This is a genomic window from Bradyrhizobium oropedii, assembly GCF_020889685.1.
Classification (GTDB): domain Bacteria; phylum Pseudomonadota; class Alphaproteobacteria; order Rhizobiales; family Xanthobacteraceae; genus Bradyrhizobium; species Bradyrhizobium oropedii.
Map to the genome: position 1 here is coordinate 1 of NZ_JACMYO010000041.1, position 52,753 is coordinate 52,753.

Below are 52,753 nucleotides of genomic sequence, written 5' to 3' on the forward strand. Positions count from 1 at the left end.
CCTTGGCAGTTCAGTTGCGGCGCGTCCTTGGGGACCTTGAGCTTGGTGCCGAACCTCTTCATTTAACTTATAGGCGTATGACATATTTTCCTCGATGTTTACGGCTCGATCGGCGGCCTCGCTAGTCTTCAAGAATGGACTTTGTTGCCTCGAATATCTGCTCCGCTGTGCCCTTGATCGTGCCCTTCGCCCAGGCTTGAAACACCGTGACGTATGCGTTCTTGCAAGCCGCTTCGTCCGCGGAGAAGTAGACTTCGTCTGTGACAGTATCCAAGACAAGCGCTCCTGTATCGATACATATCTCCTCGATCAGGACCATGCGTTCTTCTTGCTCGGCCAGATGGCGTTTTACTATGCTCATTGGATCTCCTGCTTGGCACTGAGGAATCACGTTCCCGATGCGGCTGGTGAACATGCTGACGTAGTCCACCGGGCACTGGCGCAACAGTCGAGGAGGCTGCAGTAGGCGCCCGCTTTTCGATCTTTTTACCTGCTTGAATGAAAAACCCCGCCCCGATAACTCGGGAGCGGGGCAGGACCGCAAGCTCTACCAGTACATCCGTGGCTAGAGCGACAGGTCTGTCGTGCTCTTAACTAAGCAGCACGAAGGTTGTCGGCAGCGGACTTGCCTGTACGACGGTCTGCCACGACGTCATAAGATAGCGTCTGGCCTTCGCTCAGAGTTCCCATACCGGCGCGTTCGACCGCGCTGATGTGAACAAAGACGTCGTTGGTGCCGTTGGATGGCTGGATAAAGCCGAAGCCCTTTTGGCTATTAAACCACTTCACTGTACCGGTGTTCATCAGGTTTTCCTTCTTATGCGCGCAGGACCTGGCGCGCGAAGTTGCGGCCAGTTGTCCGGTTAGTCGATGATGGAGAATGTCTGAAACGTGCGCGCCGTCAGGATTTGAGGCGAAAGCGGAACAGTTGTTCGGCCAGTATCGATACTTAACAATACACTAGCAGTTGACAGACTTCAAGAAGAAAGCCAGCCACGCGTCAGCGTGGTCCAGTTCGTTCAGGGCATCTGCGAGCGCTCCCGCTGAATGCTTTGGCGCGACCCTGCTTGTCACCGGATGTCTCCTCCTGGCCCTTAGCGAGCATTTGCTTAATCACCTTTGAAGTCTGCTCTTGAAGGCAATTCGGCCCTCGCTATTTCCGCAGGCCGCCTGTGATGACTATGACCCGCACCGATGGGTTTTCTCCTACAACCGCGACTGCATCAAACATTTCGGCCGAGCCGGCGGCCGTCATGGGGCCGAACGTGGCGTTTGCGCAGATGATGACACGGAACGCGCCGCGATCTTCAGTCGAAACGTGGGGCATGGCCCGTCCTCTCTCCAGCCGCACACGGCAGCACATCATGCGCAGCAAAGTTTCGCGGCTCTCGAACGCGGCCCAGAATCGGCCTAATGCTTGGTATCGGCTGGTTCGATAAGATCGGACAGAAGGGCCGCTGTCGCTTCCAGGCTCTCTCGAACTTGAACGAGCTTTTTATCAGACAGAACCAGCCGACGTCCTGACGCTTTCACAACACATTCAAATACTCCATCTGAATGCCTCATGAGACTTAGCAAGTGTTCCCCGCTCGGGCCATTAACACCCGCCAGCCAGTTTTTTGCCGTTCGCTCGTTAGCACCCGTCCATCGGATGAGCAGCTTAAGTGCTTGACGGGTATCACCCAGCTCAGAGCGAAGAACTTCTGCGATAAACAGCGCGTAATCGGCGGCTAACGCCTCAAAATCTACCGGAAGAGATCTACCCGCTTTAGGAAGCATTTTTCCGCCAGAGATGCCTATAGTCTCGTCGTCTCTGACAGATCATCACCCCTTCTTGACGTTAGTGGGGCGGTCATGACCATCTTCGAATCATCGAACTTACCAACTTCCGCAGCGCGCAACGAACCGCGGCCGCTTGCAGCGGAATACGTGCGAATGTCGACCGACCATCAACAGTACTCAACCGCCAATCAATCACAGGCGATTCGGGAATATGCCGCTCGGCACGGCTTTCAGATACAGAAGACTTACGAAGACAGCGGCAAGAGCGGCTTGAACCTAGATGATCGAGACGCGTTAAAGCAGCTTATCGAAGATGTGCAAAACGGCACGGCAGTCTTCTCGACAATTCTGGTTTATGACGTCAGTCGTTGGGGCCGCTTTCAGGATGCTGATGAAAGCGCCTATTACGAATACATCTGCAAAAGAGCCGGCATCTCGGTGCGCTATTGCGCCGAACAGTTCGAGAATGATGGCAGCCCTGTTTCGACCATTGTGAAGGGTGTCAAGCGGGCGATGGCCGGCGAATACAGCCGCGAGCTATCCGTTAAGGTTTTTGCTGGGCAGCGCCGATTGATCGAACTTGGCTATCGTCAAGGCGGGCCGGCCGGCTTCGGGCTGAGGCGACAATTAATTGATCAGAATGGTGTACCCAAAGGAGAACTAGTTCGCGGTGAACACAAAAGCATCCAGACCGATCGCATCATCCTAATTCCTGGCCCGGATGAAGAAATCGAGACCATCCGCTTTATCTACGATAGTTTCGTGCATCACGCCAAAGCCGAGCGCGAGATCGCGACCGACCTCAACGACAGAAGCATCCTGACTGATCTCGGTCGCCCTTGGAGTAGGGCTACGGTGCACCAGATCCTGATCAACGAAAAATATGTCGGCAACAATGTCTGGAACCGCTGCTCCTGCAAGCTGAAGGGTCACCGGGTGCATAACCCACCCGAGCACTGGATTCGGCACGACAAAGCGTTCGACTCGATTGTCGACGACGAGACCTTCCAGGCAGCACAAACGATCATCAACGATCGCGCCAAGACCTATTCCGATGAAGAATTGCTGGACCTGCTGCGGGGCCTGCTCGAGAAGCACGGCTATTTGTCCGGCATCATCATTGATGAGTTAGAGTTTGGGCCGTCGAGCAGCGCCTACCGTTCCCGTTTTGGAAGCCTTATCCGGGCATATGAACTGATCGGTTTCAGCCCAGAGCGGGACTACCGTTATATTGAGATCAACCGGGCACTGCGGCGGATGTATCCCGACCTGATTGAGACAGCGATTCGCGGCATCGAGGAGATTGGCGGCACGATCGATCAGAACGCCGAGACTGACTTGCTTTCAGTCAATGACGAATTCACGGCCTCGCTATGTTTGGTTCGTGCGCAGGAGACGGTGGCCGGCTCACATCGGTGGAAAGTCCGGTTCGATGCGGGCCTCCGGCCCGATATCACTGTCGCAATTCGCATGAACCAGATGAACAGCGCCATCCTCGACTACTATCTCTTGCCGCGGTTCGAGATTGAGCACTCGCGTGCTTCGCTCGCCCAAGACAATGGTTTGGCGCTGGATGCATACCGCTTCGACACCCTGGATACGCTGTTTGAGCTTGCTGCTCGTTCGCAACTAATGGAGGTCAGTTATGGGCTCGGTTCAATCCATTGAGGTGATTTCGATCGGCGCAATCGATGTGGTGAACCCAAGGGCTCGTAACCGACGTGTGTTCAAGGAGATTGTCACCAGCGTTGCCGAACTGGGGCTAAAGCGACCGATCACGGTGAGGCGGAAGGCGTGTGATGGCGAGCAGCGCTACGACCTCGTCTGCGGTCAGGGGCGGCTGGAAGCCTACCAGGCCCTCGGGCAGCGCGACATACCTGCCATCGTCGTCGACGCGACCAATGAGGACAGCGCGATCATGAGCTTGGTCGAGAACTGCGCCAGACGCCAGCATCGATCAATTGACCTGCTCCACGATATCGACGGTCTGCGGCAGAGGGGATATGAGTTCGACGACATTGCCCGCAAGACGGGGCTTACCGTCGAATATGTCAGGGGCGTGAGCAATTTGCTGGAGAGTGGCGAACAGCGGTTGTTGCGCGCGGTCGAGGCCGGGCAGTTGCCGGTCAGCATCGCCGTCCTGATTTCCCAGGCCGAAGACAATGACGTCCAGAACGTCTTGCAACACGCCTATGAGGAGAAACTATTGCGCGGCCAGCGCTTGCTCGCGGCCAAGAAATTGATCGAGCAGCGGCGGCGGCGCGGCAAAGGATATAAGACCGGCCCACGCCGGACCGACGATGGCCCGATCAGCTCAAACGCCCTGCTGCGTGCCTACCGGCAAGACGTCGACCGTAAGCGCGTCTTGGTGCGCAAATCCAACAATACCAAGGCGCGGCTGGTCTTCATCCTTGAGGCCTTACGGAAGCTCCTCATCGAGCCAGACTTTCTAGCGATTTTGGAGGGTGAAAAGCTCGATACCTTGCCAAAGAACCTCGCGGTTCGCCTGAACGGCCAGGGATGAGCCATGGCGCGCCGGCCTCACATTGCTGTTCGGATGAGCTTCGAGGAGCGCACGCTCGCCGTCCGGCTTGCCGACATCCAGCCCCTCAAACTCGTGTCGGACGAGATCAAGCGCTCTGCAAAATACCGCCAGATCGCGGCCTCGATCGCCGAAATCGGACTGGTCGAGCCGCCGGTCGTGGCGAGGAGCCGGGACGCAAGTGGCAGATTTCTGCTACTCGATGGTCATCTCCGGCTAGAGGTCTTGAAGGATTCCGGCCTGGTGGAGATCGAATGTCTGGTGTCGACCGAAGACGAGGCCTTCACCTATAACAAGCGGGTCAACCGCATTGCGATCATTCAGGAACATCGCATGATCCTCAAAGCGATCGAGAAAGGCGTCTCGGAGGCGCGGATCGCAAAAGCACTCAATGTCGACGTCGCGAGCATCCGTCGACGCCGCAAACTCTTGGATGGTATCTGCGCCGAGGCGGTTGAGCTGCTCAAGGAGAAACATCTGACCCTCAATACGTTTTCAGAGCTGCGCAAACTGGCCCCGATCAGGCAGATCGAGGCCGCGGAGCTGATGATCGCGATGAACAATTTCTCCAATAGCTATGTGCGTTCGCTGGTGGTGGCGACCCCACGCGGTCAATTAGCGGCCGGCTACATACCGCGCCAGCCCAAGGGGCTGTCGGACGAGCAAGTTGCACTGATGGAACGGGAATCCGCGTCGCTCGCCCGTGAGTTCAAGGTCGCCGAACAGACCTATGGCACCGACCATCTCGATCTGGTGTTGGCGGTTGGCTACGTCTCAAAACTCCTGCGCAACGGCAAGGTCGTTGGCTATCTGGCAAAGCACTTCCAGGAGCTGCTGTTTGAATTCCAGCGGATCACGGAATCCGAGGCGACCGGGGCCTAACGGGCCGCCCTGTTCGGCAGCCTTTAATCAAATTGGCCGCCTTCGCGTATTGCGCGTTATGGAAGGACCCGGGAAAGTCGATACCCTGATCACACGAAGGATCGGAGTGTTGTCATGTGTTCGTCCGCTTTGCGCCGGCCGCCGTAAATCGGTCAGCCTAGCTAAGTCCGTTGCGAGTAGTCAAAAGACCTGAGCGCCGCAATCCAGCCAACGTGCGGCGTCGCGCTAAATCCTAGAATGTAAGGCAACTTATGAGATCAGTAGTTGCGAACTTGAACCCGCCGCCGCGGCACAGCTTTTATCGCGGCCATCAACCTACGCGGCAAAAAGTGAGAAGGACCGTAAGTAATAATTAGGTGGCCCCTCAGCAGACTTCAACGCACAACTTGTCGGCTTTCTTCGATTCCGGCCAGGCATCAGAAGCGCGTCTCATAGCGACGCATCGATGCTCAAAAGCCCTTGCGTGCGGCGCGCGGGTTTCGGGTGAAGCGCGGATTGGCCGCTCCAAGAGGAGATAGAGAGGCGGCCGAACGGCCGCCTCCATACCCGCTGGCCGCCGGACCAACCTCAGCTCACTTCTTCCGTCTTGCCGGCTTTCCCTTGCTTTTGCCCGGCTTGCCGCGGCCCCGAGATGTAGACCCTGAATCATACGGAATCCACCAAGCGCGGCCTCCTTCATCGGGAATCGCGGGAAGGCGGCCTGCAATTTTGTTGGCCGGTATCCCAGCCAGAACCTGAACGACATCGTTCAGGACCCAGGGCGACAAGCGGTAGTACTGATGTCCGTAGTGGGACTCGCCGTTGTCACCCTGGGTTGATCCCACGTCAGAGCAATCCACCGAGTTGACGGTCTTGGGAAGCTTGCCGAGATCGCGCGGCCCCCACTGGCCCAAGCGAGGGTAATTGTTGATAAGAATACTGCTGGATAGCGACAGCGCCAGGTCGCCGCCATTCTTGTACGCAAGCACTTTCTTGGCGAGCGTGATCAATGGCTTCAGTTCGTTGGCCTTGGACAAGGCGTCGTAATTGACGTCGGCCGCCATCAGAAACGCGCTTTCAAATAACAGGGCGCTACGTTCTTTCGCGGGTATCAGCTGCACAGCGTTTTGAAGTGCATAGTTTCCCATCGAATGAGCGACGATGTGCAAGATCGGGAGATTGCCTTTGAGTGCTCTGAGAATGGCGAACAACCTGCGAAGCGAGTCGGCGACAGCATTGGCGGACTTGGCGGCCGCATCACGATCAGCTTTGTAACTCGCCAAGTCCAGCTTGCCCTGTGACGGCCATGAGAAACAGAAGATGTCTCCCGCCTTGTAGTTTGACATGACCTGCGCTGCACGACTCATCGAATCCATAAAGGTCGAGTCGAAGCCCGGCAGCAATATCAGGCCATACTGTGAAGTGGCGGTTGATGCGAGCTCCGCGGCAAGGCGATCGCGCGCGAACGTCGCGATGTCATTGCGATTTTGCGTGGTCGGTTGAAACACCGACGCGTCGATCGGTGAATCGAGTTGAACCGAATTAGGATCGGGCACCCAACCGGTATCCGGGAGGTTGGACAGTCGGCGAACCTCGATGGATCCCGTGACGTAGTGCTTCGGGTTGTTGTCCCTGTACTTTGGCCCGAACAGACTGGGCCCCGGGACAGGATTTCGATTCGTGGCGAATCGGACGCGAACTTGGTCGCTCATGCTGTTTCTCCTGGTGTTTGAGTGCCGCACTTGAGGCGGCAGGACTTTCGGGGATCCTGCAGGCTTGGCGGCCACCTTGCGCTGGCCGCCAAACTACTTTGTTCGGCTATTCGCTGTGACACTTGCAGGGTTTCGCGGCAGTTGCAGTGACGAGATGCACCGGCACGCAATATTCCCAGCACTTTGACAAACCCCACTTTCCGATGCAGAGCTTGGCGCAAATCTGGTTGGGCGCTCGGAAACAAACCTGCACGTTCGCCCAGCCGACGTCGTAGACCGTCTGGCATCCTTCGAGCGGAATGCAGACGGGAATGCGCTGATCGAAATCTACATGCGCTCCAAAAATCTCGATCTTTGCCCAGGCGTGAATGTCTACGCAGGCTTTGCCGTCTTGGATCCGCGGATTCTCCAGCGTCAAACCGCCGTCGATCCCCTTTGTTGCCACATCGTCCAGAACGTCATTGAAGGTTCCAGTCGACATGGACATGGCGACGGTCTTGTCTGCTGGCAGTACCGACCATTTCAGCTCCTTGGGCCGAGCGCAGGGATCGGAGGTGGGAATCCCGTCGCCCGGTACAAGCATCACGACCGGCTTTGGAAGTCGCACACAAAAATCGCCGACAGCGTAGGCCTTTATCTGCGCCAACCGCGTCAACCCCGGCGACACTAGACGGGAGAAGTCGCCGAGCGACGCATCCTTGATGGGAACGCCGTAAACGGCAAACATGCTCTGCTGTTGGAGAGCTTCAGCGAAATTGATTGGAAGATCGTCTTTCTCAGCCATGCCTTTTCTCCTTTGCAGTTCTGACGCTGCATAATTGCAAGCGTGGGAAAAAGCATGCATGGACGTCGTGAGTTGGACGCAAGTTCAGCGCAAGTCTGTCGTAAAAAAAGTCGACGATGTGGAAGTCATCGTTGTGTACAATTGACCATGAATGCTGACTGTCGATCGATTTTGGGGTCGTGCGTAGATGCGGCGTGGCTAGCGATGCGGCGCGCAATTCGAACGGCGGGGGCGAGTTACCTACGGCTCCTTCACCGCCGGATATCGCCGCTTCGGAATATGTCCGTCAGAAGCGGGCCGGAAGATGTATTTCCCGAGCCGGGGGTCGGGTGGATCGACGCGAACCGTGACGTCTGTGTCCGTCGAATCTGAGCTGGCGGTGTCCGACGCAGCGGATTTGGCCGACGCCGGGTAGGCCATCGCCGGCAATTGGCTTGCAACCTGCCGCACGATCTGCGGCGCGGCGACGCTGGTGCCGCTCAGCTTGACGACCGATCCGCTGAAGGTACCCGCGGCCAACATACCCCAGAGCGCGTCGCCCTCATCTGCAAAGGCGGCGCAATCCGGGCCTCGTCGACCTTTGGTGGGTCCGCTCGACGTATAGTCGGCGGGAGGAGCGTGGTCGGAAGGAGGAAAGTCTTCGGAGGCTTGGGCGGCGCCGACCACGATAACGTGATCGCTGTTAGTCATCGAGCAGGTTGCGATAGACGAGAGCGTCTCCGCATAGATGATCGGACAACCTTCCGCCTGCAGCCGATAGTCGCCGGTCTTTGGATCGCTCTCGTAAGCGCCGGCGTGATCGATATAGGATTGGCGGCCGCGCCGCGGGTAACCAAACGGCGTATCGTCGCGTTGGACGTAGACGTGTGCGGTGATCTTGTTCTTTGTCAGATTCTTGATCGACAGTTTCCAGCGGCCCGAAGGTGCGAGCTCACGGCTGTCGTCGTTTCGCACCGTCGGATTGACGGCGAGAAGAATGCGTTCTCGTACCGTCTTGCCGTGCTGAATGCGCTGGAAAAATACCCCGGCGATCGGCCCACTGCCGATCGTCGCCTGATGCAGGTGACCTACGCTTGGCCGAATGGGGTGGCTCGTCTTCTCATCTTGCGCGGTCAGACAGACCTCCACCGGCGCCCCTCCCCGCTTGCCTTCAGCACCGGTGTCGAGCCAGATTTCGACATAGTTCGTTGCGCCGTCGTCGGGGCGGATCACCCAATCGAGGTGCTGGACTTCCTTCCCAAGCTCCAGTTTTGCGGCGGCCCGGGTTCGATAGCTGTTGCCGGCCGGCATGACCAGGCGGGTCAGATTTGGGTTCTGATGGCGCTTGTTGCGGTGATGAACCAGGTCGGCTAACGCCTTTTCGAGATACTGACTGCCGTCCTTGGGACCGGCCAAGAGGCCGTAGCTGAAATTGATGACTAGAGGCACCGGGGGCTTGTCTTCCTTGAGGTGATCAGCCCAGATCATGATCATTCGGACCGCTTGCAGCACGTAACTTCCCATCGTCAGTCCCGACGTGTCGATCGTCGCGACCGATGGCAGTTGCACGGCGAGGATCGGCCGCTCAACAAGGCCTCCCGCAGCAAGATCAAGAAGATGGGTGCCGTGCGTAGTCCGCTCCGCCAGCGGATTGTACGCATATTTCCCCTTGATGCCGAAATTGGTGACCCCGACCTTCCGGTAGATCTGGTCTTCGCTCTTACAAATTCGCAGATCGGCGTCGATCGCACTTTTCGTGATAAGCCGGCCGAACACAACACTATCGTCGGTCGGATCTCGCTTCTCCGTCTCCTGCAGCCAGATCGCCCCAACTCTCGAACTCATATCTGGACCACGGAATCGCTCGTGAGCGAAAGCGATTCCATCATCGATAATACCGATTGCGACAGCCTGGGCTGTTATTAGATTATGTGGAAACGTCGTTGGCTTTGGTACCTCGTTAAAGTCGTTGAATTGCAGACCGACGATCGGCGGCCCTGCAAAGAGAGATTGATAAAACGCGGGATCGTTGAACTCGCCGTGGAGATAAAGGAACGACTCCTGACGATAGATGAAGAATTGCATATCGATCTTGTCTATCTCGGGCGGCGTGGCACCTCCCAGCGCACCAATCCAGCCCTGCAGCAACTTCCGCTCGTCATCGCTCATGCGGATGGTCCGGATCCCGGATGGCGCATCATCACCCGGCACACGGCCCTCTTGAACCGCACTTTGGAGCTTGAGAAGGCTCGCCAGCGCGTCGTCCAGCGGACCGATCTGGATTTGCACGGAGCACCACGGATCCGGGTTGGGCTCGCGCCGCGTCCGAAACTCCCAATCCAGATAGGGATCGGGCCGTTCGCAGGGCGCCTTTCTCCACGTCAACCTCATCGCGTCGTTTCCACGCTACCAATCATCAATTCGCATTCAGTGATTGCCTGGCTCCAGAGGTAATTCAGCTCCGGCGATTGCTGCGCTCGAGAGCCAGCATCTTCAACAACATTTCTTCCACCTTCGTTCCTCCGCCCAGTGTCCCTGCGCTTTTCGACGAATATCGGAATGATATCATCGTAGCGGAAGTCTCCCTCGAATCCGCGACCGTCGAATGTGCGAGTCCTCAGGCGGCCACCGCCGCAAAAGCGAGCGATGAAGAACTCGGCGATGGTCAGGCCGAGTGTCATGCCCGCGACACTATCGACCGGAAAATGAACGCCTGCTACCGTCCGATTGATGGCGATCCGTTCGGCAATTCGCATCAGCTGGATGAAAGTTTGATCGGCCGGGTTAACCTCGAAACGTCCGGTCTTGACCTTTGTAATCAACGCGTAGAACACGAATGCCGCTGCGAACGACTCTGTCGCATGCCCGCTCGGCAACGAGCCGTGCCCCGGCGTCGGAATCATCGGTTGAATCTGTGGCGAGTACTCGACCGGTCGCCGGCAGGCTAGTGCATGCTTGACGCGCATCTCGATAGGTCCGATAGCGCGCAGCACCAACGTCAGAAGCTCGAAAGTTCGCCGGGTCCGATCTGGATGCAAAAAACCGATCGAGCCGAGAAACGACAGGATATCTGTTGCTTCCGTCATGATCTCGCCGCTGCGCTCCATCCGCAGCGCCGCATAATTGTTCACGTACACCAGTTGGTTGACGAAATCGGCTTCGGTGGGCCGGATCATGTGGATCAGCGTATGCGGATGCACGGCAGTGCGATCGCGATACTCAACCGAGACCGACTCCTTCGCGCCGTCGTAATAGATTCCGGAGAGCAGTTCGGCTGTCAGCGTTCGCAGACGCACGGGCGTCGACCAACGATCCAGTGCGGCCGGTTCAGCTTTGTAGTTGACGGGAGTGGCCGTGAGGGCCTGCCACATGCCGACCACGCCCTCTCGACTGGAGACCAGAGCTCTTGCAGCCGTAAACGAACCGGAACGCCCAGCCTCGCCGCTTTCGCCGCTCTCACCACTTTCGCCGCTTTCACCGCTCTCGCCGCTCTCGCCGCTCATCCGTGCCATTTTCGCCTCCTCGGAAACCCCAATGGACAACCTCAGGTACGTGGCGATGTTCATTTCGGAGCCACAATCGGTCAAGCCAACCGCGTTCGAAATGACGCAATTTCACGCATATTTCACGTTGACAGGTGTACGGAACAGGCTTTCACTCGATAGTTGAGGGATGTCTTGCGCTACCTTTGCGAGAAGATGACGAAGACACGGTAGAACCATCACGAGCGATCCATGGGCAGTTCAACAGCCAAGGTACGCCTGCAGCTACTTGGTCCGCTCAAAATCATCAAATCGACCGGTGAAGATTGCACCCCGCGGGGACGGAAGGCATGCGCCCTGCTAGCAATGCTGGCGCTGTCGCCTGAAAACAAGCGGTCACGCGTCTGGATTCAGGACAAGCTCTGGGGCAGCCGCGGCAAGGAGCAGGGCGCGGCGAGTCTTCGCCAAAGCCTGTCTGAAATACGGAAGGCGTTTGGAAGCTCCCGTGGCCTGCTTTTTGCGGACAGCTATGTGCTGGCGCTCGATCCGACTTCGTTTGAAACGGATATTGATCTTACCTCAAACGCCAACGACTGCGGCGAGTTGCTGGAGGGGCTCGATATTGGCGAAGATGGCTTCGAGGACTGGCTTCGATCACAACGTCAGAGTGTTAGCGATCGGCTAGCGACGCGCGCAGCAGGGTTCGATCGCTCTGCTGGCGTTGTCCTCAATGAAACAGAGCGCAGATGTTCGATCTCACGGAACCGGGTCGTACTGGTTCGAGGATCCACCTCCGGACCGCTCGACGCATCAGTGCTGGCAGACAGCCTGATCGACTCGATCGCAAAAACCATGACTGAACTCGGCGCTGCCGAAGTCATCGATTGTCGGGGCACGAAAGACCCGCTTTGCGGCGCTGAGGACGCGGCTTCGGGTAAGACACTTTCGCTACATTCGGACGTGTTCGGATCCAACACGATGCAAATCGTACGCCTCGCATTGCGGCAGCGCCCGGAAAACATCCTGACGTGGTCGTCCACGCTGCAGCTATCCGGATCGCAGGCGCTGGACTTGAACAACGCGGATGTCATGCGATGCGTTAATCTGGTCGTCAACGTCGCCATCGATCAGTTCATCAGGCTCCGCTCGCAAAGCCCCGACGCCGAAGTGGCGTCTAAGCTCTGCTATTCGGGCATTCTGCATCTCTTCCGGCTCGGCAAGATCAACTTTGTGACGGCCGACAAGCTCTTTGCCACCGCATTCGACATCGAATCACGCGGGATCTATCTGGCGTGGCGGGCCTATCTGAGGACTTTTCTGCTTGCCGAGCGACAATTTAGTTGCCGTCAGACCCTGCAAGCCGAGGCCCTCGATTTCATGCATCGCGCTCTCGAACTGGAGCCTCACAATTCTTATGTCGCTGGCCTGAGCGCGCATGTTCAGACCCTGATGCGGCGGTCCTACGTCGCGGCGTACGAACTGGCCGAACGGAGCATCCAGTTGAACCACGCCAATCCGATCGGCTGGGCATGTCTTGGAATCGCCAAGAGCTATCTCGGAAAACCCGAGGAGGGCTTCCATCATACGCTGCTTGCCCGCACCATCGCCGGAACGGCGCCATTCAGATACCAGATGGATGCGTTGAGCTGTATCGCGGGGACGATGGCGGGCGAACTCGAGAAGGCCGTCCATCTGGCGGAAGCCAGCCACGCGCTGGCGCCGACCTTCGCGCCGCCCTTGCGTTACCTTTCGGCACTCTATGCGCACGAAGGCAAGCACGATCTCTCTTTCGAGATGGTCAGGAAATTGCGGGCCAACGAGCCTGACTTCTCCTACGACAAGCTGCGCGACAAGGCTTATCCCGCTGCTGGTCTGCATCGAACTTCGATCATCGACTCGCTACCAGCCAGACAGATTTAAGCACCGGACGAGACGACCGCATCAGGCCATTCGACGAACCGTCACGGTTTACCTGACACGCGCGCCTACCGCCCCTCCCCGCCCGCTCCGCTGGCCTCTGTCAGGTCAGATCCATCGGCCAAAGACTCCAGAAGCTCCGTTGCTGGCGCTACAGCACGCCAGAAGCGACGTTGGGCCTATTCATAATGACGGTCATTCGCATATCCATTGTTATGGAAGAACTCGGCCTTTGGCCGAATGAGCAAGTCCTGACAACGGCTTCTCACCCCACGATCGCGAGCCCACGTAAGCTGTCTAGCCTTCCACCCCCCAGTGAGAAGCAGTCTGGCAGCCGAGGGCTCGGGCTGGGATCATGTGCGGTACTTCGCGCGATAAATGAAGGCGAATCTGTCCTCCGCTTCCAATCCTTCGTCGATGACAATCTCGACGTTCGCCGGCGCCTCGAGACGAGTCAATATTTGAGCTGGCTCGACGAATCCCATTTCCTTTCTCGGAATGCGGATGACCGTCCTTACACTTCGATACTGTTGATGCAGCAATTGGTTTTCTCTCAACGACTTCGTCGTGAAGAATTGCCGAAACTCCGGGTCAATTTGAGAAAGATGCTGTTCACCCACAACTCTCTCCAGAGCCGGCTTCGGACTCTCCGTCAGCCACACAGTGTCCGTAGTTTCTTTTGTCTCCATCCGCAAAATACCTTGCGAGGGAGTGATCCTATGTGGAGCAGGCTCCGTCAAACATGGAATCCCACCCTTAAATTCAACGACGTAATCAGCAGCACTCCAGTCTGCAGAAATACCGCGATACCGAGGATGGCGTTCGGTGAAATTCAAAGCGGTAAGAGTGCCAGAATAGGCTGCAACGGCAGATGGACGGCGAGTTCCAGGTTGAAGCGTCCCACGATCATACAGATAAAGCCATACCGCAGCCGGCGGTCGCATCGCTTTGTCGTAGTCTGTGTTGTCCGGCAGTAGATGCACGAACCACGGATGAGGTTTCAAGACCGTGTGGCATTCCGCGTGGATCACCAACGTCTGCTGGGGTGTCAAGGGTGGTGGCGGATTAAGCGGATCGAAAAGCATTGCCTCCGCGCGGCACTGGTTTAGATGCGTTAGCGCGTCGGTGAACACGGCCTCACCTCTATTGCCCTCGATCAGAACCGCCGCTTCACAGTTAACGCCCTGCATGGCGGAGGCGGTCAAGTTATGGCTGCCCGTCCAGAGCCGGCACTGCTCTCCGGCTCTGGCGAAAAATACTTTGGAATGCATGAGTCCCGGTCCTACGCCACGCTCGACCGGCGTCAGCGATCCCAAATGAACATATAGCTTGCCGGGGATGAATGTGTGCAGCTCGTTTAAGGCGTCGAGACTGGTGGGAGTGTCCCATGCTACAACCACGAAGGAATTGGGTTGTTTCAGCCGCGCGGCATGTCGCTTCAGCGTCTCAACTCCGCCCGGTGTCAGAAAAGCACACGCGATAGCCAATTGATCCGTTCCATGGGACAGCAGATTATCTAAATCTGGTTGCGCTCGGTTTCGCGGGTCAAGAGCAATAAATCGCACATTCATGGTTCGATCTCATCGCTTCGGTTTTTTCGAGCTTCTTGTAAGTGGGGCGTAGGTGAAATCGGGGAAATGACAGGCAGGCGGGGAGAGGGGGCGCACGACCAGCCTGGCGGTCAGCACATCCGCCATCAACCGCGAATTGTCGTGGATCAGAGCACCGACGCCAACTCCAGATATCTGCAAAAAGCGTTAGCCAACTGCATTTGGCGCGGTGTTCGGCATTCGACTTCAAACAGGCGCGGAGAGGCGACTATTACGCAGATACACTTCGCACGCGAAGTCGCCACGTTCAGGCGGTTCGCACTATATAGAAATTCCATTCCCCGCGGCGCGTCCGAATGAGTCGAGGTGGTCATCGAGTAAATTACGATCGGCGCCTCCTGTCCTTGAAATTTGTCAACCGTGCCAATGCGCGCGCCGGGCAATCGCTCCTGAAGTTCGAAGACTTGCGCGTTGTAGGGAGCGATGATCAGGATGTCCTCTAGCCTGAGGGCGGCTTCCTTCCCTGCACCATCGACCCAGCTCGCGTTGCTGCTGAGAATTTCATCGACGAGCCTCTTGATCTCATCGGCCTCCTCGGGAGACGAATTCTGGTTACCTACATGTTGGACGGCAAGGTAACGAAGGCCGACCCCATTTACAGGACTCGATGATCTGATCTCCTGCCGCTCCAATCCCGCGTGCGAGCGAAGCCGGCCTTCGTAGAAGAGCTCCGACGTGAAAGCGCAGATGTCGGGGTGCAAGCGCCAGGTTTCCCCAAGGAAAAGTCCGTGGCTGGCCTCGATCGTTGCGTGCCCGCCCAGGACATGGTCAAGCGCCGATGTCGCGACGCCGTCCGGATGGCTCCCCTGGATCGGCTGCTCAAGCTGCCTTGGGTCGCCCAGGAGGATGATGCTCTCGGCCGCCTGCGAGACGGCCAGCACATTTGCCAGTGACATTTGCGCCGCTTCGTCGACGAACAGAACATCCACAATGCCCGACGCGTCCGGACGCGCCCAAAACCAGCTGGTGGCACCGCCGACCTGGCAACCGTTGCTGAGCCCGTCGATAAAATCTGGATTCTCGGTCGTCTGCCGGAGTCCCGGCAGCGAGGTCGGATCATCCTTGACCTTTTGAATGCACTGAATTGGAAGTCGCTGCTCGGCGGCAGCCTCCCGCGATTTGTCAAGCAAATGTCGAATGACTTTATGGCTGTTGGCTGTGACGCCAACCGTCCGATTGTCGCGCACAAGCGCGCAGATCATGCGTGCACCGGCATGAGTCTTACCGGCCCCCGGTGGCCCCTGCACCGGGAAAACGCTCTGATCCAGCGAAAGCGCAGCGCGCAGCGCGGCTACGAGCGGCGGCTCCCCAGCTTGCTCTAATACCTGCCCACGAAGACGTGGAGCGACTTTGAGCAGCAAATCGCGAGCAGCACGATAGGTGCCCGGCCCGAGGATCCCTTTATCCGCCACATGCTCGCCGATTCGGAAGACCGATTCTGCAAGAACCTGATTGCCGACGAACTTGTGCGCGAACACGGCTTCGGGATGAAAGCTTGCCGTGTCCTGTCGTTTCTTAATGTCAATTGTTCTGTCGTCATCGGAAATCGCAACGACGCTGCCAAACTTGTCCCCACCAACGCTTTTCAAATCGTCATCGGGGCGGACATCGGTCTCCTGGACCGCAAACCTGTAGCGATGAATCGGCGTCTTCACCGTCCCGCCAACAGCGCCAAGAAAAGTCAGCTCTCCCACCCCGGCGCGCTCGTGCAAGAGATCCTCGGCCGAGAGGTCGCTCAGCCGGAAATACTCCCACCAGACTGCCTTGTTCTCGCGGCCGAAGAAGTCGATCAGGTGGGCCAGCAACCAGCGCGCCTGCTGCTCATCGCTGCGTTCGGCCACGTCGTCCGGGACGTCGGCGGTCAACCGCGCCACAAGTCCGGCGACCCGGCGCTTCCAGGCACTTAGATCCTCGCTGATCTCGGCGGCCTTCGGCTGCGGTCGACTGATCGTTTGCCCCTGCGCAATCAAGCCGCCCCGCACCTCCTCAAGCCAGTCCCGCAGGGCCCGCGTCGAGGCACAGTCGTCGCGGTTGTAGCCGATGATGGCGGCCTGATCGCCTGGGTCAATTCCATCGGCGTCGGCCAATTCAAGGCTGGCCTGCACCCGCGCCATGGCGCCGCCGACATCGATCAGCGGGACGGTGCGGTCAAACCGATAGAGCGGCTCCAGCTTCTTGATCGAGTAGCTTTCGACGCTCGCGCGGATGCTCTGCCGGACAATAGCGTACAAGTCCACGAACACGCCCGCCCGGAGCAAGTTGTCGACCTCGTCCTCTCGCGTGGCGTACCGCCCCATCAGCCGCTTTAGCGCGGCCGGCTCATAGGGCGCGAAGTGATAGATGTGCAAACCGGGGTGCTTGGTCAGCCGCTCTGTGACGAAGTCGATGAAGCGTTCAAACGCTGCCCGTTCATGCTGCCTTGTCGTCACCCAATCGCCAACATAGGCGTCCGTGCTGTCTTTATTGGCATAAAGATAGCCGAACAGGAACTCGAGCCCCCCGCCGTCCACGAACGGATCGCCCTCGAAATCGAAAAAGATATCGCCGGGCGAAGGCTCAGGCAGCCGGAACAAGCCAAATTCAGCGACCAACGGCAGCGTCTCGTGAAGCAGCTGGCCCGCCCTGCGTCCCTCGACCTGAAGTCTCGCCTGCTCGCGCATCTTCTCGTAGCTCGGCGCAGTGCCCCGATCAGGCCGCCATTGCAGCGGGATGGGTAGCGTGGCGAGCTCTGCCATGGTGCCCACACCTCGCCGGACCAGCTCCTCAATCTGGGTCTTAGCTATCCCTGCGACAAATGACAGGTGATCGTCGGCGCGCCGCCTCGAAGCACAGGGCTCGCGCCATCGGCAGACCTCGCAGTGCTCGACCGGGTCGGGATAGAGACCATCAGGCCGGGGCGCCGCCGCAAAGGTCTCCAGGCTTCGTCTGACGCGTCGGTAGAACGCCGCAAAATCGGCCACACGGTAGGCCTCCGGCAGGTACTCCGTCCCGGGAGTGACGACATGGGCCGTCTCCGGGACCTTCTGCTGCAAAGTCGCCAAGAGGTCCGAGTAGAGGCTGAGCTGGAGGACCGTGTTGCCCTTGGTCTCGCGGGCCAACTTGGTGTCGGTGACCTCGTATGTCCAGGCGCCCAAACCGCTTGGTGTCTCGACCCGTCGCAGCACGTCGGCTCGACCGCTCCAATGGCCATCCCGTAATGCCGCCTGAACGATCACCGCGTCACCGCGCGTCATCGCCTGCCGCGTTTGGGTAACCGAGGCCTCATCGATGCCAACGCCGGCAATGACGGTGACGGTCCCGCCCTGCTCGGCGAGATGGTCGACAAAGCCCTGCTCATGGGTCTTGCCGCGCTCCACCAGCGCATCAAGGGTCGGATCATCGCGGAGCTTTGGCTTGGCCAGTTCGCCCTGCGCGACCTTGAGGTCGAGGTACGTGAGGTAACGACAATTCAGGTGCCCAATCAGGTCGCCAGTGCTGAAGACGATCGCCCCACCGTACTTTTGCATCCTTCCCCCTAGACTGCTGCCGGAGCCCTAGGGACGCGGCTTTCGTAACTACGATACCGGCCTTTAGGCCGGCGCGAAAGGGAGGGCTGAGACACGCAAGGCGCGAATTGATCCGGCCAGGCTCAGCCTCCTCAAAGGCGCGGCATACCTGACGGCGTCCGGCGAGGAGGGCCGCGCCGATGCCAATGACATGAGATGCGCTCTGGCAATCATTCGGCAGCACCAGCGGTGCCGGGTTAAGGGTTATAAGCGGAAACCGCCTCGTCTTAAGGTTGAGCTTGCCTAACCGCTTGAGTTCTGGCCCTCTCTCCATTTTTAACCGGGGAAGCATATGACGCAAAGTTCAGGGGTCTTCTTATTGCAAGGCGAGCACTCGCTGGTCCCGATGGAGCCCGGTCAATTCGCCAGCGAAGATGACTTCCAGCGGCTGTTATCCCGTTTTCCAGAATTGTTGGTCGGAGATCAGGTTGATCCTCAGAACCCCAGACGCTGGATTCTGGTCAAGCGCGAGCAATCAATTTCAACGGGGGAAGTTGGAGCGTCGCTCTGGTCGATCGATCATGTGTTTCTGGACCAGGACGGCATTCCAACGCTAGTCGAGATAAAGCGACAGACCGACAGCCGGCTTCGACGTGAAGTTGTCGGCCAAATGCTAGACTACGCAGCAAACTGCATCACCTATTGGTCGCTCGAAACTCTACAGTCGGGCTTCGAGAAAACTTGCCGAGAGTTGGGGCGCGAGTCTGATGCGGCACTCCGCGAGCTCTTAGGAACGGATGATGGCGTCAGCGACTTCTGGGAGCGCGTGAGAACCAACCTTCAGGCCAAGAAGATCAGGTTGCTCTTTGTCGCAGACGTAATTCCGATCGAACTGCGGCGCATCGTCGAGTTTTTAAATGAGCAGATGGACCCTGCAGAGGTACTGGCCATCGAACTCCGTCAGTTTGCCAGCAAAGATCTCAAGACGATTGTACCAACCGTGTATGGCCAGACACAAGCGACCGCTCGAAAGCGGGCCGGTCCAGTGCAACGGTGGGACGAAACCACACTGTTCGAGAAACTCTCGCAGACCGTAGGTGAAAGGGTGATGACGAAATAGCCGATCCGGCCCCAGATAATGTGAAGAAGGCAGAGTACGCTGCTGATCACTTCAACAGGCTGAACAAATGGCTCGAGAAAGAAGGAAGCTCTTCCCGGTATCAATTCAATATGCTCTGTCCTAAGAGCTTCAACGTATTCTTTCAAAAGCTTCGAGATCACGAACTTGCGGAGTTTCGCTCGGAGTTGGACGTGACGATCGCTAAAGCTATAAAGGCCGCTCCTTAACGCACCCATTAGTAGTTGTGCACCGCGGGAGTGTCGTGTGGTGCAGCGGCCCGCGATTCTGCAGGGATCCACGCGCGGCTCCTCCCGGAAACTGCACACCTTTTGAGCGATAGGCTGATAGGCTTCGTAGTCGCGCCAGAAATCGTCCGTGTGCAAGAAGAGGAATACGGGCAAGAGCTCATTTTTTCATGAACGAACGCGTCCGCTTCGGGTCATCTGCAGACTCACGCCTAACATCGGCATCACATCTGCTTCTCTTAAGAAGAGCAGACGTGACAAACTCAAAAACGCTAGTGCCGAGATTCGTAAAATGCTCGTGTAATGTAGGCAATTGACCTACCGATCGACGGCAATCTTAGGTCGAGTGACTGCGGGCTGTGCAAGCAGGGATCGAACTCGCAGACGGCGGATTTTTAGTTGGTTGAGCGAGAGAGGTTCAAAACCGGCCCCTTATGAGGGCTTTGTCTTTCGCGAAATGCCGTACCGTACCAATTTCCGGCGTTCTAGGATTCGGAGAAAAACGCATTCTCCAGGCCTATTCACGGCTCATTTTTAGTACGGCCGACATTCTCCAGCGCGAGAAAATGCATGAAAACGGCCGAGTTTTCGGACCTGTCTCCGTCTTGAGGTACGAAATGATAGGGCGCGGTGGCGGAGAGAGTGGGATTCGAACCCACGGTACGGTTTCCCGCACACACGCTTTCCAAGCGTGCGCCTTAAGCCACTCGGCCATCTCTCCGGGAGGCCTCTCTTGAAGGGACGGGGCGGATTTTGCAAGGGGCGCGCGGCCGGAGCACGAAATTTCCCCAATTGATTGAAAATATTGGGTAAATTGGCGGCGGCATCAGCCGGACCGCGCCGCCTTGTTTGCGGCTACGCGCGATTTTGGTCGGTGGCCGGTCAAAGACCGGCGCAAATCAGACCACGCGGTCGATCCATCGATCCTCGTCACGCCCAGGTGCGCAATTGCGCACCTCGGGGCACGCGGCTTTACCCCCGAGATCTCTTCCTTTGCTCGGGGCCCGTGGGTGCGATCGGCACCGGGCTCCCCGCGCCCTCTGCGAACAGAGCGGCCAGACGAAATGCGAAGCTCGGGCGAAACCTGCCGCGAGAATGCGGTTGCATGATTCACAGATCGCGCCACACCCTCGCCGTCGTCCCTGCGAAAGCACTAGTGCATGCACATATCTTTTCGAGTCGAAAAACCGAATCTTGATCAAGCACTTACCTGGTCCGCGATGATGGAATTCGGCTAATGCGCGCCAACGAGAACGCGTTGTTTCTCTGTGGTCTTAGACCAAGTCTTTGAAAAGACTCCGAAAGATATGTGCATGCACTAGTGCGAAAGCAGGGACCCATAACCACAGACGGTTATCATTGATAGACGGTGGAACGACGAATCCGGTTCGCTACACGGGCCGCGAAGTATCTGTCCCTGCTTTCGCACGGACGACGCCCGGAAGAAGCCGCGACATTTCGGCTCAAGCTCCACCGTCGCTGGAATACTGGATCACCGGCGTATGCCCTCGCGGGTGATGACACCGAGTGCCCGGCTGCTTGATACTCGAATCCGAAACTGGCGAGGCTGCCGGCGTTACCGCCATTGCGATCGCGCCGCACCGAGGTGGGCACGGCGCCATGCGCCTTACCCATCCTCCACATTCAGTGTTCGCTCAGTGATAGCGCGCGGCAAAATCCGCGGTGCGGCGCGGCCACAGGGTTGGTGGTTCCGGCAGCGCCGCGTTCCCCGCACTGTGCGTATCCTGCAGCGCTTCGATGAAATCGGCGAACCATTGCTGGATGGTGCCGCTGTTGAGCTTCTCCATCATCGCTTCCCAGCGCATCCGCCGCTCGGTCAGCGGCATCGCGAGCGCGGTTGCCAGGGTGCGGGCCATGCCGTCGATGTCGTGCGGGTTGACCAGCAATGCGGCGTCGAGCTCGTTCGCCGCGCCGGCGAATTTCGACAGCACCAGCACGCCGGGATCCGCCGGGTTCTGTGCGGCGACATATTCCTTGGCGACGAGGTTCATGCCGTCCTGCAGCGGCGTCACCACGCCGACCTGCGCCGTGCGATAGAGCCCTGCGAGCACGCCCTGGCCAAACCCCTTGTTGAGGTAGCGGATCGGCGTCCAGTCCACCTCGCCATGCACGCCGTTGACGTCGGTGACGAGCTTCGCCACCTCGCTGGCGAGATTGCCGTAGGCCTCGATCGCGCCACGAGACGGCGTTGCGATCTGCAACAGCGACACCGAACGTCTCAGGTTCGGATGCAGCGACCACATCTTGTCGAACGCCTTGATGCGGTTGACGAGCCCCTTGGAATAATCGAGCCGGTCGACGCCGATCGCGAGCTTCTCGCCGTTGAGGCTACGCCGCAACCGCGTGACGTCGGGATGCGTCATCGCCTTGGTTGCCTGCTGCGCGAACTTGCCGGGATCGATGCCGATCGGAAACACCGCAGCGCGGGTGCGGCCGAACGACGAATTGATCACCCCGTCACGCACCTCGAATTCGAGATCGTTCCGCACGTAGCTGAGGAAATTCTCGCAGTCCTCATCGGTCTGGAAGCCGATCAGGTCATAGGACAGCATCGCCTCGATCAGCTCGCGATGATTGGGCACGCCCGCGATCACCGCGCGCGCCGGCCACGGCGTGTGCAGGAAGAAGCCGATCGGCTGCGTCACGCCGAGATCGCGCAATTCGGCGCCGAGTGCGAGGAAGTGATAATCCTGGATCCAGAACACGGAATCGGGCTTGCGGAAGCGCAGCAATGCGCGCGCCATGAACGCGTTCACTTCGCGATAGCTCGTGTAGTCCTCGTGCGAGGCGCGAATCAGATCGGCGCGCGAATGCATCGCCGGCCACAGCGCCGAATTGGCGAAGCCTTCGTAGTAGCCGCCATAATGCGCGGCCGGCAGATCGAGCATCGCCAGCGCGCCCGCACCGAGAGCTTCGACTTCAGCGAAAGGTTCCTTGTGGTTCCCGTCGCGGACCCGTCCGCTGGAACCAACCCATATTGCCCCTGTCTTTTCCACCACCGGCAACAATGCCGCTGCAAGGCCCCCCGTCATGGGTTCGTTAGGTTTTCCGCGTGAGACGCGGTTCGATACGACGACGAGGTTCACCAGGTCCCCTCCTGTTGGTCAACTCGCGTATTAACAACCATTCATCAAGATGGTTCCTGATCAAGGAATCTCCCAAATGAAACCAAATTCTGGCAAAGGGATAGGGAACTCGCGGGAACTCGCGAAAAGAAAAATTCACGCGAGATGCACGCTACGACGCAAAACAACCGTATTCGGCCGTGCGTGGCGCAACGTGCGGTGCAGATGATTTGGTTAGGACAGGCTGACGTCCCTATCATCGTCGAGCAGGTGTGCGAGAAACGCGCGCACATCGCTCGGCCCGCCGAAATGTCCGTCGACGCCGAGTGCACGACGGCCGACCGAGAATGACAGACCGTTGAAGTCCGGCATGATCGCAAACACCGTCTCGTCGGTGACGTCGTCGCCGATGAAGAACGGACGGCGTCCATTGAACGGCTCATGCGTCATCAGTTCGAGCACGCCGGTCGCCTTGGTGAAGCCGGAATGCTTGATCTCGCAGACGCTCTTGCCCGGCAGCACCTCGATCGGCGCATTCGGCAGTTCGGCGCGGATTAGCGACACCGCTTCATAGATCGCCTTCTCCGCCTGCGGCGCGAGCCGATAATGCAGCGCCAGCGAATAGCCCTTGTCTTCGAGCAGAATGCCGGGGCTGAGCTTTGCGATCGCGGCAAGGCGGCGCTTCAATTCCTTGTCGAGCGGCGGCGCATGTGCGGCGACCGCCTCGCTGTCCGGCTGCAACCGCATCTCGGCGCCATGGCCGCCGATCGCGGGAAACACGTCCGGCGCGAAGATCAGATCGATGTCGTTGAGCGAGCGGCCAGAGACCAGCGCCAGCGCGCCGTTGGTACGCTCGTGCAAATGCTTCAGCGTGTTCGACAGTTCCGGCGGCACCCAGACCTCGCGCGGCGTCGGCGCGAAATCGAGCAACGTGCCGTCGATGTCGAGCAGCACCGCGGTCTGGCGGAGCGGCGGAATCAGCGATGCCGGCGCCGGCACGCTGTCGGTCGTCGCGCGAGGTGCGATGTCATCATCCAGAGGCATTTCGGCCACGTCATGCTTCGTCATAGTCTACTCCACAAATGCCAGTGGTCGCGCGACAGATTCGAGCGATTTCCGCTCGGCCGCGACGGCATAACGCCATGCGACGGCTGCGGCGACCAACATGAGTGCCGACCCCAAGAGGTAGCCGGCGAAGACGCTGTTGCGCGATCCGGTATCGATCAGCACGCCGAACAGCGCCGGTCCGATCACGCCGCCGATACCGGTACCGACCGCATAGAAGATCGCGATCGCGAGCGCGCGAACCTCCAGCGGAAACGTCTCGCTGACGGTGAGATAGGCAGCGCTCGCCGCCGGCGAGGCGAAGAAGAAGATCACCATCCAGGCGATGGTCTGGGTCTGCGCACTGAACACGCCGATCGAGAACAAATAGCCGGACAGCGCCAGCAGCACGCCGGACACAGCGTAGGTCAGCACGATCATGGTGCGGCGGCCGAGCGTATCGAACAGGCGGCCGAGCAGCAGCGGCCCGAGGAAGTTGCCGGCGGCGAAGGGGAGGATGTACCAGCCGACATTGCTGGCGGCGATGCCGAAGAAATCGGTCAGGATCAGCGCGAAGGTGAAGAAGATCGCATTGTAGAAGAAGGCCTGCGCGGCCATCAACGTCAGCCCGACCAGCGAGCGCTGCCGATAGGTGGAGAACAGCGTCACCGCGACCTCGCGCAGCGGCGTGTGATCGCGCATCCGGAGCTTGATCTTCTCAAAGCCCTCGCTCGGCTGTTCGCGACCGAGCACGGAGGTTTCGATATCGGCGACGATCTTGTGCGCTTCTTCGGGGCGTCCGTGGATCATCAGCCAGCGCGGGCTTTCCGGAATCCACATCCGCATCAACAGCACGACGAGACCAAGCACCGCGCCGGTGAAATAGGCGATGCGCCAGCCGTGATCCGGCGCAAGCAACGCGGGATCGAGCAGGATGATGGCGCTCAGCGCACCGATCGCAGCGCCAATCCAGAAGCTGCCGTTGATGACGAGATCGGTCCAGCCGCGATAGCGCGCCGGCACCAGCTCCTGAATGGTCGAATTGATCGCAGTGTATTCGCCGCCGATGCCGGCGCCGGTGAGGAAGCGAAACAGCGCGTAGCTCGCGACGTTCCACGACAGCGCGGTCGCGGCGGTCGCCGAGAGGTAAACCGCGAGCGTGATGAAGAACAGCTTCTTGCGCCCGATCCGGTCGGTGAGCCAGCCGAAGCCGAGCGCGCCAAGCACGGCGCCGGCGAGATAGGCGCTGCTGGCAAGACCGACATCGGCGTTGGAGAAGCCCATCGTCGGGCTCTCCTTGAGCGCCCCCGACAACGCGCCTGCGAGCGTCACTTCGAGCCCGTCGAGAATCCAGGTGATCCCGAGCGCCAGCACGACGCGGGTGTGAAAGCCGCTCCAGCCGAGATTGTCGAGCCGCAGCGGAATCGAGGTCTCTATGATGCGGTCGTCACCGGGCATGGCTGGAGCCACCGCCTCGTGCGTCGTCGCAGAGCTCAATTGTGTCCGCTGTGTCATCAGAATGAACCAATGAGAAAAGCCCCGGAACGACGTGTTCCAAGGTTCGCTCTCTCGGAATTGCGGCAAACGGAGTGCCCGCCACGCGATGTCAACGCCGCAGGCCAGCAAGGGTTCCCGCAATGCGGCATAGGAACCGCGGTCACAGGGAACGCGCCGAAAGGTCGCGTTGAAGCACCAGTTCGAGTTGGATTGATGCTGTCGTCCTGGCGAAGGCCAGGACCCATTACCACCACTGTCGATTGGTGTATGGACAACTCGCCGCTTGCCCCTTGCGAGGGCCACGGCGTATGGGTCCTGGCTTTCGCCAGGACGACGGTGGTTAGTTCAGCGCCAGCTACGCCGCGCGGATATTGGCCATGAAGCGGTCGAGCTCCTCGCGCAACCGCGAGCTCTCGACCGACAGCGAGCGGGCCGAATTCAGCACCTCTTCGGAGGCGGCGCCCGTCTCGGTGGCGCCGCGATTGACCTGGGTGACGCTGGAAGCGGCTTCCTGGGTGCCTTGCGCAACGTTCTGCACGCTGCGCGCGATCTCCTGCGTAGCCGCGCTCTGCTGCTCGACTGAGCTTGCGATGTTGGTCGCGATCCCTGAGATCTGCCCGATCGTGCCGCCGATCTCCTTGATCGCGGCAACCGATTCCTGCGTCGCGGCCTGCATGCCGGAGATGTGGGTGGAGATCTCGTCGGTGGCTCGTGCGGTCTGGCTCGCCAGCGACTTCACTTCGGAGGCAACCACCGCGAAGCCACGGCCCGCATCGCCCGCACGCGCAGCCTCGATGGTGGCGTTCAGTGCCAAGAGATTGGTCTGCTCGGCGATCGCCGTGATCAGCTTGACCACGTCGCCGATCTCCTGCGCGGCGCGCGAGAGCTTGCCGATCCGCGCATCGGTCTGCTCGGCCTGACGCACGGCGGAATCGGCGATCTGGCTGGATTCCTTGGCGCGGCGGCCGATCTCGTCGACCGATGCCGACAGCTCCTCGGTCGCTGATGCCACCGACTGCATGTTGCTGGAGGCCTCCTCGGAGGCGTCGGCGACCTGGCTCGACAGGTTCTGCGTGGTCTCCGCGGTCCGCGTCAGCGTCCCCGCCGCCGATTCGAGCTGCACGGCGGAGGCCGACACGTTGGAGACGATCGAGCCGACGGCGGATTCGAATTCGTCGGCAAAGCGAATCAGCTCATTGCGCCGCGCGGTCGCGCTCGCCTTGTTCTGCGCTTCCTGGGTCGCGGCATCGCGCTCGGCCTTGGCGATCGCCTGGACCTTGAACTCTTCCACAGCGCCGGCCATCTCGCCGAGCTCGTCGCGGCGATCGAGGCCGGGCAGCACGACGTCGAAATTGCCCGCCGCAAGCTCGCGCATCGCCGCGCACATCGCCGCGATCGGCCGCGAAATGCCCTTGCCGAGCAGGAACGCCCAAACCAGCCCGAGCACGAAGCTGCCGGCGGCGAGCATCAGGATCAGCTGCTCGGTCTCGCCGATCATGGAATGCGATTCGTTCTCGAGCCGCTTCTGGTCGGCGAGCAGATCGGACTTCATCGCCGCCGCGCCCTGGCTGATGGCGGCCGCGGATTCGGTCATCTCGACGGTCAGCTCGTCGATCGACTTGGCATTCGCGATCAGCTTGGCGAGCGCCTCGCGATACTCTTCGAGCAGCGCGGTGATGTCCTTCACGCTCTGGGTGATCCGCTCATCCTTGGAGGTGATGCCTTTCACCAGATTGTCGGCGAATTTCAGCCGGGCGAGCGCACTGGAGGCGACGGTCTTGTCGCCGTTGACGACGAAGCCGTTGACCGCCCCGGTGATCGACAGCAACTGGTCGGCCACCTTCTTGGCGCCGAACTGGATCGACTGCAGCTCGGAATCATCGGCGTTGCTCGGGAGATCGTCGAGCTTGTAGCGCATCGCGGTCGCGCTGCGGGTGAGCTTGTTCTGCGCGATCTGCGCGCTGTCGTCCTTGATGCGGACGATCTCGGCAAAGATCTTGGTGAAGGCGCGGAATTCGCGCTCCAGCTTGGTGACCTGCTCGAGCCGGGCCGGATTGGTGGTGCCCTTCATCGACGCCACGATGGCGTCCTTCAGGCTGGCCTCGGCGGCGAGCGCGGCCTTGGCGTCGTCCTCCTTGCCGGTCGCGACGTAGTAGCGCGCCAGCGAACGGTAGGAGATCATTTCGCGGTCGATGTTGCGGGCGAGGTCGGCTTCCGCGACGCTCTGGCGGTAGGAGCCGACACCGGCGGAGACCCGCTCGAAGCCCATATAGGCAAAGCCCATGGTGGCCGCCGACAGCGCCAGCGTGACGGCAAAGCCGAGCATGATCTTGGCTTGAAATCTGAGGGTTGGGAACCTGATCGAGAGCGATCGCTTCAGTCCCGGCATTCCAACCCCCGTCTTCATTCTGAAAACCACGCGGGGTCCGGCAGCAACCCGCCCCAGCCCCGGAGGGCAAAACTAAGGCAGAATCAATAAGGCCCGGTAAATGGGCAGCGGCCGTTCGGTTCGGCGCGGTACTACCTTGGTCGGGCCAGAGGGGTGGGCAAGGTGATTGACGCGCGGGGCCGGCCCGATACTTTAGAACCGATCAAACCTGTCCCTGCCCGGGCCGGGAGAACACATCGGGAGGTGTCCCATGTCATCGCGTCGACCGGCGCCGTTGGCGCTCGCGGCGAGCGTAGCTGCCGGCGAAGTGGCCCGGCCAATGACATTCCCCCTCACGACCTAGATTATAAAGACGGACTTGGCCGCGAACCATCGCGGCATGGCCCGGACGCCCTTACGACCCGCGCGAGCCCAGCCGGCCGCGCCAAGAAAAGCAAAAAATTCTGGTCAGGGAGAACGCCTTTGGCGAACGAGAACGGCAGCGCCACTGACAGCATTGTCGTGGTGCAGGCAAAGACCGACGGACCGCGGGAGGCGGCGGACGAGATCGCGCGCCAATTGGCGGCGGCTGATCTCGCCATGCTCGTGGTGTTCGTGTCGCCGTTCTATGATCCGAAGCAATTCATTGCCGAGCTGTCGCGGCAGGTGCCCGACGTTCCGATCTTCGGCTGCACCACGGCCGGCGAATTGTCGCCTGGCGGCTGGGACGAGGACAGCGTCGTCGCGATGGGCTTCAACGCGGCCGATTTCGTCATCGCAGCCCGGCCGCTGTTCGATCTCGCGACATTTCGGGTCGATCATGGCCGCTCGATCTGCACCGAGTTGCAGAACGAGTTCGCGCTGCGCACCGAACATTGCGATCATACCGACGATTCCTTCGGGCTGCTCTTCATCGACGGCATGTGCCAGCGTGAGGAGACCATCATGTCGGCGATCTACGCTTCGCTCGGCGACATCCCGGTGGTCGGCGGCTCCGCCGGCGACGGCCTGCGCTTCGAGAAGTCCTGGGTCTTCCATGGCGGCGAGGCCTTCACCGACGCTGCCGTCCTGATCCTGATCCGGACCCGGCTGCCGTTCCGCCTGTTCAAGTGCGACCATTTCGAGCCGACCTCGACCAAGATGGTGGTGACCGAGGCCGACATCGAGCACCGCATCGTCAAGGAATTGAACGCCGAGCCGGCCGCGCTGGAATATTCCCGCGCCGTCGGCCTCAGCGACAGCAAGCTCGAATTGTTCTCCTTTGCCGCGCATCCGGTCCTGGTCCGCGTCGGCGGCGCCTATTACGCGCGGTCGATCCAGCGCACGAACCCCGACGGATCGCTGCAATTCTTCTGCGCCATCGACGAGGGCATGGTGCTGACGGTGGCACGCGAGCGCGACCCGATCGACGTGACGAGCCGCATGCTCAAGGAGCTGACCGAGGATCTCGGCGAGGTCTCGATGTTCATCGGCTTCGAATGCGTGCTGCGCCGGCTCGATGTCGAGCAGCGCCAACTGTCGCGGGAGATGTCGGAGCTCTATCGCAGCAACAAAGTGATTGGCTTTCAGACCTATGGCGAGCAGTATCGCTCAATGCACGTCAACCAGACGCTGACCGGCATCGCCATCGGCAAGCGGGCACTCGCGCCGCAATGACCGACACCAAAACCACGCGCATTGCGGCCCTCGAACGCGAAACCGAGAAGCTGCGCAAGATCAACGCGGCGCTGATGTCGCGCGTCGAACGTTCGACCGACCAACAGCTCAACGCCTTCTCGCTGTTCGAGACCGCCATTGCACTCGACCAGCAGGTCCGCGACCGCACCCAGCAGCTCAAGCAGGCGCTGCAATCGCTGGAGAAGACCAACGGACGCCTGCTGCAGGCCAAGCAGCAGGCCGAGGCGGCAAGCTCGCTGAAATCATCGGTGCTGGTTTCGGTGACGCACGACCTGCTGCAGCCGTTGAATGCGGCGCGGCTGACGCTGTCCGCACTGACCGAAATGGCAACCGAGCCAAAGAGCGTCGCGCTGACCGACCAGGTCGACCGTTCGCTGGCGACGCTCGAAGACATGTTGCGGACGCTGCTCGACATCTCGAAGCTCGATGCGGGCGTGCTGCGGCCCGAATTCGGCCCGGTCGCGATTGCCTCGCTGTTCGAGCCGCTGGAGCAGGAATTCACCGCGACCGCCGCCAAGCGCAACCTCGGCTTCCGGATCATGCCGTCGTCTGCCGTGGTCCGCTCCGATCCGCTGATGCTGCGCAGGATCCTGCAGAACCTCGTCGCCAATGCGCTGCGCTACACCCAGCGCGGCACCGTGCTGATGGGATGCCGCCGCAAGGGCGACGACATCTGCATCGAGGTGCACGACACCGGGCCGGGCATCCCGGAAGCCCAGCGCGAAGCCATCTTCGTCGAGTTTCAACGCGGCGAGACCAGTGCCGGCGACAAGGCGGGCATCGGACTCGGCCTGTCGATCGTGCGCCGGTTTGCCGACCTGCTCGGCCACAACATCAGGCTGAATTCGCGCGCCGGAAAAGGCTCGGTGTTCTCGGTCACGGTGCCTCGCACGCTCGATCCTGTTGCGATCCCCGTGCGCGAACAGGCCAGCGTCGACTATCGCTATGGCGGTATGGAGGGCGCGAAGATCCTGCTGATCGAGAACGACCTCTCGAGCGCCGAGGGTCTCGCCCATCTGCTGGAGAAATGGGGTTGCGACGTCGCGGTGACGATCTCCAAGACCGAGGCGCTCGAACGCATCCACGCGCTCGACGGCATTCCCGACGCCATCATCGCCGACCTGCACCTCGACAATGGCGAGACCGGAATCCAGGCCGTCGATGTGATCCGCGGCGAAATCAACGCCAAGGTTCCGGCGATCATCGTGACCGCCGACTACTCGGCCAAGGCCGCCTCCGACGTCTCGGCCTTCGGCCACGAACTCCTGAAGAAGCCGATCAAGCCGGCCGAGATGCGCTCGCTGCTGTCGTTCCTGCTGGCGGCGGAGCAGTCCGGCGCGCGGTTATGATTCAGCGTTGTGCGACGAGGCCGTCACCGGCGCATGGTCGTGCTTGCCGAAATCGAGCTTCGACAGCGCGATGATCGCCTCGGTCCGGCTGCGTACGCCGAGCTTCCGCAGGATCTCGGAGACGTGCACCTTCACGGTGGTGACGGAGATATCGAGCTGATAGGCGATGTGCTTGTTCTGCAAACCACGGCAGATCATGTCGAGCACGCGAAGCTGCTGCGCGGTGAACTGGCCGAGCTGCTGCACCAGCTCCTTGGTCTCGGCCTGGCCCTTCCGCGCCGCGGCCGTGTCGCGGAATCGCGTCGGCAGGCACACCGCGCCTTCGAGGATGCCGCGCAACAGACGCGCCAGCTCGACCTTCGGTGTCGATTTGGGGATGAAGCCGGAAATGCCGAGCGAGATCGCGCCGCCGATGATCCGGGAATCGTCATGCGCCGACACGATCACCAGCGCACTGCGCGGCGCAGCGGCCCGCACCCGGTAGGCACCGAGCAAGCCCGTGGTTCCCGGCATCGACAGATCGAGCAGAATCAAATCAAGCCCGTCGCGCGCGGCGATCACATCCAGCGCGCCGTCGATCGAGGTTGCCTGCAGCACCTCGGCGTCGGGAAACTCGGCGCTTATCACTCCGATCAGGGCGGCACGGAACAGCGGGTGATCCTCGACGATCAGCAGTCGAGGCGCACCCGCCTTTTCGAGCGGCGGCTCGTCCGCCAGGGGCGCGGTCGTGGTCAATGCTGCGCCGTCCTCCCTCGGATCGCTGATGACAGCCATTATGTGCACGACGTTATCTCAAAGCCGACCGAGAGCCTATAGGCGGATAGTCAATGCGTTCGCCTCGCAGCGCAGCAAGCGACTAAGGCGCCTTCTCCGCCTTCGTACCCGCGCTGGTCTCAAGGACCGGAAGCGGAATCTTGCCGAGCTCGATGATCGCCTTGTTGCGGCTGAACAGCTTCAGCTTGCGCAGTATCTCGGTGACATGCGCCTTGACCGTGGACTCCGCGAGCTTGAGCTCGGAGGCGATCTCGCGGTTCTGCAGGCCGCGGACGATCAGATGAAGCACGCGAATTTGCTGCGGCGTCAGCTTCTGAATCCGCTCGCGCAGCGTCCGCGCCGTCTCGGAATGATCCAGCGCGCCGACCGCGACGAAATCCCGCGGCGCCGAGACCGATCCGCTCAGCACGCGCGCGATCGCCTGCGACAGCTCGCCGAGCGAGGTCGATTTCGGCAGATAGCCGACCGCGCCCATTTCCAGCGCCTCGCGGATGGTGTGCTTGTCTTCTTCACTGGACACGATGGCGATCGGCAGCCGCGGATAGCGATCCCTGATCTTCTGGAAGCCGGAGAAGCCGACCACGTCGGGCAGCAGCAGATCGAGCAGCGCCAGATCGATATTCGGCTCGCTGGCAAGGATGCCAAGCGCCCCCTTGATCGAGGTGGCCTCATAGATCCGGGCATCGGGATGCGAGATGCGGATGGCGTTGCCAAGCGCCTCCCCGAACAGGGGGTGATCGTCGATGATCAGGAACCCCATCATGAGGACCCTCGCACTGCTCTTTGCTGGTAGCGGCAGCTAGTTCGACCCGCCGGTATCCTGCACGCTCTGCAGATAGGCATATACGTTTCTGAGCTCGTCGTCGCTGAAGACATCCTTCCAGGCCGGCATGCCCTTGGCCGGCCGCCCGTCATGGACCGTCTTCCAGAATGTCGATTCCATGTCGTCAGCATAGCGCTTCTTCAGCAGCCTGAGGTCGATCTTTCGCTCGGCCTGCACCGCGTCCGGACCGTGGCAATGGGCGCAGGTTCCGTTGAACACCTCCCGGCCCGCGTTGGCGTCCCCGGCAGCCGCGGCGGTTTGCACCGGCTTCTCGGCCGCCGTCGCCTGCCCGACCGTGACCGGCTCGCTTGTCCCGACGGACGATATCGTCGCCGGGGCCATTTGGCCAAACTTCACGGGAGCGCCGTTCGGCGCACCATATTTGGCAAACAGGGCCGAAATCTCCGGCTGCAGCGACGGCAGCACGCCGTCGACCTCATCGCGCAGCGCGCCGGAGGCCTTGGCGAAGCCGATCGCGGTCGCCCAGAGCAGGCTGTCGCCCTCGGTCGACACGATCTGGTACTTGTCACCATAGGTCGTCTTGTTGAGCCAGCCCGCCACCGGCGCCCAGATGAACGCGATGTCGACCTTGCCCTGTTCGAGGGCCGTCATGCCCTCCTCCGGGCTGAGCACGGTGACCTTCTGGATATCGTCACGCATCGCCAGCAGGTTCTGCGGCGTCGATTGATATTGCACCGCAACCCGCAATCCCCTGAGGTCGTCGACGCCGGCAAACTTGCGATCTTTGGCGCCGACCAGCGCGTAGCCTTCATGAGCGATCGGCTTCGAGAAGATCACCGCCGGCCCCATGAAATCCTCGATCAAGGGCAGGCCGACCATGGCGTCGCACTGCTTGCTGAGCAGCGTCTCCCGCACGGTGCGTTTGCCGAAATAGGACTTGTACCAATTATAGCTCACCGTGCGGCCGAGCTTTTGCGCCACCGCCTGGCCGATCTCGAGATAGAGGCCGGGCTTGCCCGGCTCGTCGCTCGAGAACGGCAGATTGGTCGGATCAGCGCAAAGCCGCAGCAGCGGCTTGGCCTCCTCCGCGCCGGCCGGGAAGGCCGGCGCGAGCAACGTGGCGGAGAGCAGCACGGTCCGGATCGCCTTTCCCAACCGTGCGCTGCGCGCAGAGCTGGGCACTTCATTGGACTTGATGCGGGACACGGACAATGCTGCCTCCTCGTGACGGTGGTTACTGCAGGGCGAACACGAACAGCGACCCGCCTTCCGGCGCCGCGGCGACCATCTTCTTGCCGATGTCACCGAGGAAGGCCGGCAGCGCCGCGGTGCGTCCGACCACGATCGCGACATACTGCTTGCCGTCGACCGAATAGGTCACCGGACCGGCGCCGATGCCGCTGCCGAGGTTCTTGCTCCACAACACCTTGCCGTTCTTGGCATCGATGGCGCGGAAGTCGCCGTGCAGATTGCCTGAAAACACCAGATTGCCGCCGGTCGTCAGCGTACCGCCGTTGAAGGGCAGGTCTTCCTTGATGCTCCACACCTTCTTGTTGGCCACGGGATCCCAGGCCACGAGTTCGCCGAGGAAGCCGCCGGGGCCAGGCTTGGTCGGGAATTCGGCGCCGAGATAGAACACGCCGCGCTTGTAGTTCACGTCACTGACCGACCAATCCATGCAGACATTGTTGCTCGGGATGTAGACGAGGCCGGTCTGCGGGTTGAACGACATCGGCTGCCAGTTCTTGCCGCCGATCAGGTTCGGGCAGATGTCCTTGGCGGGGTGGCCGGGGCCGGGGCGCTTGTCCGGATCCTCTTCCGCCCGCATCGTGTTGATGTCCCACTTCTTGGCCCAGTTGGCGAAGACGTACTTCTCGGCCGAGATCACCTTGCCGGTTTCGCGGTTGGCCACGAAGAAGAAGCCGTTGCGGTCCGCCTTCATCAGAACGGGTGTTTCGGCGCCCTTGATCTTCAGGTCGGCGAGCAGCAGCTCGTTGACGCCGTCATAGTCCCAGGCGTCGGCCGGCGTGCCCTGGATGTGCCACTTGATCTTGCCGGTGTTGGGATCGATCGCCAGCGTCGAGGCCGTATAGAGATTGGTCAGCTTGCCGAAATTGCCGTCGCCGGTGGAGCGCACGCCCGTATTCCACGGCCCCGGATTGCTGGTACCCCAGTAGACCGTGTCGGACTTGGCGTCGTAGGAGCCGACCAGCCAGGCGGCGCCGCCGCCATGCAGCCCGGTGTCGCCCTTCCAGGTATCGCTGCCGGGTTCACCCGGCGCCGGCACCGTGAAGGTCTGCCAAAGCAGCTTGCCGTCCTTGAGGTTGAAGGCCTGCAGCGAGCCGCGGACGCCGTATTCGCCGCCGCCGAAGCCGGTGATGACCTTGTCGCGGACGATGAGCGGCGGCGAGGTGATGACCGAGCCCTGCTTGTAGTCGACGACCGTCGAGGTCCAGAGCTCCTTGCCGGTCTCGGCATCGAGCGCGGTCAGCTTGCCGTCGAGCCGGCCGACGAAGATCTTGCCGTCCGCATAGGACACGCCGCGGTTATTGACGTCGCAGCAGGCATATTGAAGCACGTCATCCGGAATGTCGGGCTGCCAGGTCCATTTGCGCGCGCCGGTCGCGGCGTCGATCGCATAGACGTATTTCGGACCCCATGAGGTCGACACGTACAGGTTCTTGCCGATCACGACTGGCGACGATTCGTTGGAGCGCAACGACGCAAGCGACAGCGAGTAGACCAGTTGCAGCTTGCCCGCATTCTCGGAATTGATCTGCTTCAGGGGGCTGAAGCGCGTATTGCCGTAATCGTGGCCGGCGATCGCCCATCCGTTCGGATCGGACGCCGCCTTCACGACGGAATCATTCGCTCTCGACGCACCAATGCCTGCCATGACCATGGCGACCAGCGACACGCCGGCAAAGAAAATCCCGCTCCTCAGCTTCATTGGCTTCCTCCAATATGGTTTCGTTGCCGCGATGGATGCATCGCGGGCGCGGATCGCTACCGAATTTCATGAACCAGCGATCTTCTGTCGCTGCATCGGCGGTGAAAATGACAGCAACGCAGTTGCGTCGTTATAGGCGGAAGGTAGTAGCAATCGCGGCGGCGATTTCGGCGTGCCGCAAGCAGCATCGATCTGCCGAAAATCGCTTGCGCCGCAGCGCATTTTCGTCACGCCGGAGCACGCCGGCAGCCGCTTGCAAATTGCCCATTGCACGGCCGCCTGCTAGGATCGCAGGCACAGCCCGGAGCCTTCGTGACAGGGCCGTAACTACGACTTTGATCGCGGTTACGTCCCCTATGAAGCGTGGTCTACTGGGCCCATAACGAAGCTATTGGGAGAAACGCGTGTCTACAGTCAAACTGACGGTAAACGGCAAGGCGGTCTCGGTCGACGTTGAGGACCGAACCCTCCTCGTGCACCTGTTGCGCGAAAACCTGAACCTCACCGGCACCCATGTCGGCTGCGATACCAGCCAGTGCGGCGCCTGCGTCGTCCATGTCGATGGACGGGCGGTCAAATCCTGCACCATGCTGGCCGGCCAGGCGGCGGGCTCCAACGTCACCACGATCGAAGGCCTCGCCAAAGGCGACGAGCTGCACCCGATGCAGGCGGCGTTCCGCGACAATCACGGCCTGCAGTGCGGCTATTGCACCCCCGGCATGATCATGTCCGCGGTCGATATCGTGCATCGCCATGGCGGCAAGCTCGACGAGGAAACGGTTCGTCACGAGCTCGAAGGCAACATCTGCCGCTGCACCGGCTACCACAACATCGTCAAGGCGGTGCTCGACGCCGCCGGCCGCATGAAGGTCGCGCAGGCCGCCGAATAGCAGCCCGCGCGCCGTACACGATCAAGCTCATCACCGCCGGTCTCGATGGAAACGGCGGCAAATCGAATCTCCGGTCGGGAGGACTAGACCATGGGTGTTGAAGGAATTGGCGCACGCGTCGTGCGCAAGGAAGATCGCCGGTTCATCACCGGACAAGGACGTTACGTCGACGACGTTAAAATGGTCGGCATGAGCTACGCTCACTTCATCCGCAGCCCGCACGCACATGCCAAGGTCAAGGGCATCAACTCCACCGAGGCCATGAAGATGCCCGGCGTGATCGCGGTGCTGACCGGACAGCAGATCGTCGACGACAAGGTCGGCAATCTGATCTGCGGCTGGGCCATCACCTCGAAGGACGGTTCGCCGATGAAAATGGGCGCGTGGCCGGCGATGGCGCCGGAGACCGTGCGCTTCGTCGGACAGGCCGTCGCAGTCGTGATCGCCGAGACCAAGAACCAGGCCAAGGACGCGGCCGAAGCCGTCGTCGTCGACTACGAAGAGCTTCCCGCGGCGGCCGACGTCAGGGCCGCGATCAAGTCGGGCGCGCCGCAGCTGCATCCGGAAGCCCCCGGCAACATCGTCTATGACTGGCACATCGGCGACGAAGCCGCAGTCGGCGACGCCTTCAGCAAGGCGGCGAATGTGGTGACGCTCGAACTCACCAACAACCGCCTGGTGCCGAATGCGATGGAGCCGCGCGCGGCGGTCGCGCATTACGACCAGGCCGAAGAGCACTACACGCTCTACACCACGTCGCAGAATCCGCACGTCGCCCGCCTCGTGCTGTCGGCGTTCTACAACATCGCGCCCGAGCACAAGCTGCGCGTGATCGCGCCCGACGTCGGCGGCGGCTTCGGCTCCAAGATCTACATCTATCCGGAAGAGATGGTGGCGCTGTGGGCCTCCAAGAAGGTCAATCGTCCGGTGAAGTGGACCGGCGATCGCTCTGAGGCCTTCCTCACCGACGCGCATGGCCGCGACCATGTCTCGAAGGCTGAGATGGCGTTCGACAAGGACAACAAGATCCTTGGCCTGCGGGTGAAGACCCACGCCAATTTCGGCGCCTATATGTCGCTGTTCTCGTCGGCGGTCCCGACCTATCTCTACGCGACGCTGCTGTCGGGCCAGTACGTGATCCCGGCGATCTATGCCGAGGTGATCGGTGTCTACACCAACACCACGCCGGTCGACGCCTATCGCGGCGCAGGCCGACCCGAGGCGAGCTATCTGCTCGAGCGGATGATGGAGACGGCGGCGCGGCAGCTGAAGGTCGATCCGACCGAGCTGCGCAAGAAGAACTTCATCAACCAGTTCCCGTATCAGACGCCCGTGATCATGGCGTATGACATCGGCGACTTCCACGCCTCGATCGATGCCGCGATGAAGGCGATCGACTATGCCGGCTTCCCGGCCCGCAAGGCCAAGGCGAAAGCCAACGGCAAGCTGCGCGGCATCGGCGTCTCCTGCTATATCGAGGCCTGCGGCATCGCGCCCTCGAAGGCGGTCGGCAGTCTCGGCGCCGGCGTCGGCCTGTGGGAATCGGCCGAGATTCGCGTCAATCCGGTCGGCACCATCGAGGTGCTCACCGGCTCGCACAGCCACGGCCAGGGCCACGAAACGACGTTCTGCCAGATCATCGCAGAACGACTCGGCGTGCCGATCAGCCAGGTCTCGATCGTCCATGGCGACACCGACAAGGTGCAGTTCGGCATGGGCACCTACGGCTCGCGCTCGATCGCAGTCGGCGGTGCGGCGATCGTGAAGGCGATGGAGAAGGTCGAGGCCAAGGCCAAGAAGATCGCGGCGCACGCGCTCGAGGCATCCGAGAGCGACATCGTGATCGAGAACGGCGAGTTCAAAGTCACCGGCACCGACAAGGCGATCGCACTGCCGATGGTCGCGCTCGCCGCCTACACCGCGCACAATCTGCCCGACGGCATGGAGCCCGGCCTGAAGGAGACGGCGTTCTACGACCCGACCAACTTCACCTTCCCGGCCGGCGCCTACATCTGCGAGCTCGAGGTCGATCCGGGCACCGGCAAGACCTCCTTCGTCAACTTCGTCGCAGCCGACGATTTCGGCCGGCTGATCAACCCGATGATCGTCGAAGGCCAGGTTCATGGCGGCCTTGCCCAGGGCATCGGCCAGGCGCTGCTCGAGGGCGTGGTCTATGACGACACCGGTCAGCTCGTGACCGCGTCGTTCATGGATTACACCATGCCGCGCGCCGACGACCTGCCGTCGTTCCAGCTCTCCCACACCACAACGCTGTGTCCGGGCAACCCACTCGGCGTCAAGGGCTGCGGCGAGGCCGGCGCAATCGGCGCCTCTGCTGCCGTGATCAACGCGATCACGGACGCCATCGGCAACAACAAGCTGGAAATGCCGGCGACGCCCGATCGCGTCTGGCACGCCATTCACGGTTGAGGGAGGATACGATGTACGAGACCAACTATCACCGCGCATCCTCGATCGACGATGCCGTGGCGCAGTTCGCCAAGGGCACGGACTCCAAGTTCCTGTCCGGCGGCCAGACCCTGCTCCCCGTGATGAAGCAGCGCCTTGCCGCACCGTCCGACGTGATCGACGTCGCCAAGATCAAGGACATGATCGGCATCGACGTGTCCGGCGACACCGTCACCATCAAGGCCGCTACGCCGCATTACGATGTGGCGCAAAGCGATGCGGTCAAGAAGGCGATCCCCGCGCTCGCCAGTCTGGCGTCGGAGATCGGCGATCCCGCCGTGCGCTATCGCGGCACGATCGGCGGTTCACTCGCCAACAACGACCCGGCGGCGGACTATCCGGCGGCGGTGCTGGCGCTTGGCGCGACGGTCAAGACCAACAAGCGGTCGATCCCGGCGGAAGACTTCTTCAAGGGCCTGTTCTCGACGGCACTCGAGGATGGCGAGATCATCACCGCGGTGTCGTTCCCCGTCCCGGCCAAGGCGGGCTATGCGAAGTTTCCGAACCCGGCCTCGCGCTTCGCGCTGACCGGCGTGTTCGTCGCCAAGACCAAGGCGGGCGACGTCCGCGTCGCCGCGACCGGCGCATCACAGAGCGGCGTCATGCGGGTCGGCCCGATCGAGCAGGCGCTGAAGGCGAACTGGGCGGCCTCAGCGCTCGACAGCGTGACGATTGCGGCAAGCGGCCTGCTCGCCGACATCCACGGTTCGGCGGATTACCGCGCGAACCTCGTGAAGGTGATGGGTCAGCGCGCGGTCACCGCCGCCGGCTAGCCTCTATCCTTCTGGAACCTATGCAGACGGCGCGCAGCGATGCGCGCCGTTCGCGTTTTGCTGGCATTCCAGCCGAAAAGGCTTGCCACATCCCCCATTAGGCGAGAGAATTTAGCTAATCAGCTAATTAAAAATGCCGTCAGGTGGACGACCCCGGGGAGAGGACCCATGACGTTCGGCAGAACAGACGAACACCAATCGCCATGGCGACCAACTGCCGGCCCGCGCCCCTAAAGGCAGCGGCGTGACACCTTGCGCGCCAAACCGCCGCTGAAAAGGCCCTTCGATTACTTCCCTACAGCAACAACGGAACAACAACGTGCTCGATAAGCCCGCCTCCCAAACCGCCGCTCGCACCTCTGGCCCGCTCACAGGCTTCCGCATCGTCGAATTCGCCGGCATCGGTCCCGGCCCGTTCGCCTGCATGCTGCTCGCCGACATGGGCGCCGAGGTCATCACGCTGGATCGGGTCGGCGCGGGCAAGAATCTGAAGGCGGTCGCAACCCGCGGCCGCAAGGTCATCGAGCTCGACCTCAAGAACAAGGCGGCGATCGCTGAAGTGCTCGAGCTGCTCGGCCATGCCGACGCGCTGATCGAGGGCTTTCGCCCCGGCGTGATGGAGCGCCTCGGCCTCGGCCCTGACGTCGTGCTCGCGCGCAATCCCAAACTGGTGTTTGGCCGCATGACCGGCTGGGGCCAGGAAGGCCCGCTGGCGAATGCCGCCGGCCACGACATCAACTACATCTCGATCACCGGCGCACTGGCTGCGATCGGCACCAAGGAGAAGCCGGTGCCGCCGCTCAACCTGGTCGGCGATTTCGGCGGCGGCGCGCTCTATCTCGTGGTCGGCGTGCTCGCAGCACTGCTGGAAGCGCAGAAGTCCGGCAAGGGCCAGGTGGTCGATACCGCGATGTGCGACGGCGCGGCCTCGCTGATGTCGATGTTCTACGACATGGCCGCACAGGGCCGCTGGAGCGGCGGCCGCGACCAGAATTTCCTCGACGGCGGCGCGCATTTCTACGGAGTCTACGAATGCTCCTGCGGTAACTTCATCTCGATCGGCTCGATCGAGCCGCAGTTCTACGCGCTGCTGCGCAAGCACGCAGATCTCACCGACGCCGACTTCGACGCGCAGATGGACCGCAAGGCCTGGCCGGCGCTGAAGGCAAAGCTGGAAAAGGTGTTCAAGACCAAATCGCGCGCGGACTGGTGCACGATCATGGAAGGCACCGACATCTGCTTCGCGCCGATCCTGACCATGGAGGAAGCGCCGAAGCATCCGCACATGGCGGCCCGGCAGGTGTTCGTCGAACGCCACGGCGTCACCCAGCCCGCGCCCGCGCCGCGCTTCTCGCGCACGCCGTCCGCGATCCGCGAGCCGGAGCTGGCGAGCATTGGTGATGTGACAGCTGAGTGGAAAACGGGAAAGTAAATCTCGCTGTCGTCCCGGCCAAGCGAAGCGCGAGCCGGGACCCACAACCAAGAGACGCGGTTGTAGCCCGCGGCTTTTTCCGCGGAACTACAATCCGACACTCTCGATAGATTCCGCGGTATGGGTCCCTGCTTTCGCAGGGACGACACCTCTTGCTGTGCGCTAGCGTGGCACCTCGACGACGGCTTCAAGCCGCGTGATCGACCTTCAACACGCCGCGGCGGATCTGGTCTTCCTCGATCGATTCGAACAGCGCCTTGAAGTTTCCTTCGCCGAAGCCGTCGTCGCCCTTGCGCTGGATGAACTCGAAGAAGATCGGCCCGATCGCGTTCGCCGAGAAGATTTGCAGCAGCACCTTGGTCTGGCCGCCCTCGACCACGCCTTCGCCGTCGATCAGGATGCCGTTGCCCTGCAGCCGCGCGAGGTCCTCGCCATGCTTGGGCAGGCGGGCGTCGATCCGCTCGAAATAGGTGTCGGGCGGCGACGGCATGAACGGCAGGCCGTCCGCGCGCAGCGTCTCGACTGTCGCATAGATATCGCGCGCGCCGCAGGCGATGTGCTGGATGCCTTCGCCGTGATAGATGTTGAGATATTCCTCGATCTGCCCGGAATCGCCGGCGTCCTCGTTGATCGGAATCCGGATCTTGCCGTCCGGGCTGGTCAGTGCGCGCGAGAACAGGCCGGATGCACGGCCCTCGATGTCGAAGAAGCGGATCTGACGGAAGTTGAACAGTTTTGCATAAAAGCCGGTCCAGACATCCATGCGGCCGCGATGGACGTTGTGGGTGAGGTGATCGATGTAATAAAGGCCGGATCCCGCGGGACGTGGGTTGGCGGCACCTAACCATTCGAACTCGGCATCATAGGCCGAGCCCTTGGCACCGTAGCGGTCGACGAAATACAGCAGGCTGCCGCCGATGCCCTTGATCGCGGGCACGTCGAGCGTCTTCGCTGCGGACGAGACATCCGCCGGCTCCGCGCCGAGCGCGATCGCGCGCTCATAGGCCTGCTTCGCATCGACCACGCGGAACGCCATCGACGGCGCGCAGGGGCCGTGCGCGGCAACGAAGTCGAAGCCGTGGCTACCAGGCTCCTCATTGACGAGATAGTTGATGTCGCCCTGGCGATAGACCGTGATCGCCTTGGTGCGGTGGCGGGCGACCGCAACGAAGCCCATCAGCTTGAACAGGGCATGCAGTTCCGCCGGATTGGGGTGGGCATATTCGACGAACTCGAAGCCGTCGGTGCCCATCGGGTTCTCGGCGCTGATTTCGGCCGGCGGCGCATCGTGCGGAAACGGACCCATGGCGGCAACTCCCTGATTTGTCTGGGATCAGTTTCCGTCACCTGCCGCGCAACGTGCGTGCAAAATGGCCATCGATTTGCTAGAATCGCGCACGATCCGTGCATGAAATGGACATTTTACGCATGCCAGAAGTCGACACCTTCGACCTCAGAATGCTCGCCGCGCTGCAGGACGACGGCCGGTTGACCAACCAGCAGCTGGCCGAGCTCGTCGGGCTGTCGGCCTCGCAATGCTCGCGGCGGCGGATGCGGCTGGAGGAGGAGAAGGTGATCGCGGGCTACCACGCCGACCTTGCCGGCGAGGCGCTCGGCTTCGGCCTGATCGCCTTCATCCACATTACGCTGGCGACCCACTCGCCCGACAACGCCAAGCGGTTTCGCGAGCTGGTCAACCGCGTCGACGACATCCAGGAGGCCTATGCGCTGACCGGGGATGCCGACTACGTGCTCAAGGTGATGCTGCGCGACCTCAAGAGCCTGTCCGACATCGTCAACAATGTGCTGATGCCGCACCAGAGCGTGGCGCATGTGCGCTCATCGATCGTGCTCGATCGCCTGAAGGAGAGCACCAGGCTGCCGCTGAAATCGCTACAGGCGTGATGGCTCAAATCGAGGGAATTCCGTCATTCGCTTTTGCGGCTTGGCCTGCGATCATCTGTTTGAATTGGTTCAATGCTGCGACAACGGCGGCGGGCTCCCTCTCCCCTTGTGGGAGTCCGAGGCGAGCGAAGCTCGCTCTCGAGGTTGGGGTGAGGGGTTCTCTCCGCCGGGCACACTCTGTCGAGAGACCGCGACCCCTCACCCGGATCACATCTTGCGATGTGATCCGACCTCTCCCACAAGGGGAGAGGTGCAGCGGTGTCGCGGCAAGATGTTGAGGGACGATCATGGCGCTGCAGCTGCGACCGAACTGCGAATATTGCGACAAGGACCTGCCACCGAGCGCGCTGACGCGCGGATCTGCTCCTATGAATGCACGTTCTGTGCGGATTGCGCCGAGACCAAGCTCGGCAATGTCTGCCCGAACTGCGGCGGCGGCTTTGCGCCGCGGCCGATCCGCCCCGCCAAGGCATGGCGGACGGGTGTCTGCACCGTGAACCAGCCGCCGTCGGACCAGCGGGTGCATCTGAAATACAGCCTTGAGGACTGCGCGGCGCACACGGCGCGGCTGAGGGATATCAGGCCGGAGGATCGTTGAGCTTTCTTCGTCATTGCGAGGAGCGAAGCGACGAAGCAATCCATCCATTGACATACGCGGATCGATGGATTGCTTCGCTTCGCTCGCAATGACGGATGCGTCACTCCGCCGCGACGATGGTACCCTCGACCTCGCCGAACCCGACGCGATAGCCGTCGCCCTGGCACCAGCCGCGCATCACAAGCGAGTCGCCGTTTTCGAGGAACGAGCGCGTGACGCCGCTGGCGAGCTCCACCGGCTCGGTGCCGTTCCAGCTGATTTCCAGGAGACTGCCGCGCTGGTGCTTTTCGGGACCGGAGATCGTGCCGGACCCCAAGAGATCGCCGACATTCATCGCGCAGCCGGATGAGGCGTGGTGCACGAGCTGCTGCACCGACGACCAGTACATGTATTTGAAGTTGGTGCTGCAGATCGTCTTCGCCTCGTTCATCGAGCCGGCGCGCAAGGCGACGTCGAGCTGCATGTCGTAATTATTCGGCTGGGTCTGCTTGAGATAGGCGAGCGGCTCCGGCTCCTGCTTCGGGCCCTGCATGCGGAACGGCTCCAGCGCCTCGCGGGTCACCACCCACGGCGAGATCGAGGTCGCGAACGCCTTGGCCTGGAACGGCCCGAGCGGTACGTATTCCCATTGCTGGATGTCGCGTGCGCTCCAGTCGTTGAGGATGACGAAGCCGAAGATCATCTCCTCGGCCTGCTTCTCGGTGAGCATCTCGCCCATCGGCGATGCCTGCCCAACGACGACCCCCATCTCCAGCTCGAAGTCGAGCCGCTTGCAGGGACCGAAGCTCGGCACGTCAGCGGTCGGCGGCTTCAGCTGGCCGCGCGGCCGCCGCACCTTGGTGCCGCCGACCACGACCGTCGAGGCGCGGCCGTTGTAGCCGATCGGCATATGCAGCCAGTTCGGCTGCAGCGCATTGTCCTTGCCGCGGAACATGACGCCGACATTAGTGGCGTGCTCCTTCGACGAATAGAAGTCGGTGTAGCCCGAGACCGCGAACGGCATGTGCAGCCTGACGTCGGCCATCGGCACCAGCGCCCGCGCCCGCAATTCCCTGTTGTCGCGCAGCTCGGGATGATCGGAGCGCAACAGCTCGCTGATCCGCGCCCGCGTCGCCGACCACACCTTCGGCCCGAGCGCCATGAAGGCGTTCAGCGAGGGCTGCGAGAACACGCCGAGCGGCCCGACATCGAGCCGCGAGTCCTGCTCGAGCTCCCAGAGGTCGAGCACATAGTCACCAATCGCAACGCCGACGCGCGGCGCGAGCCCGTCCTTCGACGAGAACACGCCATAGGGCAGGTTCTGGATCGGGAAGTCGGAGGTCGGCGCGACGTCGATGAAGGAGCGGAGTTTTGGGTCGTTGGGATGGGTCATGGTCTCGTCCCTGAAATGGTCGGATTTTATTTCCGGCGTCATTCCGGGATGCGCCGTCAGGCGCAGGCCCGGAATCCATAACCACGATCGTGAGTATGGATTCCGGGCTCATCGCTTCGCGATGCCCCGGAATGACGAAGACTGAACTCTACGGCTTGTTCGGGTCGAACTTCTTCTCGAGTCCCTTCCAGCAGTCCGAGTAATCGTCCTGCAGCGTCGATGAGGTCGCGGCGTGTTGGGTCACGCGTTGCGAGTAGCGGGTCTCGAACATGAAGGCCATCGTGCCGGTCAGCTTCACCGGCTTCAGCTCGCCGTTGCTGGCATGCTCGAAGGCCTCGCGGTCGGGGCCGTGCGGCAGCATCATATTGTGCAACGAGATGCCGCCGGGCACGAAGCCCTGCGGCTTGGCGTCGTAGACGCCGTAGATCAGGCCCATGAACTCGGACATGATGTTCATGTGGTACCACGGCGGACGGAAGGTGTTGTCGGCCACCATCCAGCGCTCAGGAAAGATCACGAAGTCGATATTCGCGGTGCCCGCGGTCTCCGACGGCGAGGTCAGCACCGTGAAGATCGACGGATCGGGATGGTCGAAGGCGATCGCGCCGACCGGCGAGAAGGTGCGCAGATCGTATTTGTAGGGCGCGTAATTGCCGTGCCAGGCGACCACGTCGATCGGCGAATGCGGCAACATGGTCTTGAACAGCGAGCCGCCCCATTTGACGTAGAGCTCGGTCGGCGTGTCCTTATCCTCGTAAGCGGCCACCGGCGTCAGGAAGTCGCGCGAATTGGCCAGGCAATTGGCGCCGATCGGGCCGCGCTCCGGCAGCGTGAAGGCGCCGCCGTAATTCTCGCAGAGATAGCCGCGCGCCGGGCCATTCGGAATCTCGACTCGGAATTTGACGCCGCGCGGAATCACCACGATCTCGCCCGGCTCGGCATCGATGCGGCCGAACTCGGTGACGAGGCGCAGATTGCCTTGCTGCAGCACGAACATCATCTCGCCGTCGGCATTGTAGAAATGCTGATCGACCATCGATTTGGTGATGAGATAGACGTGGGCCGCCATGCCGGCCTGGGTGTTGGCATCACCCGCCGTGGTCATGGTCTGCACGCCCTGCAGGAAGGTCATGTCCTCCTTCGGGATCGGCGCCGGATCCCAGCGCAACTGCGCGATCGGCATGTCGTATTCGTGGCACGGCGCGGTGCGCCACAGCCCGGCATCGGCCTTGGCGAAGCGACCGGAATGCCGCACCGACGGGCGGATCCGATAGAGCCACGAGCGCTCATTGGTGCCGCGCGGCGCCGTGAACGGCGAGCCGGACAATTGCTCGGCATAGAGCCCATAGGCGCAACGCTGCGGCGAGTTGCGCCCCATCGGCAGCGCGCCGGGCAGTGCCTCGGTCTCAAAGCTGTTGCCGAAGCCGGACATGTAGCCCGGCGTGACTTGCCCCGAGCCACGAACGATCTGATCAGGCGAGGTATTGATGTTCATCACGATCCTCCTTGCAGGGCGGCCCACATTTCCTGGTCGCGCTTGTCGGTCCAGATCACGGGATCGTCGATCCCGGACGCCTCGTCATAGGCGCGCGAAACGTTGAACGGCAGGCAGTGCTCGTAGATCGCGAACTTCGAGAACTTCGGATCCATCACCTCGCGCGTCGCCGCCATCGATTCCTTCAGGCTGCGGCCCTTGGCGACGGAAGACTCCGCCGCACCGTAAAGCGTGGTGACGAAATCGCGGGTCATCGCGATCGCATCGCGTCCGGTCTCAAGGCCCTTCAGCGCATCGCCGCGGCCCGGCGCGATCGCCTTCGGATTGAAGGCGCGGATCTCGTTCAGGGTCATCGGCCATTCGCGCAGATGCGCATCGCCGCAATAGCAGGCCGAGTGGTACTCGATCAGGTCACCAGAGAACATCACCTCGGCGTCCGGCACCCAGGCGACGATATCACCCGAGGTGTGGCCGGCGCCGAGCTGCATCAGCCGCACCTCGCGCTTGCCGAGATAGATCGACATCTCGCCTTCGAAGGTCAGCGTCGGCCAGGTCAGGCCGGGAATGCTCGCGGCATCCTGGAACAGCCGCGGGAAGCGGCCGTATTCGGAATCCCAATCCTGCTGGCCGCGCTCCTCGATCAGCCGATAAGTCTCCTGCGAGGCAACGATGCCCTGCGCGTGATAGGCGGAGGCGCCGAGCACGCGCACCGCGTGATAGTGCGACAGCACGACATATTTGATCGGCTTGTCGGTGACGGTCTTGACCCGCTCGATCACCTTGTTGGCCATCGCGGGCGTTGCCTGGGCGTCGAACACCAGACAGCCGTCCTCGCCGACGATGACGGCGGTGTTCGGATCGCCCTCGGCGGTGAAGGCGTAGAGATCGGTGCCGATTTCGGAGAAGGTGACCTTCTTTTCCGCGAGATCCGTGGTCGATGCAAAACCTTTGGCCATCAGTTCAATCCTGTTCGTTTGATCAGTGCTATTGTTGTTGCTGTTGCTGTTGTTGCTGCTGGCTCGTATCCAGCGTCCGCCGCTTCGCCAGCGCGATCGCCTCGTGCAGCACGTCGAGATCGCCGATGTGGTTGGCGAGCACCAGAACCAGCGCGGCATCGAGATCGGCGCTCTGCGCCTCGGTGAGGCCGCGATGTGCCTCGACGATGGCGCGGAAGGCGTCATCGGGCTTTGCAAAGTTCGAACTGGTCGACAGCGCCATGACTGCTCCTCAGTTCACGCCTGATGCGCGCGCCAGCGCCGCATCGAGTGCCGGCCGCGTCGCGTTCCGAAAGCGGGCCGCGACGTAGCCGTCCGGCCGCAGCAGATAGGCGGTGCCGGGCGCGGCATCGTAGCGCTTGCCGGCAAGGCCGTGTGCGTCGACCAGCCCGCCCTCGCCGCCGACCTGGATGGAGCCGACGCCGTCAGGCACATCGGCCGCCGCACCATTGCCAAACTCCAGCAGCGTGAAGCGCGTTCCCTGCCTGATGAAAACCTCGGTCAGATAGCTGGAACCACCGCCCGGCTCCGTCACCGGGGCATCCAGCATCGAGGCGCCCGGCCGCGGGCCGCCGCGCCAGTCGTCGCGATCGCCGCTCGACAGCGGCGTATCGTAGACCGACGGCACCGACAGCCGGCCGCCATTGACCATGCGCTTGCCGAACTCGGTATCCTTCGCAAGCGACAGCACCGCCTGGCGCAGCCGCGCCTCCTGCTTCGTCACCGGCGCCATGAAATCGGTCGAGCGGGTTGACTCGCGGATGTTCTCGTCCGCCGCCGCGCTGCGCTCGATGTGATAGCTCTCCAGCAAGCCTTCCGGCGACAGCCGGCGCAGGACGCGGTCGAGCTTCCACGCCAGATTCTCGGCGTCCTCGAGCCCGGAATTGGCGCCGCGCGCGCCGAACGGCGAGACCTGATGTGCGGAATCGCCGGCGAAGATCACGCGGCCATGGATGAACTTGGCCATCCGGCGGCACTGGAACTTGTAAAGCGAGATCCATTCGAACTCGAACTTGTCGTGCCCGAGCATGCGCTCGATCCGCGGCCGGACGTTCTCGGGCTGCTTCTCAGCCACCGGATCGGCATCGGGATTGAGTTGCAGATCGATCCGCCAGATGTCGTCCGGCTGCTTGTGCAGCAGCGCCGAGCGCCCGGCATGGAATGGCGGATCGAACCAGAACCAGCGTTCGGTCGGGAACGCCGCGGTCATCTTGACGTCGGCGATCAGGAACTGGTCCTCGAACACCTGCCCTGCGAAATCGGCGCCGACCATCTGCCGCAGCGAGGAACGGGCACCGTCACAGGCGACGACAAAGGACGCATGCACCTGGTAGGCGCCCTCAGGCGTCGCGATCGTCAGCGCGACGCCATCGTTGCGGCTTTCCAGCGCGATCACCTTGTTGCGCCAGCGCAGATCGATCTCAGGCAGCTGCTCGACCCGATCGACCAGATAGGCCTCGGCATAGAACTGCTGGAGATTAATGAAGGCGGGCCGCTTGTGCCCCTCTTCGGGAAGAAGGTTGAACTGGTAGAGCTGCGAGGCGCCGTGGAAAATCTTGCCGACGCTCCACACCACGCCCTTCTCGACCATGCGGTCGCCGACGCCGAGGCGATCCCAGAACTCCAGCGAGCGTTTCGAGAAGCAGATCGCGCGCGAGCCTTCGCCGATCCGGTCGGCATCGTCGAGCAGCACCACACGCTGGCCGCGCTGCGCCAGATCGATCGCGAGCGACAATCCCACCGGCCCGGCACCGACCACGACGACCGGATGCTCCGCGATATTGGCGCCCGACCGCTCCTGGTCGGGGTGGCGGCGATAGCCGAACTGGGTTTTGGCCTGTGCCGAATTGGCTGATGCCATTGCGTGACCCTGGATGTTCCCTTGTGCCGGCTTTTGGCTGCGGCTTGTGTGACCGGTTTGCGACCAGGACCTTGCGAGCCGGCCGCGACCTTGCTAAATTAGTCTCACTTGCAACTATCTTAAACTCCCAGTCGGGCCCGACGTCAACTCAAATTGGAGGAATTTTTGGCCAGGACCTCTGCAAGCCAGCCTCCAGCCCGGCCGCGCAGCACCGTGGAAGCGGACGCGCGCGACGATGTCGCGACGGCGAAGAAGCGTCTCGATCTCTTTCATTTCATGTCGTTCCGCCTGAACCGGCTGGCGGCCGAGGTGTCCTCGGCGCTGTCTAGCGAATATCAGGCGCGCTACGGCCTCGACATTCCGGAGTGGCGCGTGCTCGCGACGCTCGGCTTCCGCAGCGATCCTTGCAGCGCGCAATACATCGCGCATTGCACCCGCACGCATAAATCCACCATCAGCCGCGCGGTATCGGCACTGATGGAACGCGAAATCGTCGAGCGCGTCGAGAACGCCAACGACCGCCGCGAATTCCGCCTGCGACTGACCAGGAAGGGCCAGGCGCTGTACGAGGAGTTGATCCCGGGCCTGTTGCGCAAGGAGCAGGAGATCTTGTCCTGCCTGTCCGCGCAGGAACGGCGCGACCTCGGACGCCTGCTCGGCAAGGTCGAGACCAGCCTCGAGTTGGTGCAGACCAGCGAAGAGGCCGACGCGAAGGACGTGTATTAGGGCGGCTCTCTTCCGAGCATAGCCGCCCAAACCCGTCATCCTGAGGTGCGAGCCTTGCGGCGCAATTGCGTCGCTGGGCGAGCCTCGAAGGATGCACGGCCACAGTCGGGCCGTCGTGCTTCGAGACGGCCGCTGCGCGGCCTCCTCAGCATGACGGTGATGGGACTACGCGCGCAATGCCGGCGTGAAATATTGCACTACGCCCTGTCGATATGCTTGGCGATCACAGGGAAGTAATAATCGTTCGATCCCTTGTCGATCGCTTCCCGCAACACCGTGCCGATCAGCTCCGCGCCGCGAATCCTGATGCCGGCGTCGGCGGCGAGCTCGAGTGCGTAGGACAGATCCTTCAGCGCATATTCGGTCGAGAATGCGCGCTCCGGAAATACGCCGGGCACGATCGCTTTCATGCCGTGGTTGCGCAGCGCGAAGCTGTCGGCCGAGCCCTTCGACAGGGTTTCCAGCAGCAGTTTCGGATCGACGCCATTGTGCTTCGCGACCGCGACGGCCTCGGACAGCGCGTTCACGGTCTCGAACAGCACCATGTTGTTGAGGATCTTGGTCACCTGCCCGGCGCCGACATCGCCGCAATTGGTGACGTCGGTGGCAAAGCAGCGGATCAGCGGCTCGATCGCGGCATAGAGCGCGGGCACCGCGCCGACCATCACGCTAAGCGTGCCGTCCTGCGCCGCCTGCCGGGTGCGCGCGATCGGCGCATCGGCCCAGGCCGCGCCCTTGGCCTGCAACTGACCGGCGAAATCGCGGGTCTGGCCGACCGAAGACGTGCCGAGATCGACCACGATTTGGCCGGCCCTCGCATTCTTCAGAATGCCGTCGCCTTCGAACACCGCACGCACGTGTTTGGCGCTCGGCAGGCAGAGGAACAGCACATCGCTCTGCTTGATGACATCGGCGACCGAGCCGGCGATCTCGGCGCCGTCTGCGCGCACGCGCTCCAGCGGTTCGGCCGAAAGGTCGAACACCACGACGCGCTTGCCGCTCTTCTTGACCAGGTTGCGGCAAATCGGCTCACCCATCACGCCGAGGCCGATGAACCCGAGAGTTTTATGATCAGTCATATCGCTTCTTCTTTTGACGTTTCTTGACGTGTTACGGATGGGCCCCGCCGGGATCGGCGAGGCTATTTCGCGAACGACCGCGACGGCGCCAGATGCAGCGCGAACGCATCGACCTTGTCGCTGGCGCGCGGATAGATCTCGCTGACGATCGGATCGTGACCGGGGATGAAGCGGTCGGGATGACCGGCGAGCCGCTCGACCGTCTCCCAGCCCTGCGCCATGTCTCCGACATTGTAGACGATCGGGAACGGGCTCTTCTTGTGCAGGTTCGCATAGTAATGCGCGGCGTCGGACGCCAGCACGACCGGACCGCGCGCGGTCTCGACCCGCACCACCTGCAAGCCATCGGAATGGCCGCCGACGCGATGCACGGTGACGCCGGGCGCGATCTCGCCATCCCCTGAATGGAAGGTGACGCGCTCGCCATAGACGTGGCGCACCATCTGCGTGACATGTTCGATCGAGAACGGATGGCGCAGCATGCCGTTGCACATGCAGCGGCCGGTCGCGTAGCTCATCTCGCGTTCCTGCAGATGGAATTTGGCGTTCGGGAAGCGATCCAGATTGCCGGCGTGGTCGTAATGCAGATGGGTGACGATGACGTCGCGGATCGCATCGGCACTGACGCCGAAGCCGGCCAGCGCGTCGACCGGGTTAAGCGTCAGCTTGCGGGCGCGCGCCTTAGCCTCCTCGGCGTTGAAGCCGGTGTCGACCAGGATGTCGCGGCCATGGCCGCGGATCAGCCAGACGAAATAATCGAGATCCTGCGCCGTGGTGTCATGCGGATCGGGCACCAGGAAGTTGAGGTGGGGCGTGCGCGGCGACATCGTCGCATAGCGCAGGGCGTAGATCTCGTAGGCGTTTCCCATCGGTTTCGCTCTTGTTTGCGGTCTTGTTGAATGGCTTGCCGTCCCGAACACAAAGCCATCGCCTCGCGCAAAGGTCAAACCGCGCGGAGTGCGACGAGCGCATGACAACAGGACAGCCCAAGCCACTGTGAGTGCAATCACATTATCGGCTCGCAGGAGCCGGCACCATGCCACGACGGCGATGGCCGCCATGACCGCGCGCTGTTGCACTGCGGTCCCGCTGATGTCACTGCGATAAACGATGCTGCCGCAGGCCGTTGACGGGGGTTTGGCCGTGGTTTGATAATGCGATTTCGCTAGAGTAAGGTCCCCGTGGCGCAGGCTGGAAGCGGCGCCATTTCACTGGAATGCCGCGATCTGGATTTGCCGCGATTATGAAAATCCGCCTTGCCTTGCTCGCCACGCTGATTTTTTCAATCGCGTCGCCCACCCTGTGCTTCGCCGCCGGCGACCGTTTCGCGCTGGTCATCGGCAACGCCAAATATCCCGACGCCGATGCGCCGCTGAAGGAGCCGGTCAACGACGCGCGTGACGTCGCCGACGAGCTCAAGCGCGATGGCTTCACCGTCGAGGTCGGCGAAAACCTGACCGGCGACGGCATGCGCCGCGCCTTCGACCGGCTCTATGGCAAGATCAAGCCCGGCTCGGTCGCGTTGGTCTTCTTCTCGGGTTACGGCATCCAGTCGAACCGGCAGAGCTACATGATCCCGATCGATGCGCAGATCTGGGCCGAGGCCGATGTACGCCGCGACGGCTTCAGCCTCGAGACCGTGCTCGGCGAGATCAACAGCCGCGGCGCCGGGGTGAAGCTCGCCCTGATCGACGCCTCCAGGCGCAACCCGTTCGAGCGCCGCTTCCGCAGCTTCTCGGCGGGCCTCGCTCCGGTGATCGCACCGAATGGAACACTGGTGATGTATTCGGCCGCGCTGTCGTCCGTGGTCTCGGACAATGGGAGCGACCGCAGCCTGTTCGTGCGGGAACTCCTGAAGGAGATCCGCACCCCCGATCTGATGGCCGAGGAGACGCTGAACCGCACCCGCGTCGGCGTCACCCGGGCCTCGCGGCAGGAACAGGTGCCGTGGATCTCGTCGTCACTGGCCGAGGATTTCTCGTTCATTCCGGGCGGCGCAGCCAATCCAGTCGGCGCAGCCAATCCAAGCGGCGCGCCGGGATCGCCAAATGCTGCGGCCGCGCCGACCGCATCGCCGTCAACCGAGGTCGCGACGGCGCCGCCGGTCGCG

39 protein-coding genes, 1 tRNA gene and 1 pseudogene are annotated in these 52,753 nt (G+C 61.7%); 15 read left to right on the forward strand and 26 right to left on the reverse strand.

The annotated features are described in order from the left end of the window. Window positions 1-121 precede the first annotated feature (121 nt). From H8A95_RS13975 to H8A95_RS13985, 3 genes are all read right to left on the reverse strand, one after another. Entirely contained in the window at window positions 122-415 is a 294-nt protein-coding gene (locus tag H8A95_RS13975; RefSeq protein WP_229183659.1) for a hypothetical protein, read from the reverse strand. A 179-nt stretch (window positions 416-594) separates the two neighbouring features. After that, a complete protein-coding gene (locus tag H8A95_RS13980; protein WP_229183660.1) occupies window positions 595-804 on the reverse strand; it encodes a cold-shock protein in 210 nt (69 codons plus the stop codon). Between the two features lie 606 nt (window positions 805-1,410). Continuing rightward, window positions 1,411-1,779 (reverse strand): hypothetical protein, encoded by a 369-nt coding sequence (locus tag H8A95_RS13985; protein WP_229183661.1) that lies wholly within the window; start codon window positions 1,777-1,779, stop codon window positions 1,411-1,413. Window positions 1,780-1,854: 75 nt separating this feature from the next. Between H8A95_RS13985 and H8A95_RS13990 the strand changes: the two genes are divergently transcribed. Genes H8A95_RS13990 through H8A95_RS14000 form a run of 3 tightly spaced genes read left to right on the forward strand, consistent with a single transcriptional unit; the run spans window position 1,855 to window position 5,206 of the window. Then, window positions 1,855-3,450 carry a recombinase family protein gene (locus tag H8A95_RS13990; RefSeq protein WP_274617415.1) on the forward strand — a complete coding sequence of 532 codons (1,596 nt, stop codon included), beginning with the start codon at window positions 1,855-1,857 and terminating at the stop codon, window positions 3,448-3,450. Beyond that, window positions 3,428-4,306, forward strand: a complete 879-nt coding sequence (locus tag H8A95_RS13995) for a ParB/RepB/Spo0J family partition protein (RefSeq protein WP_229183662.1) — start codon at window positions 3,428-3,430, stop codon at window positions 4,304-4,306. The genes H8A95_RS13990 and H8A95_RS13995 overlap by 23 nt, the downstream gene beginning before the upstream one ends. 3 nt (window positions 4,307-4,309) lie before the next feature. Next, window positions 4,310-5,206, forward strand: coding sequence for a plasmid partitioning protein RepB C-terminal domain-containing protein (locus H8A95_RS14000; protein ID WP_229183663.1), 897 nt, complete (start codon window positions 4,310-4,312; stop codon window positions 5,204-5,206). A gap of 572 nt (window positions 5,207-5,778) precedes the next feature. On the opposite strand, the gene H8A95_RS14005 is transcribed toward H8A95_RS14000, so the two are convergent. The 4 genes from H8A95_RS14005 to H8A95_RS14020 all read right to left on the reverse strand — a co-directional run bounded on the left by H8A95_RS14005 (window position 5,779) and on the right by H8A95_RS14020 (window position 11,226). Then, window positions 5,779-6,897, reverse strand: a complete 1,119-nt coding sequence (locus H8A95_RS14005; protein WP_229183664.1) for an alpha/beta hydrolase — start codon at window positions 6,895-6,897, stop codon at window positions 5,779-5,781. 106 nt (window positions 6,898-7,003) lie between these two features. Next, on the reverse strand, window positions 7,004-7,681 hold the full coding sequence (locus H8A95_RS14010) for a hypothetical protein (RefSeq protein WP_229183665.1): 678 nt from the start codon (window positions 7,679-7,681) through the stop codon (window positions 7,004-7,006). 240 nt (window positions 7,682-7,921) lie between these two features. Then, window positions 7,922-10,051, reverse strand: a complete 2,130-nt coding sequence (locus H8A95_RS14015) for a S8/S53 family peptidase (protein WP_229183666.1) — start codon at window positions 10,049-10,051, stop codon at window positions 7,922-7,924. Beyond that, the gene (locus H8A95_RS14020; RefSeq protein ID WP_229183667.1) at window positions 10,048-11,226 is read right to left on the reverse strand and encodes a phosphatase PAP2 family protein; all 1,179 of its coding nucleotides are present in this window, start codon (window positions 11,224-11,226) and stop codon (window positions 10,048-10,050) included. The genes H8A95_RS14015 and H8A95_RS14020 overlap by 4 nt, the downstream gene beginning before the upstream one ends. Window positions 11,227-11,394: 168 nt before the next feature. On the opposite strand from H8A95_RS14020, the gene H8A95_RS14025 reads away from it, so the two are divergent. Then, window positions 11,395-13,062, forward strand: a complete 1,668-nt coding sequence (locus H8A95_RS14025; RefSeq protein WP_229183668.1) for a hypothetical protein — start codon at window positions 11,395-11,397, stop codon at window positions 13,060-13,062. A 350-nt stretch (window positions 13,063-13,412) separates the two neighbouring features. Here the strand turns inward: H8A95_RS14025 and H8A95_RS14030 are convergent, their stop codons facing one another. After that, complete coding sequence (locus tag H8A95_RS14030) at window positions 13,413-14,630, reverse strand: phospholipase D-like domain-containing protein (protein ID WP_229183669.1); 1,218 nt, start codon at window positions 14,628-14,630, stop codon at window positions 13,413-13,415. 146 nt (window positions 14,631-14,776) lie between these two features. Then, the gene (locus tag H8A95_RS14035) at window positions 14,777-18,175 is read right to left on the reverse strand and encodes a TM0106 family RecB-like putative nuclease (protein WP_229183670.1); all 3,399 of its coding nucleotides are present in this window, start codon (window positions 18,173-18,175) and stop codon (window positions 14,777-14,779) included. A 331-nt stretch (window positions 18,176-18,506) separates the two neighbouring features. Between H8A95_RS14035 and H8A95_RS14040 the strand changes: the two genes are divergently transcribed. Then, window positions 18,507-19,274, forward strand: coding sequence for a hypothetical protein (locus H8A95_RS14040; protein ID WP_229183671.1), 768 nt, complete (start codon window positions 18,507-18,509; stop codon window positions 19,272-19,274). A gap of 876 nt (window positions 19,275-20,150) precedes the next feature. Here H8A95_RS14040 and H8A95_RS14045 read toward each other — a convergent pair. The 5 genes from H8A95_RS14045 to H8A95_RS14065 all read right to left on the reverse strand — a co-directional run bounded on the left by H8A95_RS14045 (window position 20,151) and on the right by H8A95_RS14065 (window position 27,535). Then, window positions 20,151-20,240 (reverse strand) — tRNA-Ser (locus tag H8A95_RS14045). A gap of 934 nt (window positions 20,241-21,174) precedes the next feature. Further along, the gene (locus H8A95_RS14050) at window positions 21,175-22,626 is read right to left on the reverse strand and encodes a trehalose-6-phosphate synthase (RefSeq protein ID WP_229183672.1); all 1,452 of its coding nucleotides are present in this window, start codon (window positions 22,624-22,626) and stop codon (window positions 21,175-21,177) included. 213 nt (window positions 22,627-22,839) lie between these two features. After that, window positions 22,840-23,649: a trehalose-phosphatase gene (gene otsB / locus H8A95_RS14055; protein WP_229183693.1), complete on the reverse strand. Its 810-nt coding sequence runs from the start codon at window positions 23,647-23,649 to the stop codon at window positions 22,840-22,842. Between the two features lie 27 nt (window positions 23,650-23,676). After that, a complete protein-coding gene (locus H8A95_RS14060) occupies window positions 23,677-25,107 on the reverse strand; it encodes an MFS transporter (protein WP_229183673.1) in 1,431 nt (476 codons plus the stop codon). A 394-nt stretch (window positions 25,108-25,501) separates the two neighbouring features. Beyond that, window positions 25,502-27,535 (reverse strand): methyl-accepting chemotaxis protein, encoded by a 2,034-nt coding sequence (locus tag H8A95_RS14065; protein WP_229183674.1) that lies wholly within the window; start codon window positions 27,533-27,535, stop codon window positions 25,502-25,504. Window positions 27,536-27,997: 462 nt separating this feature from the next. Between H8A95_RS14065 and H8A95_RS14070 the strand changes: the two genes are divergently transcribed. Both H8A95_RS14070 and H8A95_RS14075 read left to right on the forward strand, forming a co-directional pair. Then, on the forward strand, window positions 27,998-29,170 hold the full coding sequence (locus H8A95_RS14070; RefSeq protein WP_229183675.1) for an FIST N-terminal domain-containing protein: 1,173 nt from the start codon (window positions 27,998-28,000) through the stop codon (window positions 29,168-29,170). Next, a complete protein-coding gene (locus tag H8A95_RS14075; RefSeq protein ID WP_229183676.1) occupies window positions 29,167-30,540 on the forward strand; it encodes an ATP-binding response regulator in 1,374 nt (457 codons plus the stop codon). The genes H8A95_RS14070 and H8A95_RS14075 overlap by 4 nt, the downstream gene beginning before the upstream one ends. Here the strand turns inward: H8A95_RS14075 and H8A95_RS14080 are convergent. From H8A95_RS14080 to H8A95_RS14095, 4 genes are all read right to left on the reverse strand, one after another. Then, the gene (locus tag H8A95_RS14080; protein WP_229183677.1) at window positions 30,535-31,314 is read right to left on the reverse strand and encodes a LuxR C-terminal-related transcriptional regulator; all 780 of its coding nucleotides are present in this window, start codon (window positions 31,312-31,314) and stop codon (window positions 30,535-30,537) included. The two genes, H8A95_RS14075 and H8A95_RS14080, sit on opposite strands and share 6 nt — an antisense overlap. A gap of 82 nt (window positions 31,315-31,396) precedes the next feature. After that, window positions 31,397-32,077: a response regulator gene (locus H8A95_RS14085; RefSeq protein WP_229183678.1), complete on the reverse strand. Its 681-nt coding sequence runs from the start codon at window positions 32,075-32,077 to the stop codon at window positions 31,397-31,399. A gap of 36 nt (window positions 32,078-32,113) precedes the next feature. Next, entirely contained in the window at window positions 32,114-33,304 is a 1,191-nt protein-coding gene (locus tag H8A95_RS14090) for a c-type cytochrome (protein ID WP_338027846.1), read from the reverse strand. 28 nt (window positions 33,305-33,332) lie between these two features. Beyond that, window positions 33,333-35,048, reverse strand: coding sequence for a PQQ-dependent methanol/ethanol family dehydrogenase (locus tag H8A95_RS14095; protein ID WP_163159695.1), 1,716 nt, complete (start codon window positions 35,046-35,048; stop codon window positions 33,333-33,335). A 404-nt stretch (window positions 35,049-35,452) separates the two neighbouring features. Here H8A95_RS14095 and H8A95_RS14100 point away from each other — a divergent pair, with 404 nt between their 5' ends. The 4 genes from H8A95_RS14100 (at window position 35,453) to H8A95_RS14115 (ending at window position 40,612) form a co-directional block, all read left to right on the forward strand. Continuing rightward, window positions 35,453-35,938 carry a (2Fe-2S)-binding protein gene (locus tag H8A95_RS14100; protein ID WP_024583646.1) on the forward strand — a complete coding sequence of 162 codons (486 nt, stop codon included), beginning with the start codon at window positions 35,453-35,455 and terminating at the stop codon, window positions 35,936-35,938. Between the two features lie 90 nt (window positions 35,939-36,028). Then, window positions 36,029-38,368 (forward strand): xanthine dehydrogenase family protein molybdopterin-binding subunit, encoded by a 2,340-nt coding sequence (locus H8A95_RS14105; protein ID WP_229183680.1) that lies wholly within the window; start codon window positions 36,029-36,031, stop codon window positions 38,366-38,368. Window positions 38,369-38,379: 11 nt separating this feature from the next. After that, window positions 38,380-39,180: an FAD binding domain-containing protein gene (locus tag H8A95_RS14110; RefSeq protein WP_229183681.1), complete on the forward strand. Its 801-nt coding sequence runs from the start codon at window positions 38,380-38,382 to the stop codon at window positions 39,178-39,180. Window positions 39,181-39,499: 319 nt separating this feature from the next. Beyond that, window positions 39,500-40,612 (forward strand): CaiB/BaiF CoA transferase family protein, encoded by a 1,113-nt coding sequence (locus H8A95_RS14115; protein ID WP_229183682.1) that lies wholly within the window; start codon window positions 39,500-39,502, stop codon window positions 40,610-40,612. Between the two features lie 187 nt (window positions 40,613-40,799). On the opposite strand, the gene hppD is transcribed toward H8A95_RS14115, so the two are convergent. Further along, window positions 40,800-41,918, reverse strand: coding sequence for a 4-hydroxyphenylpyruvate dioxygenase (hppD, locus tag H8A95_RS14120; RefSeq protein WP_229183683.1), 1,119 nt, complete (start codon window positions 41,916-41,918; stop codon window positions 40,800-40,802). Window positions 41,919-42,040: 122 nt separating this feature from the next. Here hppD and H8A95_RS14125 point away from each other — a divergent pair, with 122 nt between their 5' ends. Further along, window positions 42,041-42,517 carry an Lrp/AsnC family transcriptional regulator gene (locus H8A95_RS14125; RefSeq protein ID WP_229183684.1) on the forward strand — a complete coding sequence of 159 codons (477 nt, stop codon included), beginning with the start codon at window positions 42,041-42,043 and terminating at the stop codon, window positions 42,515-42,517. Between the two features lie 287 nt (window positions 42,518-42,804). After that, window positions 42,805-43,115: pseudogene (locus H8A95_RS14130) on the forward strand (DUF1272 domain-containing protein). A 100-nt stretch (window positions 43,116-43,215) separates the two neighbouring features. On the opposite strand, the gene fahA reads toward H8A95_RS14130, so the two are convergent. From fahA to H8A95_RS14155, 5 genes are all read right to left on the reverse strand, one after another. Then, window positions 43,216-44,487, reverse strand: coding sequence for a fumarylacetoacetase (gene fahA, locus H8A95_RS14135; RefSeq protein ID WP_229183685.1), 1,272 nt, complete (start codon window positions 44,485-44,487; stop codon window positions 43,216-43,218). A gap of 148 nt (window positions 44,488-44,635) precedes the next feature. Further along, window positions 44,636-45,982 (reverse strand): homogentisate 1,2-dioxygenase, encoded by a 1,347-nt coding sequence (gene hmgA, locus H8A95_RS14140; RefSeq protein WP_229183686.1) that lies wholly within the window; start codon window positions 45,980-45,982, stop codon window positions 44,636-44,638. Continuing rightward, the gene (locus H8A95_RS14145) at window positions 45,982-46,938 is read right to left on the reverse strand and encodes an MBL fold metallo-hydrolase (protein ID WP_229183687.1); all 957 of its coding nucleotides are present in this window, start codon (window positions 46,936-46,938) and stop codon (window positions 45,982-45,984) included. The genes hmgA and H8A95_RS14145 overlap by 1 nt, the downstream gene beginning before the upstream one ends. A gap of 28 nt (window positions 46,939-46,966) precedes the next feature. Then, window positions 46,967-47,200: a DUF2783 domain-containing protein gene (locus tag H8A95_RS14150; protein ID WP_229183688.1), complete on the reverse strand. Its 234-nt coding sequence runs from the start codon at window positions 47,198-47,200 to the stop codon at window positions 46,967-46,969. 9 nt (window positions 47,201-47,209) lie between these two features. Beyond that, on the reverse strand, window positions 47,210-48,838 hold the full coding sequence (locus tag H8A95_RS14155; RefSeq protein ID WP_229183689.1) for an FAD-dependent oxidoreductase: 1,629 nt from the start codon (window positions 48,836-48,838) through the stop codon (window positions 47,210-47,212). Between the two features lie 276 nt (window positions 48,839-49,114). Here H8A95_RS14155 and H8A95_RS14160 point away from each other — a divergent pair, with 276 nt between their 5' ends. Further along, the gene (locus tag H8A95_RS14160; protein WP_229183694.1) at window positions 49,115-49,564 is read left to right on the forward strand and encodes a MarR family winged helix-turn-helix transcriptional regulator; all 450 of its coding nucleotides are present in this window, start codon (window positions 49,115-49,117) and stop codon (window positions 49,562-49,564) included. 197 nt (window positions 49,565-49,761) lie between these two features. Here H8A95_RS14160 and H8A95_RS14165 read toward each other — a convergent pair whose 3' ends face one another. Together H8A95_RS14165 and H8A95_RS14170 are read right to left on the reverse strand one after the other, a co-directional pair. Beyond that, on the reverse strand, window positions 49,762-50,682 hold the full coding sequence (locus tag H8A95_RS14165; RefSeq protein ID WP_338027847.1) for an NAD(P)-dependent oxidoreductase: 921 nt from the start codon (window positions 50,680-50,682) through the stop codon (window positions 49,762-49,764). Between the two features lie 23 nt (window positions 50,683-50,705). Continuing rightward, window positions 50,706-51,512, reverse strand: a complete 807-nt coding sequence (locus H8A95_RS14170; RefSeq protein ID WP_050631102.1) for an N-acyl homoserine lactonase family protein — start codon at window positions 51,510-51,512, stop codon at window positions 50,706-50,708. A 374-nt stretch (window positions 51,513-51,886) separates the two neighbouring features. On the opposite strand from H8A95_RS14170, the gene H8A95_RS14175 reads away from it, so the two are divergent. Beyond that, window positions 51,887-52,753, forward strand: an 867-nt coding sequence (locus H8A95_RS14175; protein ID WP_229183691.1) for a caspase family protein, incomplete at its 3' end; no start/stop codon positions are given.

Coding starts and splice junctions, on each gene's coding strand:
- H8A95_RS14150 (WP_229183688.1), bottom strand. CDS start 47,200: ATGGCGCTGTCGACCAGTTCGAACTTTGCAAAGCCCGATGACGCCTTC.
- H8A95_RS14035 (WP_229183670.1), bottom strand. CDS start 18,175: ATGCAAAAGTACGGTGGGGCGATCGTCTTCAGCACTGGCGACCTGATT.
- H8A95_RS14000 (WP_229183663.1), top strand. CDS start 4,310: ATGGCGCGCCGGCCTCACATTGCTGTTCGGATGAGCTTCGAGGAGCGC.
- H8A95_RS14105 (WP_229183680.1), top strand. CDS start 36,029: ATGGGTGTTGAAGGAATTGGCGCACGCGTCGTGCGCAAGGAAGATCGC.
- H8A95_RS14145 (WP_229183687.1), bottom strand. CDS start 46,938: ATGGCCAAAGGTTTTGCATCGACCACGGATCTCGCGGAAAAGAAGGTC.
- H8A95_RS14040 (WP_229183671.1), top strand. CDS start 18,507: ATGACGCAAAGTTCAGGGGTCTTCTTATTGCAAGGCGAGCACTCGCTG.
- H8A95_RS14015 (WP_229183666.1), bottom strand. CDS start 10,051: ATGAGGTTGACGTGGAGAAAGGCGCCCTGCGAACGGCCCGATCCCTAT.
- H8A95_RS14075 (WP_229183676.1), top strand. CDS start 29,167: ATGACCGACACCAAAACCACGCGCATTGCGGCCCTCGAACGCGAAACC.
- H8A95_RS14025 (WP_229183668.1), top strand. CDS start 11,395: ATGGGCAGTTCAACAGCCAAGGTACGCCTGCAGCTACTTGGTCCGCTC.
- fahA (WP_229183685.1), bottom strand. CDS start 44,487: ATGACCCATCCCAACGACCCAAAACTCCGCTCCTTCATCGACGTCGCG.
- H8A95_RS14110 (WP_229183681.1), top strand. CDS start 38,380: ATGTACGAGACCAACTATCACCGCGCATCCTCGATCGACGATGCCGTG.
- H8A95_RS14005 (WP_229183664.1), bottom strand. CDS start 6,897: ATGAGCGACCAAGTTCGCGTCCGATTCGCCACGAATCGAAATCCTGTC.
- H8A95_RS14085 (WP_229183678.1), bottom strand. CDS start 32,077: ATGATGGGGTTCCTGATCATCGACGATCACCCCCTGTTCGGGGAGGCG.
- H8A95_RS14030 (WP_229183669.1), bottom strand. CDS start 14,630: ATGAATGTGCGATTTATTGCTCTTGACCCGCGAAACCGAGCGCAACCA.
- H8A95_RS14160 (WP_229183694.1), top strand. CDS start 49,115: ATGTCGTTCCGCCTGAACCGGCTGGCGGCCGAGGTGTCCTCGGCGCTG.
- H8A95_RS14060 (WP_229183673.1), bottom strand. CDS start 25,107: ATGCCCGGTGACGACCGCATCATAGAGACCTCGATTCCGCTGCGGCTC.
- H8A95_RS14020 (WP_229183667.1), bottom strand. CDS start 11,226: ATGAACATCGCCACGTACCTGAGGTTGTCCATTGGGGTTTCCGAGGAG.
- H8A95_RS14125 (WP_229183684.1), top strand. CDS start 42,041: ATGCCAGAAGTCGACACCTTCGACCTCAGAATGCTCGCCGCGCTGCAG.
- H8A95_RS14065 (WP_229183674.1), bottom strand. CDS start 27,535: ATGCCGGGACTGAAGCGATCGCTCTCGATCAGGTTCCCAACCCTCAGA.
- H8A95_RS13980 (WP_229183660.1), bottom strand. CDS start 804: ATGAACACCGGTACAGTGAAGTGGTTTAATAGCCAAAAGGGCTTCGGC.
- H8A95_RS13990 (WP_274617415.1), top strand. CDS start 1,855: ATGACCATCTTCGAATCATCGAACTTACCAACTTCCGCAGCGCGCAAC.
- otsB (WP_229183693.1), bottom strand. CDS start 23,649: ATGCCTCTGGATGATGACATCGCACCTCGCGCGACGACCGACAGCGTG.
- H8A95_RS14010 (WP_229183665.1), bottom strand. CDS start 7,681: ATGGCTGAGAAAGACGATCTTCCAATCAATTTCGCTGAAGCTCTCCAA.
- hppD (WP_229183683.1), bottom strand. CDS start 41,918: ATGGGTCCGTTTCCGCACGATGCGCCGCCGGCCGAAATCAGCGCCGAG.
- hmgA (WP_229183686.1), bottom strand. CDS start 45,982: ATGAACATCAATACCTCGCCTGATCAGATCGTTCGTGGCTCGGGGCAA.
- H8A95_RS13975 (WP_229183659.1), bottom strand. CDS start 415: ATGTTCACCAGCCGCATCGGGAACGTGATTCCTCAGTGCCAAGCAGGA.
- H8A95_RS14170 (WP_050631102.1), bottom strand. CDS start 51,512: ATGGGAAACGCCTACGAGATCTACGCCCTGCGCTATGCGACGATGTCG.
- H8A95_RS13995 (WP_229183662.1), top strand. CDS start 3,428: ATGGGCTCGGTTCAATCCATTGAGGTGATTTCGATCGGCGCAATCGAT.
- H8A95_RS13985 (WP_229183661.1), bottom strand. CDS start 1,779: ATGCTTCCTAAAGCGGGTAGATCTCTTCCGGTAGATTTTGAGGCGTTA.
- H8A95_RS14095 (WP_163159695.1), bottom strand. CDS start 35,048: ATGAAGCTGAGGAGCGGGATTTTCTTTGCCGGCGTGTCGCTGGTCGCC.
- H8A95_RS14155 (WP_229183689.1), bottom strand. CDS start 48,838: ATGGCATCAGCCAATTCGGCACAGGCCAAAACCCAGTTCGGCTATCGC.
- H8A95_RS14080 (WP_229183677.1), bottom strand. CDS start 31,314: ATGGCTGTCATCAGCGATCCGAGGGAGGACGGCGCAGCATTGACCACG.